This is a genomic window from Motilibacter aurantiacus (assembly GCF_011250645.1).
Classification (GTDB): Bacteria; Actinomycetota; Actinomycetes; order Motilibacterales; family Motilibacteraceae; genus Motilibacter_A; species Motilibacter_A aurantiacus.
The window spans coordinates 338,930-394,817 of the sequence record NZ_JAANNO010000003.1 but is presented as its reverse complement, the minus strand read 5'-3'; the positions used below and the strand labels follow the sequence as shown (position 1 = coordinate 394,817).

52 protein-coding genes, 2 tRNA genes and 2 riboswitches (1 of these 56 only partly in view) are annotated in these 55,888 nt (G+C 75.4%); of the genes, 34 read left to right on the top strand and 20 right to left on the bottom strand.

Features of this window, described 5'->3' with window-relative positions:
* Positions 1 to 102: 102 nt before the first annotated feature.
* The 6 genes from G9H72_RS08145 to G9H72_RS08120 all read left to right on the top strand — a co-directional run bounded on the left by G9H72_RS08145 (position 103) and on the right by G9H72_RS08120 (position 5,588).
* On the top strand, positions 103 to 1,647 hold the full coding sequence (locus G9H72_RS08145) for an alpha,alpha-trehalose-phosphate synthase (UDP-forming) (protein WP_166169973.1): 1,545 nt from the start codon (positions 103 to 105) through the stop codon (positions 1,645 to 1,647).
* 77 nt (positions 1,648 to 1,724) lie between these two features.
* Positions 1,725 to 2,159, top strand: a complete 435-nt coding sequence (locus tag G9H72_RS08140) for a hypothetical protein (protein ID WP_166169671.1) — start codon at positions 1,725 to 1,727, stop codon at positions 2,157 to 2,159.
* A 64-nt stretch (positions 2,160 to 2,223) separates the two neighbouring features.
* Positions 2,224 to 2,901, top strand: coding sequence for an HAD family hydrolase (locus tag G9H72_RS08135; RefSeq protein ID WP_231126591.1), 678 nt, complete (start codon positions 2,224 to 2,226; stop codon positions 2,899 to 2,901).
* 55 nt (positions 2,902 to 2,956) lie between these two features.
* Positions 2,957 to 4,459 (top strand): DNA polymerase IV, encoded by a 1,503-nt coding sequence (locus G9H72_RS08130; protein WP_166169667.1) that lies wholly within the window; start codon positions 2,957 to 2,959, stop codon positions 4,457 to 4,459.
* 1 nt (position 4,460) lies between these two features.
* Positions 4,461 to 5,240: a YqjF family protein gene (locus G9H72_RS08125; RefSeq protein WP_166169666.1), complete on the top strand. Its 780-nt coding sequence runs from the start codon at positions 4,461 to 4,463 to the stop codon at positions 5,238 to 5,240.
* A 117-nt stretch (positions 5,241 to 5,357) separates the two neighbouring features.
* On the top strand, positions 5,358 to 5,588 hold the full coding sequence (locus G9H72_RS08120) for a hypothetical protein (RefSeq protein WP_166169664.1): 231 nt from the start codon (positions 5,358 to 5,360) through the stop codon (positions 5,586 to 5,588).
* 41 nt (positions 5,589 to 5,629) lie between these two features.
* Here G9H72_RS08120 and G9H72_RS08115 read toward each other — a convergent pair whose 3' ends face one another.
* Both G9H72_RS08115 and G9H72_RS08110 read right to left on the bottom strand, forming a co-directional pair.
* Complete coding sequence (locus G9H72_RS08115) at positions 5,630 to 7,234, bottom strand: GTPase (RefSeq protein ID WP_331272094.1); 1,605 nt, start codon at positions 7,232 to 7,234, stop codon at positions 5,630 to 5,632.
* On the bottom strand, positions 7,231 to 8,991 hold the full coding sequence (locus G9H72_RS08110; RefSeq protein ID WP_166169968.1) for a dynamin family protein: 1,761 nt from the start codon (positions 8,989 to 8,991) through the stop codon (positions 7,231 to 7,233). The genes G9H72_RS08115 and G9H72_RS08110 overlap by 4 nt, the downstream gene beginning before the upstream one ends.
* Before the next feature lie 149 nt (positions 8,992 to 9,140).
* Between G9H72_RS08110 and G9H72_RS08105 the strand changes: the two genes are divergently transcribed.
* Positions 9,141 to 10,736 (top strand): sulfatase family protein, encoded by a 1,596-nt coding sequence (locus G9H72_RS08105; protein ID WP_166169662.1) that lies wholly within the window; start codon positions 9,141 to 9,143, stop codon positions 10,734 to 10,736.
* 49 nt (positions 10,737 to 10,785) lie between these two features.
* Entirely contained in the window at positions 10,786 to 12,000 is a 1,215-nt protein-coding gene (locus G9H72_RS08100; protein WP_166169660.1) for a glycoside hydrolase family 88 protein, read from the top strand.
* Here the strand turns inward: G9H72_RS08100 and G9H72_RS08095 are convergent.
* Complete coding sequence (locus tag G9H72_RS08095; RefSeq protein WP_166169658.1) at positions 11,969 to 12,250, bottom strand: 4a-hydroxytetrahydrobiopterin dehydratase; 282 nt, start codon at positions 12,248 to 12,250, stop codon at positions 11,969 to 11,971. The genes G9H72_RS08100 and G9H72_RS08095 overlap by 32 nt on opposite strands.
* 42 nt (positions 12,251 to 12,292) lie before the next feature.
* Here G9H72_RS08095 and G9H72_RS08090 point away from each other — a divergent pair, with 42 nt between their 5' ends.
* The gene (locus G9H72_RS08090) at positions 12,293 to 13,015 is read left to right on the top strand and encodes an aspartate/glutamate racemase family protein (RefSeq protein ID WP_166169656.1); all 723 of its coding nucleotides are present in this window, start codon (positions 12,293 to 12,295) and stop codon (positions 13,013 to 13,015) included.
* Here the strand turns inward: G9H72_RS08090 and G9H72_RS08085 are convergent.
* On the bottom strand, positions 13,002 to 13,499 hold the full coding sequence (locus tag G9H72_RS08085; RefSeq protein WP_331272092.1) for a beta-class carbonic anhydrase: 498 nt from the start codon (positions 13,497 to 13,499) through the stop codon (positions 13,002 to 13,004). The genes G9H72_RS08090 and G9H72_RS08085 overlap by 14 nt on opposite strands.
* Positions 13,500 to 13,584: 85 nt before the next feature.
* Here G9H72_RS08085 and G9H72_RS08080 point away from each other — a divergent pair, with 85 nt between their 5' ends.
* From G9H72_RS08080 to G9H72_RS08070, 3 genes are read left to right on the top strand one after another with little or no spacing between them, the layout of a single operon-like run.
* Positions 13,585 to 14,928: an APC family permease gene (locus G9H72_RS08080; RefSeq protein ID WP_231126589.1), complete on the top strand. Its 1,344-nt coding sequence runs from the start codon at positions 13,585 to 13,587 to the stop codon at positions 14,926 to 14,928.
* Between the two features lie 24 nt (positions 14,929 to 14,952).
* A complete protein-coding gene (locus tag G9H72_RS08075; RefSeq protein WP_166169650.1) occupies positions 14,953 to 16,044 on the top strand; it encodes a hypothetical protein in 1,092 nt (363 codons plus the stop codon).
* A 1-nt stretch (position 16,045) separates the two neighbouring features.
* The gene (locus tag G9H72_RS08070; RefSeq protein ID WP_166169648.1) at positions 16,046 to 16,813 is read left to right on the top strand and encodes a glycosyltransferase family 2 protein; all 768 of its coding nucleotides are present in this window, start codon (positions 16,046 to 16,048) and stop codon (positions 16,811 to 16,813) included.
* A 3-nt stretch (positions 16,814 to 16,816) separates the two neighbouring features.
* Here the strand turns inward: G9H72_RS08070 and G9H72_RS08065 are convergent, their stop codons facing one another.
* Together G9H72_RS08065 and G9H72_RS08060 are read right to left on the bottom strand one after the other, a co-directional pair.
* On the bottom strand, positions 16,817 to 17,074 hold the full coding sequence (locus G9H72_RS08065) for a hypothetical protein (protein ID WP_166169646.1): 258 nt from the start codon (positions 17,072 to 17,074) through the stop codon (positions 16,817 to 16,819).
* Between the two features lie 122 nt (positions 17,075 to 17,196).
* On the bottom strand, positions 17,197 to 17,637 hold the full coding sequence (locus tag G9H72_RS08060) for a TY-Chap domain-containing protein (RefSeq protein WP_166169644.1): 441 nt from the start codon (positions 17,635 to 17,637) through the stop codon (positions 17,197 to 17,199).
* 50 nt (positions 17,638 to 17,687) lie between these two features.
* On the opposite strand from G9H72_RS08060, the gene G9H72_RS08055 reads away from it, so the two are divergent.
* Genes G9H72_RS08055 through G9H72_RS08035 form a run of 5 tightly spaced genes read left to right on the top strand, consistent with a single transcriptional unit; the run spans position 17,688 to position 20,626 of the window.
* Positions 17,688 to 17,975: a hypothetical protein gene (locus tag G9H72_RS08055; RefSeq protein ID WP_166169642.1), complete on the top strand. Its 288-nt coding sequence runs from the start codon at positions 17,688 to 17,690 to the stop codon at positions 17,973 to 17,975.
* Positions 17,972 to 19,174 carry a hypothetical protein gene (locus G9H72_RS08050; protein WP_166169640.1) on the top strand — a complete coding sequence of 401 codons (1,203 nt, stop codon included), beginning with the start codon at positions 17,972 to 17,974 and terminating at the stop codon, positions 19,172 to 19,174. The genes G9H72_RS08055 and G9H72_RS08050 overlap by 4 nt, the downstream gene beginning before the upstream one ends.
* A gap of 2 nt (positions 19,175 to 19,176) precedes the next feature.
* Positions 19,177 to 19,533, top strand: a complete 357-nt coding sequence (locus tag G9H72_RS08045; RefSeq protein ID WP_166169638.1) for a hypothetical protein — start codon at positions 19,177 to 19,179, stop codon at positions 19,531 to 19,533.
* Positions 19,530 to 20,012 (top strand): hypothetical protein, encoded by a 483-nt coding sequence (locus G9H72_RS08040; RefSeq protein ID WP_166169636.1) that lies wholly within the window; start codon positions 19,530 to 19,532, stop codon positions 20,010 to 20,012. The genes G9H72_RS08045 and G9H72_RS08040 overlap by 4 nt, the downstream gene beginning before the upstream one ends.
* The gene (locus G9H72_RS08035) at positions 20,009 to 20,626 is read left to right on the top strand and encodes a hypothetical protein (protein ID WP_166169634.1); all 618 of its coding nucleotides are present in this window, start codon (positions 20,009 to 20,011) and stop codon (positions 20,624 to 20,626) included. Before G9H72_RS08040 ends, G9H72_RS08035 begins: the two co-directional genes overlap by 4 nt.
* A gap of 44 nt (positions 20,627 to 20,670) precedes the next feature.
* Here the strand turns inward: G9H72_RS08035 and G9H72_RS08030 are convergent.
* Both G9H72_RS08030 and orn read right to left on the bottom strand, forming a co-directional pair.
* A tRNA-His gene (locus tag G9H72_RS08030) sits at positions 20,671 to 20,746 on the bottom strand.
* A 60-nt stretch (positions 20,747 to 20,806) separates the two neighbouring features.
* Positions 20,807 to 21,475 carry an oligoribonuclease gene (orn, locus tag G9H72_RS08025; RefSeq protein ID WP_166169632.1) on the bottom strand — a complete coding sequence of 223 codons (669 nt, stop codon included), beginning with the start codon at positions 21,473 to 21,475 and terminating at the stop codon, positions 20,807 to 20,809.
* A 197-nt stretch (positions 21,476 to 21,672) separates the two neighbouring features.
* On the opposite strand from orn, the gene G9H72_RS08020 reads away from it, so the two are divergent.
* Both G9H72_RS08020 and G9H72_RS08015 read left to right on the top strand, forming a co-directional pair.
* The gene (locus tag G9H72_RS08020) at positions 21,673 to 22,269 is read left to right on the top strand and encodes a copper resistance CopC family protein (RefSeq protein ID WP_166169630.1); all 597 of its coding nucleotides are present in this window, start codon (positions 21,673 to 21,675) and stop codon (positions 22,267 to 22,269) included.
* Positions 22,266 to 24,314 (top strand): cytochrome c oxidase assembly protein, encoded by a 2,049-nt coding sequence (locus tag G9H72_RS08015; RefSeq protein WP_166169628.1) that lies wholly within the window; start codon positions 22,266 to 22,268, stop codon positions 24,312 to 24,314. Before G9H72_RS08020 ends, G9H72_RS08015 begins: the two co-directional genes overlap by 4 nt.
* Before the next feature lie 29 nt (positions 24,315 to 24,343).
* Here G9H72_RS08015 and G9H72_RS08010 read toward each other — a convergent pair whose 3' ends face one another.
* The 6 genes from G9H72_RS08010 to G9H72_RS07985 form a co-directional block, all read right to left on the bottom strand.
* Positions 24,344 to 25,297 carry a Gfo/Idh/MocA family protein gene (locus G9H72_RS08010; RefSeq protein WP_166169626.1) on the bottom strand — a complete coding sequence of 318 codons (954 nt, stop codon included), beginning with the start codon at positions 25,295 to 25,297 and terminating at the stop codon, positions 24,344 to 24,346.
* Between the two features lie 139 nt (positions 25,298 to 25,436).
* Positions 25,437 to 28,001, bottom strand: coding sequence for a M14 family zinc carboxypeptidase (locus tag G9H72_RS08005; RefSeq protein WP_166169624.1), 2,565 nt, complete (start codon positions 27,999 to 28,001; stop codon positions 25,437 to 25,439).
* 309 nt (positions 28,002 to 28,310) lie between these two features.
* Positions 28,311 to 28,383 (bottom strand) — tRNA-Arg (locus G9H72_RS08000).
* Between the two features lie 10 nt (positions 28,384 to 28,393).
* Positions 28,394 to 29,284: an amino acid ABC transporter ATP-binding protein gene (locus G9H72_RS07995; RefSeq protein ID WP_166169622.1), complete on the bottom strand. Its 891-nt coding sequence runs from the start codon at positions 29,282 to 29,284 to the stop codon at positions 28,394 to 28,396.
* Positions 29,281 to 30,099: an amino acid ABC transporter permease gene (locus G9H72_RS07990; RefSeq protein WP_166169620.1), complete on the bottom strand. Its 819-nt coding sequence runs from the start codon at positions 30,097 to 30,099 to the stop codon at positions 29,281 to 29,283. The genes G9H72_RS07995 and G9H72_RS07990 overlap by 4 nt, the downstream gene beginning before the upstream one ends.
* Before the next feature lie 18 nt (positions 30,100 to 30,117).
* A complete protein-coding gene (locus G9H72_RS07985) occupies positions 30,118 to 30,990 on the bottom strand; it encodes a transporter substrate-binding domain-containing protein (RefSeq protein WP_166169618.1) in 873 nt (290 codons plus the stop codon).
* A gap of 199 nt (positions 30,991 to 31,189) precedes the next feature.
* Positions 31,190 to 31,347, top strand: a riboswitch (cobalamin riboswitch).
* Between the two features lie 73 nt (positions 31,348 to 31,420).
* Here G9H72_RS07985 and G9H72_RS07980 point away from each other — a divergent pair.
* The 4 genes from G9H72_RS07980 to G9H72_RS07965 all read left to right on the top strand — a co-directional run bounded on the left by G9H72_RS07980 (position 31,421) and on the right by G9H72_RS07965 (position 38,316).
* The gene (locus G9H72_RS07980) at positions 31,421 to 32,407 is read left to right on the top strand and encodes a cobalamin biosynthesis protein (protein ID WP_331272091.1); all 987 of its coding nucleotides are present in this window, start codon (positions 31,421 to 31,423) and stop codon (positions 32,405 to 32,407) included.
* Positions 32,404 to 33,951, top strand: coding sequence for a cobyric acid synthase (locus G9H72_RS07975; RefSeq protein WP_166169963.1), 1,548 nt, complete (start codon positions 32,404 to 32,406; stop codon positions 33,949 to 33,951). The genes G9H72_RS07980 and G9H72_RS07975 overlap by 4 nt, the downstream gene beginning before the upstream one ends.
* Positions 33,948 to 37,610, top strand: coding sequence for a cobaltochelatase subunit CobN (cobN, locus tag G9H72_RS07970; protein WP_331272089.1), 3,663 nt, complete (start codon positions 33,948 to 33,950; stop codon positions 37,608 to 37,610). Before G9H72_RS07975 ends, cobN begins: the two co-directional genes overlap by 4 nt.
* 142 nt (positions 37,611 to 37,752) lie before the next feature.
* Positions 37,753 to 38,316: a hypothetical protein gene (locus G9H72_RS07965; protein WP_166169616.1), complete on the top strand. Its 564-nt coding sequence runs from the start codon at positions 37,753 to 37,755 to the stop codon at positions 38,314 to 38,316.
* Here the strand turns inward: G9H72_RS07965 and G9H72_RS07960 are convergent.
* The gene (locus tag G9H72_RS07960) at positions 38,300 to 39,397 is read right to left on the bottom strand and encodes a PqqD family peptide modification chaperone (protein WP_166169614.1); all 1,098 of its coding nucleotides are present in this window, start codon (positions 39,395 to 39,397) and stop codon (positions 38,300 to 38,302) included. The genes G9H72_RS07965 and G9H72_RS07960 overlap by 17 nt on opposite strands.
* Positions 39,398 to 39,576: 179 nt before the next feature.
* Between G9H72_RS07960 and G9H72_RS07955 the strand changes: the two genes are divergently transcribed.
* Positions 39,577 to 40,125: a hypothetical protein gene (locus tag G9H72_RS07955; protein ID WP_166169612.1), complete on the top strand. Its 549-nt coding sequence runs from the start codon at positions 39,577 to 39,579 to the stop codon at positions 40,123 to 40,125.
* Between the two features lie 17 nt (positions 40,126 to 40,142).
* Here G9H72_RS07955 and G9H72_RS07950 read toward each other — a convergent pair whose 3' ends face one another.
* From G9H72_RS07950 to G9H72_RS07935, 4 genes are read right to left on the bottom strand one after another with little or no spacing between them, the layout of a single operon-like run.
* Entirely contained in the window at positions 40,143 to 40,286 is a 144-nt protein-coding gene (locus tag G9H72_RS07950; RefSeq protein ID WP_166169610.1) for a hypothetical protein, read from the bottom strand.
* Positions 40,283 to 43,084 (bottom strand): FtsX-like permease family protein, encoded by a 2,802-nt coding sequence (locus tag G9H72_RS07945; RefSeq protein ID WP_166169608.1) that lies wholly within the window; start codon positions 43,082 to 43,084, stop codon positions 40,283 to 40,285. Before G9H72_RS07945 ends, G9H72_RS07950 begins: the two co-directional genes overlap by 4 nt.
* Positions 43,081 to 43,818: an ABC transporter ATP-binding protein gene (locus tag G9H72_RS07940; protein ID WP_166169606.1), complete on the bottom strand. Its 738-nt coding sequence runs from the start codon at positions 43,816 to 43,818 to the stop codon at positions 43,081 to 43,083. The genes G9H72_RS07945 and G9H72_RS07940 overlap by 4 nt, the downstream gene beginning before the upstream one ends.
* Positions 43,815 to 44,402: a PadR family transcriptional regulator gene (locus tag G9H72_RS07935; protein ID WP_166169604.1), complete on the bottom strand. Its 588-nt coding sequence runs from the start codon at positions 44,400 to 44,402 to the stop codon at positions 43,815 to 43,817. The genes G9H72_RS07940 and G9H72_RS07935 overlap by 4 nt, the downstream gene beginning before the upstream one ends.
* Positions 44,403 to 44,557: 155 nt before the next feature.
* On the opposite strand from G9H72_RS07935, the gene G9H72_RS07930 reads away from it, so the two are divergent.
* Complete coding sequence (locus G9H72_RS07930; RefSeq protein WP_166169602.1) at positions 44,558 to 45,325, top strand: sulfotransferase family protein; 768 nt, start codon at positions 44,558 to 44,560, stop codon at positions 45,323 to 45,325.
* Here the strand turns inward: G9H72_RS07930 and G9H72_RS07925 are convergent.
* Complete coding sequence (locus G9H72_RS07925; RefSeq protein ID WP_166169600.1) at positions 45,261 to 45,959, bottom strand: trimeric intracellular cation channel family protein; 699 nt, start codon at positions 45,957 to 45,959, stop codon at positions 45,261 to 45,263. The genes G9H72_RS07930 and G9H72_RS07925 overlap by 65 nt on opposite strands.
* Positions 45,960 to 46,134: 175 nt before the next feature.
* Positions 46,135 to 46,310, top strand: a riboswitch (cobalamin riboswitch).
* A gap of 62 nt (positions 46,311 to 46,372) precedes the next feature.
* Here G9H72_RS07925 and G9H72_RS07920 point away from each other — a divergent pair.
* The 9 genes in view from G9H72_RS07920 to G9H72_RS22880 are tightly spaced (each overlapping or abutting the next) and all read left to right on the top strand, a layout consistent with a single transcriptional unit that may run on beyond the window.
* The gene (locus tag G9H72_RS07920; RefSeq protein WP_166169598.1) at positions 46,373 to 48,505 is read left to right on the top strand and encodes a putative cobaltochelatase; all 2,133 of its coding nucleotides are present in this window, start codon (positions 46,373 to 46,375) and stop codon (positions 48,503 to 48,505) included.
* On the top strand, positions 48,505 to 49,119 hold the full coding sequence (gene cobO / locus G9H72_RS21415) for a cob(I)yrinic acid a,c-diamide adenosyltransferase (protein ID WP_166169596.1): 615 nt from the start codon (positions 48,505 to 48,507) through the stop codon (positions 49,117 to 49,119). Before G9H72_RS07920 ends, cobO begins: the two co-directional genes overlap by 1 nt.
* Positions 49,116 to 50,483 (top strand): cobyrinate a,c-diamide synthase, encoded by a 1,368-nt coding sequence (locus G9H72_RS07910; RefSeq protein ID WP_166169594.1) that lies wholly within the window; start codon positions 49,116 to 49,118, stop codon positions 50,481 to 50,483. The genes cobO and G9H72_RS07910 overlap by 4 nt, the downstream gene beginning before the upstream one ends.
* Positions 50,480 to 51,220 carry a precorrin-2 C(20)-methyltransferase gene (gene cobI / locus G9H72_RS07905; RefSeq protein ID WP_166169592.1) on the top strand — a complete coding sequence of 247 codons (741 nt, stop codon included), beginning with the start codon at positions 50,480 to 50,482 and terminating at the stop codon, positions 51,218 to 51,220. The genes G9H72_RS07910 and cobI overlap by 4 nt, the downstream gene beginning before the upstream one ends.
* The gene (cobM, locus tag G9H72_RS21410) at positions 51,217 to 52,038 is read left to right on the top strand and encodes a precorrin-4 C(11)-methyltransferase (RefSeq protein ID WP_166169590.1); all 822 of its coding nucleotides are present in this window, start codon (positions 51,217 to 51,219) and stop codon (positions 52,036 to 52,038) included. Before cobI ends, cobM begins: the two co-directional genes overlap by 4 nt.
* Positions 52,035 to 53,225: a precorrin-6y C5,15-methyltransferase (decarboxylating) subunit CbiE gene (cbiE, locus tag G9H72_RS07895; protein WP_166169588.1), complete on the top strand. Its 1,191-nt coding sequence runs from the start codon at positions 52,035 to 52,037 to the stop codon at positions 53,223 to 53,225. The genes cobM and cbiE overlap by 4 nt, the downstream gene beginning before the upstream one ends.
* Positions 53,222 to 54,892, top strand: a complete 1,671-nt coding sequence (cobJ, locus tag G9H72_RS07890; protein ID WP_166169586.1) for a precorrin-3B C(17)-methyltransferase — start codon at positions 53,222 to 53,224, stop codon at positions 54,890 to 54,892. Before cbiE ends, cobJ begins: the two co-directional genes overlap by 4 nt.
* Positions 54,889 to 55,476, top strand: a complete 588-nt coding sequence (locus G9H72_RS07885) for a precorrin-8X methylmutase (RefSeq protein WP_166169584.1) — start codon at positions 54,889 to 54,891, stop codon at positions 55,474 to 55,476. The genes cobJ and G9H72_RS07885 overlap by 4 nt, the downstream gene beginning before the upstream one ends.
* Positions 55,473 to 55,888, top strand: partial view of a sirohydrochlorin chelatase gene (locus G9H72_RS22880; protein WP_166169582.1) — the 5' portion only. Its footprint extends 280 nt past the window's final position; the window shows 416 of its 696 coding nt (coding positions 1-416); its start codon is at positions 55,473 to 55,475; its stop codon lies off the right edge, out of view. Before G9H72_RS07885 ends, G9H72_RS22880 begins: the two co-directional genes overlap by 4 nt.

Here is a 55,888-nt window from a genome sequence, read left to right as displayed (position 1 = left end):
CCGGGGTAGGCACACCCCGTGACCAGCCCGAACCCGCCCGCAGCTCCCGACAGCACCGACGACGGCGCCCACAGCACCGTCGACGGCGCCCACAGCACCGAGGTGCCCGACGCGACCACGACAGCGCGCCGCCTCGGCCTGCCCGTCGTCCTTCTCTCCCACCGCGCGCCCGTCTCCTTCCGACGTGAGGGCGGACGGCGTACGGCCCGGCGCGGGGCAGGCGGCCTGGTGACCGCCCTCGTCGGGCTGGCCGGCCAGCTGGACGACGCGGTCTGGGTCGCCGCGGCGTCCACCGAGGAGGACATCGCCGTCGCCCGCGAGCACGAGGGCGAGGACATCCCGCTCGTCATGGAGGCCACTCCGCGCATCGCGACCGCCGAGGAGGCGGCGGAGGGCACCGGGACGCCGTGCCTGGGGATCCGTCTCGTCGACGTCGAGCCCAAGGCCCACGAGGACTTCTACACGGTGGTCGCCAACCCGTTGCTGTGGTTCGTCCAGCACGGCCTCTACGGCCTCGCCACCTCACCGGTGCTGGGGCAGCGCGAGCGGGAGGCCTTCGAGGAGGGCTACGTCAAGGTCAACGAGCAGTTCGCCGAAACCATCATCAGCGAAGTACAAGCCAGGAACGGCCGTGCGCTCGTCATGCTGCACGACTATCACTTCTACCTCGTGGCCGAGCGTGTCCGGGAGACGTGCCCCGACGCGGTCATCACGCACTTCGTCCACATCCCCTGGCCGGGCCCGGACGCCTGGCGGGTGCTGCCGAAGGACGTCCGCGAACGGCTCCTCCACGGGCTGCTGGGCAACGACGTCGTCGCCTTCCACACCGAGCGGTTCGCGCGCAACTTCCTGCTCTGCGCCCAGGAGCTGCTCGGTCTGGCCGTCGACCTCACCGAGATGACCGTCCAGGTCGGGGCGCGCAAGGTGTCGGCGCGGACCTACCCCATCTCCATCGACGTCGGGAGCCTGGAGGAGCTGGCGGCGTCGCCGGCCGTGCGGGAGCGGGCCGAGGTGCTCGAGGCCGAGCTCTGCTCGGAGGGTCAGCAGTTCCTGCTCCGCGTCGACCGCACCGACCCGTCGAAGAACATCGTGCGCGGGTTCCTCGCCTTCGGCCTCCTGCTCGAGCAGCACCCCGAGCTGGTCGGCAAGGTGCGGTTCCTCGCCTTCCTGCAGCCGAGCCGGCTCGACGTGCCCGAGTACATCGACTACGTCGGGCAGATCGGGGCGGTGGTGGCGCGGGTCAACGCGAAGTACACGCGGGAGGGCAACGGCCCCATCGACCTGCGGCTGCAGGAGGACTTCCCGACGGCTGTGGCGGCGTACACCCTCTGCGACGTCCTCATGGTCAACTCCATCGCGGACGGGATGAACCTCGTGGCCAAGGAGGCGGTCGCCGTCACCCGTCGCGACGCCGTGCTCGCGCTGTCCGAGAGCACCGGCGCGTACGAGGAGCTCGGGGCGTTCGCCGTGACCCTGCACCCCTTCGACGTCCAGCAGCAGGCCGACGCGCTCTACACCGCGCTCACGATGAGCCGGGAGGAGCGGCGCGGCCTGAGCTCGGCAGCCGCCCGGGTGGTGCGCGAGAACGACGTCAAGAAGTGGCTCGACGTGCAGCTGGCCGACGTCCGCGCGCTGCTGGAGCGCTGAGGCTGTATCAAGGGGATGCCCCGCGGCTCCGTCTGCGGGGCGCCCACCTCGGGCGCGCGAGGATCGAGGAGACACACATGGCCCGTCAGCAGGCACGTCGGGGGTCGAGCAGCATGCGCGGCTTCCGGGAGAAGTCCGTGCGCTACGTCGCCCTGGCCGTGCTGATCGCCGTGGTGGCCGCGACCCTGGCCGCCCTCGTCAGCTCCTCCGCCGACGCGGCGACGCGGCCCGCGGTGACCGTCAACGGCCCGAGCACGGTCGTCGCCGGGCGCACGCTGACCCTGACCGGCACCGCACAGGCGGCCGGTGACCGGCTGCGCTTCTTCGTGTCCCGGTGGGACGCCCGGGCCAGGTCCTGGAAGCAGGTGGCCACGGGCCGGCTGTCGGCGAGCGGGCGCTACTCGGTGAGCTTCAGGGCCGGCCCGGTCGGACGGCAGCGCTACCAGGTGATGATGGACACGCTCGACGCGTCCTTCAGTGGCGAGCGCACCGTGCGCGTCCTCCCCGCGTGACGGCATGACCCTTCCTGCGCCGGGGCAGAGGCTGCCTCGGCGCACCATGGGGAGGGGACCGAACATGGCCGGCACGGCACGCGGAGTGCTGCTCGACGTCGACGGCACGCTCGTCGACACGACGTACCTGCACACGGTGGCCTTCTGGCAGGCCTTCCGCCAGTTCGGCCACGACGTGCCGATGGCGCGGATCCACCGGTCCGTCGGCATGGGGGCGGACAAGCTCGTCGCCCACCTGCTGGGGGCTGGCCGGGACACCGGGCAGGACGAGGACCTGCAGCACGCGCACTCCAGCCTCTACTCGACGTTCTGGCAGCGGCTGCGGCCCCTTCCCGGCGCGGTCGACCTGCTGCGCGAGTGCAAGCGCCGCGGGCTGACCGTCGTCCTCGCGTCGTCGGCCTCCGCGGACGAGCTGAGCGCCCTCCGGGCGACGCTCGACGCCGAGGACCTCATCGACGTGGCCACCGGCTCGGCCGACGCCGAGGGCAGCAAGCCCGAGCCCGACATCCTGGAAGCCGCCCTGGCGAAGTCTGGGTTGGCCGCCGATCAGGTCGTGTTCGTCGGGGACTCGGTCTGGGACGTGGAGGCCGCCGCGAGGCTCGACATCCCTTGCATCGGCCTCGAGTGCGGCGGCACCAACGCCGACGAGCTGACCGACCGGGGCGCGGTGGAGGCGTACTGGGGCCCGGCGGAGCTGCTCGGCGCGTTCGACCGGTCCGCGCTGGCCCGGCTGCTCCGCTGAACGGGCGCGCCTCGCACGGATGGCGGCGGCCGGCGCGGATGGCACTGTGGAGGGCGTGGACGACGGGACGCTCACGGAGCCGCTCCTCGTCGCGCACCTCGACCTCGACGCGTTCTTCGCCCAGGTCGAGGAACTGGCCAAGCCCAGCATCCGGGGCCGCCCCGTGGTCGTGGCCGGGCGCGGGGGACGGGGCGTCATCACGACGGCGAACTACCCGGCACGACGCTTCGGCGTGCACTCGGCCATGCCGTCCTGGCAGGGCCGGGCACTGGCGCCGCACGCCGTCTGGCTCTCCCCGCGCGGGACGGCGTACTCCGAGCACTCCACGGCCGCGCTCGCCCCGATCCGGGCGACGTTCTCCCGCGTGGAGCAGGTGGCGTACGACGAGGTCTACGTCGACCTCTCCTCCGCCCGCACGCCGGACGAGCTCGCCGCGCTCGACCCCGACGACGGGCCCGACCCGGCGCTCGCGGTGCACGGCGTCGCCTGGGTGGCCGACCCGTACGCCGCCTGTACCGCGCTGCGGCAGGCGGTCTGGGACGCGACCGGCCTCACCGCCTCGGTGGGGGTCGCCCGGCACAAGCTCGGCGCGAAGCTGGCCTCGGAGTCGTCGAAGCCGGCCGGCGCCGCTGTGCTCGATGCCGCCGCCGAGGCCGAGCTGCTCCCGACCCTCGAGGCGAAGGCCTTGCCCGGCATCGGCCCGGTCAGCGCGCGCAAGCTGGCCGGCGCCGGGATCCGCACCGTCGCCGACGTCCGGGCGGCCGGCGAGCCGACCGTCGTGGGCCTGCTGGGGCAGGCGCACGGCACCGCCGTGTGGGACCTGGCCCACGGGCGGGACACCCGGCGCGTCGAGTACGACCGCGAGCGCAAGTCGGTCGGGGCCGAGCGCACCCTTCCGGCGGACCTGCGCGACCTGGAGTCGCTGCGGGCCACTCACGCCGCCGTCTTCGCCGAGGCGCACCGCAGGCTGCTGCGCTCGGGGGCCGCGGCGCGCACCGTCACGGTGAAGGTGCGCTACGCCGACTTCACCATCGAGACCCGGGCCGCCTCGCTGGCCGCGCCGACCGACGAGGAGCCGGCGCTGCGCGCCGCGGCCGAGCACGCGCTGGCCGCGACCTCCGCACCGGGGACCGGCGTCCGTCTCGTCGGCGTCGCCTTCTCCGCCCTCGACACCGTGGCCCAGCTGCTGCTCTCGCTGGGCGACGAGGCCGCCGCCGAGCTCGTGCCCGAGCTGGCGCCCGCGGCCACGCCCGGCTTCCACCCCGCGTACGCCCGGGACGCCTCCACCGCGGCCGACCCCAGGCTCGGGGCGGGCCCTGCCGACGGGCCCGGCCCGCTCGTGACCGAGCAGTCGGCGCCCGGCTCCGACGTCGTGCACGACGAGCTCGGGCGCGGCTGGCTGGTCGGCGCCGGGCACGGGGTGGCGTCGGTGCGGTTCGAGACCTCCACCTCGCCGCCGGCGCGCTCGGCCACCGTGCGCCTGGCCGACGGGGTGCTGCGCCACTGCGACCCCGAGCCTCCCCGTCCGGCGGCCGGCCCTGCTCCGTGGAAGGCATGACGTGCACCCCGTGCCCATCACCGCGACCGCGCCCGACCTGCCCGCTCCCGGCTTCGGCATCCTCGGCCAGTCCTGGCGTGACCTCGCCTTCGTGCACTGGCGCGTCCCGCCCGGGTCCGTCGCCCCGCTGCTGCCCCCGGGCACCCGCCCGGACGTGCACGACGGGTCGAGCTGGGTCGGCCTCATCCCGTTCCGCATGGTCGGCGCGGGCATCGGGCGCGGGCCGGCCGTGCCCTGGCTCGGGTCCTTCGCGGAGACCAACGTGCGGCTGTACTCGGTCGACGAGCAGGGGCGGCGCGGCGTGGTGTTCCGGACGCTCGAGGCGTCCCGGCTGGCCGTCGTCCTCGGCGCCCGCGCCGCGTTCGCCCTGCCGTATTCGTGGGCGCGGATGCGGGTCGTCGAGCAGGGCGGGGTGCTGACCTACACCTCGCGCAGGCGGTGGCCGACGCCCCGCGGCACCTGCACCCGCATCGTCGTACGGCCCGGCAGGGCGCTGGCGCCCGGGGACGCGCTGGCCGGCTTCCTCACGGCGCGGTGGGGGCTGCACACGCGCGTGCTCGGGCGGACGGTCTACGTCCCCAACCAGCACGAGACGTGGCCGCTGCAGCGGGCGGAGCTGCTGGAGCTGGAGGACGCGCTGGTCGCCGCGTGCGGCCTTCCGGGCGTCGCCGCGCGCCCCCCGGACTCGGTGCTCTTCTCCCGCGGAGTCCGCACGGTCTTCGGCCTGCCGTTCGCCGCCACGCGGCCGCTCGGGAATGTTCCCGTGACCAAACCGTTATAGACGGCGTACCGCCTGCCGACGGTGGGCGGAGGATTCCGCAGCAGGCCGCAGGGGGAGCCAGAGCGCCTCACCGAGGCGCGTCTCCCGATCGGCCGGCTGCAGCAGGAGCTGTGCAGCATGACCATCCGAGACATCACGACAGCACGCACGCGGATCGCCGAGTGGCGCACGTCGCGGGACGCCCGGCTCCGGCTCGAGCGCGAGCTGGGGGCGTACGTCACCGCCGCGGACCGCGCCGAGATCGACGCCATCGTCGGCCGGCACACGGTCGAGCAGGCCCGCGAGGTGGAGGCCGTCCTGACCGACCAGGCCGTCGAGCGCGCCCACCGCGGGCTGCAGGCCGCCTGACACCACGCGGGTGCTGGCGCGGCCCGCGCCGCCACCCGGGATCATCCGGCCCGGCGCAGCGCCTCCCGCGCGGCGACGTAGCGCTGCAGCTCCTCCTTGACCGGGGTGAGCACGTACGCGTCGGCGACCTCGTCGATGCGCCGGCGCAGCTCGGCCCCCACCCGCCGGGCGGCCCGCCGGGCCGATACCCGGCCCACCCACCGGGACGCGAGGGCGACGAGCAGCCCCGCGACGATCCCGCCGAGCAGCAGCACGGTGGGCAGCGCGAACGGGCCGACGTCGGGCGTGGGCGGGTCGGGCAGCCGGGCCCACTCCACGGCGAAGAGCGCCGTCAGCCACAACAGGCCGGCGAGGGCGACGAGCGCGAGGGCCCACTGCAGCAGGCGCACCCCGCGCTCCCAGAGCCGGGGCCGGCGTACGTCGGAAAGGCTCGACCCGGTCATGGCCCGGTCGAGCGCGTCGTCCAGGCCCTCCTCGCGGGCGGCAGCGGCGGCGCCGACCGCGCGCGCCCACGGCTCGGGCAGCCCGCGCGAGGCGCCGTCCACCACGGCGCGGACGGCGCCGTAGACCGACGCCCGGGCCACCGGGGACGGCGGCGGGAGGGACGAGCGCGCCTCGGGCGCCTCCACGTGCAGCCGCCGCAGCGGGTCGCGGCGCAGCCGGCCGACCCACCTCGTGAACGGCCAGCCGGTCGCGGCGGTCGTCCGCGCCCGGGAGGCCCGGCGGACCGCGTCCTCGACGACGGGCACGCCGGCGGCGGCGGAGAGCGCCTCGCGCAGCCGCGCCCGCTCCTTGCGTCCCACGGTGCCCAGCGCAGCACCCTCCGCCGGCTCGGCGAGATCGGCCGCGAGCCGGTCGACGACGTCGTCCACGTCGGCGGCGAGCCGCTCGGCGGCCGCTGCCCGGCGCCCCACCGCGGCGGCGAGGACCGAGCGCAGCTCCTCCAGCCCCGCCCCGGTCCGGGCGGACACCGCGAGGACGGGCGCAGTGCCCAGCCCGTCGGCCTTGAGCAGCCGCCGCAGGTCCGCCACGCACGCCTCGACGCCCTCGGGCGGCAGCAGGTCGGCCTGGTTGAGCAGGAGCAGGGTCACGGCACGGTGCGCCCGCAGCCGGGACAGGTAGCGCTCGTGCAGGGCCGCGTCGGCGTACTTCTGCGGGTCGACGACCCAGACCAGGATGTCGACCAGCCCGACCAGGCGCTCGGCCTCGAGCCGGTGCGCGGGGTCGGTGGAGTCGTGGTCCGGCAGGTCGAGCAGGACGAGGCCGTGCAGCGCCGGCTCCTCCGAGAGCACGTGCCGTCGCTGCACCCCGAGCCAGTCGAGCAAGGGCCCGGCCTCCGCCGGCGGCCACACGGCCGCATGCGTGTCCGAGGTCGTCGGCCGCCGCACCCCGGCGCTGGAGACCGGCTGCCCCACGAGCGCGTTGAACAGCGAGGACTTCCCGCTCCCGGTGCCGCCCGCCAGCGCCACGACGGTCGTCTCGGGGGAGAGCCGCATGCGCTGGCCCGCCTGCTCCAGCACCCGCCGCGCGGCCGCCACGGCGTCCGGCGCGAGCCGCCCGTCGCCCGCCTCGACCACGGCCTCCAGCGCGTCGAGACGGTCGGGCAGCTCGCGCGTGCGCCGGCGCGTCCCGAGCAGCCCGCTCACCGGGCACCCCTCAGCTCACGCGCCAGCCCGCCGACCTGCGTTCGGAGCCGCTCGCCCGCCTCCGGGTCGGGCAGGGCGGCGTCCACCAGCCGGGTGAACCGCTCGCGCTCGCCGGCGAGCAGCGCGTCCAGCCGCCCGCGCAGGTCGGCGCGGGCCTTGGCGGCGAGCCGGCGTACGGCCTCGTCGCCCAGCAGCGCCTCGAGCAGCTTCTGCCCCACGACCGAGGTGCCGCCGGCCACGAGCAGCTCCCCGCCGGTCAGCCCGCCGGTCGAGGCGAAGACCGCCACCATCACCACGAGGCCCGCCCCGTTCACGCCATAGGACAGCACCCGTGCGGTGGCCTTGCGCCCGGCCCCCTCCTGGCGGACGAGCTCGAGCAGGCCGCCCTGCCAGGCGCGGACCGTCCGCTGCGCGTCCGCGCGCAGCTGCGGCGACGCGTGCGCCAGCTCGGGGGCGCCGCCCGCGGCCAGCAGCCCCACCCCGCCGGGCGCGACGCGCCAGGCGGAGACCGCCCGCTCGGCGGCCCGGTCCGCCTCGGCGAGCACGAGCGCCTCCACCCCCGACTCCAGTGCCACGGCCAGCTCCTCGCCGGGGGCCGGCCGGCCCCGGACGGCCGACACGACCCGGTCGCGCAGCCGGCCGAGCCGAGACTCCAGCTGGCGCAGCAGCTCCCCGGTGCCGACGAGCTCCTGCCAGCGGGCGAGCACCTCGCCGCGCAGCAGTGACCCGTCCTCGAGCGCCGCGTCGACCCGCCCGGTCGCCGCTGCGTACGGCTCGGAGGCCGCCGCTCGCAGCGTCCCGGCGGCCGTCGCCTGGGCGTCGAGCGCGGCCGCGAGCCCCCCGACCCGCTCCGGGTAGGCGGCGAGCGCCCCGTGCAGGGTGCGGCGCACGACCGCGGCCCGCGCCGCGGCGTCCCCGGCCAGCCCGTGCAGCCAGTCCCGCACCGGGACGGCCGCGTCGTCGGCGAGCAGCCCCTCGCGCACGTCGCCCTCGGCGATGACGAAGAGCGGCGCGTCCGCGAGCCCCTCCTCGGCGAGCATCCCGCGCAGGTGCGCGGCGACCTCCTCCTGCGCCTCGGGCGGCACCCGGTCCAGGACGACGGCCACGGCCGCGCTGCGCCCCGAGGCCTCGCGCAGGAACGACCAGGGCACCGCGTCGGCGTAGCGGGCGGCGGTCGTCACGAACACCCACAGGTCGGCTGCCGCGAGCAGCTGCGCGGCCAGCTCGCGGTTCTCCGCGACGACCGAGTCGATGTCGGGGGCGTCGAGCAGGGCGAGCCCGGCCGGCACGGCCGCGCTCGGGAGCAGGGCGAGGCTGCCCGGGGAGCCGGGGGAGCCGGGCGCGACGGTGTCGCGCGCCAGCCCGGGCAGCACGCGCGGCCCGGTGAACCACGCGGCGTCCTGCGGGGCGTGGACAAGAACGGGCGCGCGGGTGGTGGGCCGCAGCACGCCGGACGCCGACACCCGCGCCCCGACGAGGGAGTTGAGCAGCGTCGACTTGCCCGCGCCGGTCGAGCCTCCGACCACGGCGAGGAGCGGGGCCTCGATGCTGCGCAGGCGGGGGAGCACGTAGTCGTCCAGCTGGCCCGCCAGCGCGCGACGCTCCGCCCGGGCGGCGCCCGCGCCGTCCAGCTCGAGCGGGAACGCCAGCCCCTCCAGCGCGCTGCGCAGCGTCGTGAGCTGCGCGAGCAGCCCGTCCTCGCCACTGCGCGGCCCGTCGCCGCCCGCACTCGCGTCCACAGGAGCAGCCTGCTCCATCGAGCGGGGTTCCACGCCTGCGGCCAGGCATCGGAAGGACGCGGCGGCGTTTGTCAGGCCCCGAACAGGACACTACTATCCCTACCATGAAAGTAGGTCTAGTCGAACCCCCGCCGCGGTCAGAGCTGCCGCCTGCGGCCGGATGCGGAGTGTCGGCGCTGACCGCCCGCGACAGCACCCGCCGCCCGACCGTCCCGGAGCCCCTCGTGCCCCCCGCCCGCCGCCCCAACATCCTGCTCGTCGTCGACGACCAGCACCAGCGCGACGCCCTCGGCTGTGCCGGACGAGCGGGCCTGCGCACCCCCAACCTGGACCGGCTCGCCGCCTCCGGCCTCCGGTCGACCAGGGCGTACGGCCAGCCGACCTGCACCCCGTCGCGCGCGAGCCTGCACACCGGTCGGCTCCCGCACGCGCACGGTGCCTACTCGGTCGGTGTCGACCTTCCCGACGGCAACCCCAGCCTGCCCGCGCACCTGAGCGCGGCCGGCTACGCGACCCGGCTGATCGGCAAGAGCCACCTCTCCTCCTGGCAGGGCCCGGACAGCCCCGAGCTGCAGCGCGGGGCCACCGCCCGGTGGGGCGCGCACAGCGGCTCCTACGCCGGCTACGACCAGGTCGAGCTGAGCTTCGGGCACGGCTCGTGGGGCGCGAGCGGCCACTACCGGCTCTGGCTCTACGACAAGGGCTGCACCGACGCCGAGATCGCCGCCATGACCCGGCTGCGGCCGGCGGCGGGCGAGGGCCAGGTCGCGGCGTTCGACTGGGACCTGCCGCCCGAGCTGTACGACAGCAGCTGGGCCACCGAGCGCGCCATCGCACACATGCGCGAGCTGTCCGACGGCGACCAGCCGTTCTTCCTCTCGGTGAACTACCAGGGGCCGCACCATCCGTTCGTGGCGCCGCGTGACGCCGACGTCGACCGGCCCGACGTCGTGCCCCCGGCGTACGTACCGGGGGAGCACGCGGACAAGCCGCCGCACTACCGGGCCGCCCGCGAGGGCCGGCTCCGCGAGGCGGGCTACGTCCTCGACCCCGGCTTCCCCATGCCCGGCCAGTGCCACGGCCAGGACTTCCGGGCGGTCGACGAGGAGTGGGCGCGCGCCACCCTGAGCCGCTACCACTACGCCATCGAGCAGATCGACGCCTGCGTCGGGCAGCTGCTCGACGAGCTCGACGCGCTCGGTATCGCCGACGACACGATCGTGGTCTTCACCAGCGACCACGGGGAGCTGGGCGGTGCCCACGGGCTCTGGATGAAGGGGCCGTTCTCCTACGAGGAGAGCACGGCGATCCCGCTGCTGGTGCGCTGGCCGAACGGCGGCATCCGCGGTGGCCGGGTCGACGACGGGCTGGTCAGCCTCACCGACCTCGCGCCGACGCTCCTGCGTGCCGCCGGGGTCGAGGTCCCGCTGCGGATGGACGACGGGCACGACCTGCTGCCGCAATGGCGGGGCGAGCGACGGGTCCGCGAGTCCGTGGTCCTGGAGTACCTCGACGACCCGCGCCTGCTCGCGTCGGCCACGATCGTCACCGACAGCTGGAAGCTGACCGCCTACCTCGGGGGCGTCTACGCCGGGCGCGAGGACGAGGTCGGCGAGCTCTACGACGCCGGGGGAGGCGAGCTCGTCAACCTCTGGGACGACGAGGGCTCGCGCAAGGCGAAGGCCGAGCACCTCGACGCGCTGCACCGGGCGGTGCCGCCGCTGTCGATGTGGCGGGTCCCGCCGCGGGTCGGCGGCGTCTGACCGGGGGCTCGCCGGCCGCCCGCCTCGTGCGACGGGCACACTCGGAGCGGTGACCAGCCGTAGCCGCCTGCTCCCGCTCGCAGTGGCCGCGGCCGCCCTGGCCGGCGTTCTGCCCGCGTCGGCCGCCCCCGTGCCCGCCCGGCCCACGCCGGCGCGCTGCGCGCCGGCAGCGGACACCGCCCAGCTGCAGCGGCAGGTGCGGGCGACGCTGCAGCTGGCCGGAGCGCGGCTGGCCGCCGCGGACGCGGGGCCGGCGACGCGCTACCCGAAGGCCGCGTACCCGGGCGACCGGCGCTGGCGAAGGGCTGCGCCGGGCGACTGGACCGCGGGGTTCTACCCGGGCGCGCTCTGGCTTCTCGCCGACCTCGAGCCCGGCACGGCGTGGCGGGCCCGCGCCCGGCGCTGGACCGCGGCGATGCTGCCGCAGGCCGGCTCGAGCAGCCACGACGTGGGCTTCATGCTCGGCAGCAGCGCCGGCGAGGGGTGGCGCCTCACCGGCGACCGGGCGTACCGGTCGGCGCAGCAGCGGGCGGCCCGGTCGCTGGCCCGGCACTTCGTCCCCGCCGTCGGCGCCAACTGGTCGTGGGCGGCGGACGACCCGTCCACGGTGCGCGTCATCGTCGACAGCCTGATGAACCTGGAGCTGCTGTTCGAGGCCGGCGACGCGCGGTCGCGCCGGCTGGCCCGCAGGCACGCCCGGACGCTGGCCCGCACCCACGTGCGGCCCGACGGGTCGACGTGGCACGTCGTCGACCTCGACCGCGCGACGGGCGCGGTGGAGCGCAGGTGGTCCGCCCAGGGGTACGCCGACTCCTCCACGTGGGCGCGCGGGCAGGCCTGGGCGCTGCACGGGCTCACCACCGCCTGGCGGGAGACCGGGGACCCCGTGCTGCGCGACACCGCCCGGCGGGTGGCCGACCGGTGGGTGGCGGACCTGCCGGCCGACTGCGTGCCGGCGTGGGACGTCGACGACCCCCGAAGGGCGCCGAAGGACGCGTCCGCGGCGGTGGTGGCGGTCTCCGGCCTGCTGGAGCTGAGCCGGCTGGAGACGGACGCGGCGCGGGCCGCGCGCTACCGGGGCAGCGCGCTCGCGACGTTGGCGGCCGTGACGACGCCCGCGTACACGACCGCGCGCACCGGCGGCCCGTCGGTGCTGCGCCGCCAGGTCTACCGCTCGGGGAGCGACGTCGGCGCCTTCATCTGGGGCGACTACTACCTGCTGCAGGCGCTGGTCAGGCTCCGGGATGGTCGAGCAGGGCGTTGATCCGAAGGGCGAGCTCGACGTCCCGGTCGGTCACGCAGCCGCGCGAGTGCGTCCAGGCCACGAGAGCCGTGCCGCCGACGCCCTGCTCGACGACCACGTGGTGGTCCAGCTCCTCCTCCGCCGCGTGCACCCGGTCGAGCAGCCCCTCCGGCAGGCAGGGGACGGTGCGCGAGATCCGGTCGGTGCCGCCGGACCACCCCGGCAGCCGTTCCAGCGCCTTCGCGACGTCCTCGGGTGTCAGGTCAGCCATAAATCCAAGCGTAGGACGCGGGCTCCCTGCGAACCTGGGGCGATGACCGCCACTCCACGCGTCGTCGGCCTGCTCGGGGGCATGAGCTGGGAGAGCTCGGCCGAGTACTACCGCCTGCTCAACGAGCTCGTGCGCGAGCGGCTGGGCGGGCTGCACTCGGCCCGGGTGGTGCTCGCGTCGGTGGACTTCGCCGACATCGAGCGGCTGCAGGCCGCCGGGGAGTGGGACGAGGCGGGCGAGGTGCTCGCGGGCCTGGCGAAGGGGGTCGAGGCCGCCGGGGCGGAGATCCTGCTGCTCTGCACCAACACGATGCACAAGGTGGCCGACCAGGTCCAGGCCGCCGTCGGGATCCCGCTGCTGCACCTGTGCGACGCGGCGGCGTCCGCGGTCCGGGCGGCCGGCGTCACCCGGGTCGGCCTGCTCGGCACCGGCTTCACCATGGAGCAGGCGTTCTACCGCGACCGGCTCGCCGCGCACGGGCTCGACGTCCTCGTCCCGGAGGCCGCGGACCGGGCGACGGTCCACCGGGTGATCTACGACGAGCTGTGCCAGGGCATCGTCCGCGAGGAGTCCCGCCAGGCCTACCGCGAGGTCATCTCCCGGCTGGTCGACGCCGGGGCCGAGGGCGTGATCCTGGGGTGCACGGAGATCGAGCTGCTGGTCGGGCAGGACGACAGCCCGGTGCCGGTCTTCCCGACGACGCGGCTTCACGTCGAGGCTGCGGTGGCGGCGGCGCTGGCTCCTGCGGGCCTCACGGGACGGTGATCGTCACCGCGCCGGTGCGCACGTCGTAGACCCCGCCCACGACGGGCATGTCCGCAGGCAGGTAGGGCGAGCTGCGGACCCGCTGGACGTCCGCCTGCAGCGTGGCGTCCTGGTCGGCGATGGTGCGGAACTCCAGGCTGCGGCTGTCGATCCCGGCCTGCGCGCGGACCGCGGCGTGCACGTCCTCGTCGCGGGCCTTGGCCATGCCGCAGTCGGTGTGCGCGAGCACCATGACGCGCTCCACCCCGAGCAGGTAGTGCGCGAGCACGAGGCTGCGCAGCACGTCGTCGGTGACGCGGGCACCGGCGGTGCGCAGGATCTTGGCGTCGCCGGGCGCCAGGCCCAGCAGCCCCAGGGGGTCGATGCGCGAGTCCATGCAGGTGACCACGGCGAGGCCCTTGGCGGCCCGGCCGGGCAGGCCGGGGTCGACGAAGGACTGCTGGTACTCCGCGTTGGCCGCGAGCACGTCGTCGAAGGTGTTCACGGCCCCGATCCTGCCAAGCCCCCGCCGGACGCCTCCAACGAGGGCGAATTGTTTGGGGTTCCCGATCATGCGGCACGACCGCTCCATGAGTGAGCCGACCCTGAAGCGCGCGGTCACCACCCGCCTGCTCTACCTGTTCATCCTGGGGGACGTCCTCGGGGCGGGCGTCTACGTCCTGGTGGGCCAGATCGCCGCGGAGTCCGGTGGCGCGGTCTGGCTACCGCTGGTCGTCGCGCTCGGCCTCGCGCTGCTGACCGCGGGCTCGTACGCGGAGCTGGCCACGACGTACCCGCGAGCCGGAGGGGCCTCGCACTACGCGACGCTCGCCTACGGCCCCTTCGTCGGGTTCGTCGTCGGCTTCTGCATGCTGGCCGCCGGGGTCGTCTCGGTGGCGGCGCTGGCCCGCGGGTTCGGCGGGGACTACCTGGCCGAGTTCGTCGAGCTGCCGGTCGCCGCGGTCGCCGTCGTCTTCCTTGTCGCGCTCGCCCTGCTCAACGCCCGCGGCATCAAGGAGTCGCTCGGCGCGAACGTCGTCGCGACGGTCACCGAGGTCGGCGGGCTGCTGCTGGTCATCGCCCTCGGGGTGTGGGTGGCGCTGCGGGGGGACGCGGACTTCTCCCAGCTCACGGACCTCGGCACCCCGGAGCACGGCGCGGCGGCGGCGGTCCTCAGCGGCACGGTGCTCGCGTTCTACTCCTTCGTCGGCTTCGAGACGTCGGTCAACATCGCCGAGGAGACGAAGAACCCGCGCCGGGCGTACCCGCGGGCGCTGTTCGGAGCGCTGCTGACCGCCGGGGCGGTCTACCTGCTCGTCGGGCTCGCCGCTGCCGCCGTCGTCCCGACCCAGACCCTCGTGGAGTCCAGCGGCCCGCTGCTCGAGGTCGTGCGCGAGGCGGGCGGGGTGCCGGAGAAGCTGTTCAGCGTCATCGCGCTCGTCGCCGTCGCCAACGGCGCCTTGCTCACCGGCATCATGGCCTCCCGGCTGGCCTACGGGATGGCTCGCGACGGGCTGCTGCCCGCCGTGCTGGCCCGGGTGCTGCCGGGGCGCGGCACCCCGTGGGCGGCGATCGCGGCGACGAGCGCCCTGTCCGTGCTGCTCGCCCTCACCGGGGAGGTCGACACGCTCGCCTCGACGCTGGTCCTGCTGCTCCTCGTGGTCTTCGTCGCGGTCAACGTCGCGGTCCTCGTGCTGCGCCGCCGTCCCGGCCCGGACGCCCGGGAGGACCACTTCCGCGTGCCCACCGTCGTCCCGGTCCTGGGCGTGGCCTCGTGCCTGGTGCTGTTCACCCGCATCGAGGGGGAGGTCTGGCTGCGCGGCCTCATCCTGCTCGCGGTGGGCCTCGTGCTGGGCCTTGTGGCGGGTGCGCGTGCGCGCCGGGCCGGCGCGGCGGGGAGAATGCCCGGGCAACTCTCGTCGGACGGGCGCTGAGGGGGAGACGGCTCGGGAGGCGCGGTGCACTGGGTGTGGCAGGAGCTCGTCCGCGACACCCGCCTCCCCGCCCCCTGGGACCGCTGGCTCGACAACCGTCCGGGCTGGCGGGTGCGCCGCTGGATGTCCCCGCTGCAGCCGCTGTGCTGGATGGCGACGGGCACGCCACCGTCCCGTATCGGGTACGCGCCCGGCCCGCTGACCGCGCTGCGCCGCCGGCGCCAGGCCGGGCTCCGGCGCCCGATCCGGCTCTGCCTGCTCGAGGGGCCGGTGGCCGGGGCGAGCTTCGGCCCCGTGACGGCGTACTGGATCAACGAGCACAGCAGCGTGGTGCACGCGGTCGTGGACGAGGAGCCCGAGCGCGCCGACGTCGTCTGGGTGCACACGCAGGACCCGGTGCCTCCGGCCGTGCAGGACGCGGTCCGCGCGGGGCTCGCCCGCGCGCGCCCCGGCGTGCCGGTGCTCAACCGCCTCGAGAGCCACGACGCATACCATCGGGCGGACACGTTCTGCCGGCTGCGCGACGCCGGCGTCAGCGTGCCCGACCCCGAGCCGCGCCCCGGCGACCTGGTCGTCGTGAAGGGCCCGGGGCAGGCCAGCCGCAAGGAGCTGCGCCGGCTCGACGGCCCGTTGCCGCCGGGGCACCGGGCGTTCGCGTACGTCGACGCCCGCGGCGCCGACGGGCTGCACCGGCGCTACCGGGCGTTCCACTTCCTCGGCGTCGTGCACGCCACGGACGTGATCGTCAGCACCGGCTGGGAGGCCGGGCTGGGCACGCTGGCCGGTCACGAGCCGGTGTTCGAGATGACGACTCAGGAGCAGGAGCAGGTGCAAGCGATCGGGCGGGTGCTGGGGCTGGACTGGTTCTGCGTGGACTTCGTGCGCCGCGCCGACGACGGGACGGCGGTGTTCACCGACGTCAACGTCTATCCGACCCCCGTCGTCGCGGAGTTCGTGGACGCGGCGCTGGGCACGCGGGGGCGGTGGCACTTCCTCGACACCCCTGCCCGGATGGGGCTCGCCGAGCCGCAGGGCCCGTTCTGGCCGCGCTTCGACGCCGCGATCACCCGCCTGGTCGCCGCGCCCGCGGCCGCCGCTGCGACGCCCGGAGCCTGACGTGCCGCTGGTGACGGTCATCATGCCGACGTACGACCGCGCCGCCCTGCTGCCGCGGGCGGTCCACTCGGTCCTCGGGCAGACGATGCCCGACCTCGAGCTCCTGCTGGTCGACGACGGCTCCACCGACGACACCGCCGAGGTCCTGGCCGCTTGCGCCGACCCGCGGCTGCGCGTCCTCGCCCGCGAGCACCGGGGCGTGTCCGCGGCCCGCAACGCAGCGCTGGCGGAGGCCCGGGGAGAGCTGGTGGCGTACCTCGACACCGACAACGTGTGGTCGCCGCAGTTCCTGGAGGTGATGACCGCCGAGCTGCGCCCCGAGGACGTGCTCGCCTACTGCGGGCGCCACCTGTTCCTGCTCGACGGCCCGCCGCACGACGCCCGGGTGGTGGGGCGCAAGACGCACAGCCCGGCGTACAACCCCGCGTCCCTGTTGCGGCACAACAGCATCGACAACAACGTCATGCTGCACCGCCGCGCCCTCGTGGACGAGGTGGGCGGCTTCGACGAGTCCCTCGGCCGGCTGGTCGACTGGGACTTCGTGGTGCGGATCGTGCTCCGCCACCCGTTCGCCGTGCGCCACGTCGACCAGGTGCTCTGCGACTACCACTACTACCGCCGGGAGCACGTGGCGACCATCACCAACGGCAACTTCGACGACGCCGCCCTGGACGGCCTGTTCGGCCAGGGGCGGCGCGACCCCGTCGACGCGCAGGTGCTGCGCAAGATCGCCGCCGCCCTGGAGCTTCAGCGGCTGGTGGGGGAGTAGCGCTCAGACCGAGCTGTCGGCCGCCTGGTTGACGGCCTGGTCCACCCGGCGGCGGAAGGCGTCGATCGCATCGGCGAGCCGCGGGTCGTCGCCGGCCGTCGACACCCGCAGGTGGTGGTCGAACCCGCCGTCCGGCAGCCGGGTCAGCCGGGTGTCGAGGCCCGCGTCGATGGCCTGCCGCTGCAGCTCGAGCAGATCGTCGTAGCTGTCCGCGGCGACGTCCACCCAGGCGCTGAAGCTGTACACGAGCTTCGGATCCATGCCTGTCTCCCGTGGTGGTGACCCGCCGGGTGACTGGCGACAGGAAGGCATAGCGGCCCCGACCGGGTTCGTGAGGCGGCGTACCCGGGTCGTGGGCTGGTCAACCCCGCGCGGGGGACCGGTCAGGCGCCGCGCTCCTGCTCCACCGCCGACGGCGCCGCGACACCGAGGACGACGTACGTCGCCACGGCCAGGTCCGCCGCCCGCACGGCCTCGGACTGCGGGACGAACACCCGCAGGTCGTCCCCGCCCACCGGGTCGTACCCCGGGTCGCCGGGCAGCAGCCAGCCGGCGGACCGCAGCTCTGACCGCTGCCCGTCCGAGAGCTCCGGCCCGGCGGCGGTGGGGAAGGCGGGCACGGACTCGCAGAGCAGGTGGCCCTCGGTGGCGAGGAAGCGCACCACCGGCGCCGAGACGACCTCGGGACGGCGCGCCCTGCCCAGCAGGCCGCGGCCCCGCTCCCTGGCCTCGACCGGCCCCCACGTGTTCACGAACTCGCCGTCGCGCAGCTCCGCGAGCGTCGCCGCCAGGCTGTCGCGCCAGGGATTCCACTCGTCGTGCACGTGGGTAGCATCCCACCGCCAAGATCGCCGGAGGGGCGGAAGGTGGGCAGATGTCCGACGGGTACGCCCTGGACCCGGCCGAGCTGACCGCGGCCGGCGGGGCCTTGCGCGACGTCGCCGGGACGCTGGCCGGGCAGGCGGGGATGCTCGCGGTGTCCCCGGACGCCGGTGCCGGCAGCGACGAGGTGCGCAAGGCGTTCGCCGCGCTCGGCGGCGGGGTGGAGGGTGTCGCCGCCGCCCTGCGCGACGCCGCCGAGGCGCTCGACGTCACCGTCAGCACCTACGTCGGGACGGACGCCGGCGTGAGCGAGGTGTTCGGCGGGATGGTGCCGCGGTGATCGAGCTGACCGTTCACGGCAGCTCGACGGCCTGCCGGGCGGCGGCCTCGACCGGCCGGGGCGTCGCCGAGGAGCTCGAGCAGAGCGCGGCGACGGTGCGGCGCACGAACTGCGGCTCCTGGAGCGGGGCGGCTGCGGAGGGCTACCGGGCCACCGCCCGTGACGCGGCCTCCGCGTTGACCGGCCTGGCCGACGGGATCACGCCCGCGTGCCGGGCTCTCGACGACTTCGCCGGTGCCCTGGACGTCGTCCGGTCCGACCTGGCCAGGGTGCGCACCCTGGCCTCCGGGGCGGGCCTCGCGGTCAGCGGCGACACGGTCCTGCCCCCGTCCGGCGGCGGCGAGATGACCGAGGAGCAGGCGGCCGAGCACGACCGCAAGGTGCGGGCCTACGACGAGGCCTTCGCGATCGCGCAGGACGCGCGCGCCAAGGAGCGCGACGCGCACAGCCGGCTGGTCGACGCCATGCTGGACAGCAACGGCGACGGCCTCGTCGAGAACCTGCTGGAGAAGCTCGGGCTGCTGCCCCCCGACGGGATGGACGGCATCGCGGCCGGCGGCTACGCGCTCGGCCTCGCCGGCCTGGGCTTCGGTGGCCTGGCCGGCTGGATGGCGCAGGGCGCCCTGGGCGTCTGGCAGCCGAAGTTCCGCGACGCCCAGGGCCGGTGGGTGTGGGGAACCAACAAGGGCTGGACGCCCCTGGAGCGGCTCCGGCTCTCGCTGCGCTCCGGCGCTGCGGCCCGCGACTGGCGGGCGCTGCCGCACCAGTCGGCGAACATGGCGCGCTGGGAGACGGCAGGGGCCTGGGCGAACCGGGCCGGTGGCGTCGTCACCGGCATCACCTCGGCCTGGAGCCAGTGGGACGCGGACGCGGACGACCCCTCGCTGGACACCGGCGAGCGGGTCGACCGGGCCGCGACCAAGGGTGTCCTGTCCGGGGCCGGCGCGTGGGGAGGCGCGTCCGCCGGCGCGTGGGCTGGCGGGGCGATCGGCACCGCGATCTTCCCCGGGGTCGGCACCGTGGTGGGCGGCGCGATCGGCGGCCTGGTCGGTGGCGCGATCGGCGGGTTCGCCGGCAGCGAGCTCGCCGACACGGTCAACGAGCAGTGGGACGGCGCAGTCCACGCGGCGGGCGACGCCGTCGACGCGATCGGGGACGGGCTGTCCGACGTCGGTGACGCGATCAGCTTCTGGGACTGAGCGTGAGCCCGATCCTCGCCGTCGTGCTGGCCGCCGCCGGAGCCGCACTCCTCGCGTACGCCGTGCTGCTGCGCCTCGGCGCCCGCCCCTGGGCGCGGGACTGGGCCTCCAACGGCGAGCGCGGCGTCCGCACCGGGCTGCTGACGGTCCCCGGCGGTGGGGCGGGCCTGCTCGCGCTCGCCGTCGCCGACCGGGCCGACGACAACCTCGTCGCCGCCGTCGTGCTCACCGTGTGCCTGCCGGTGTTCGTGGTCCTCATGCTGCTCAGCGCGCTGCAGCTGCGCGTCCCGCTGTGGCTCGTCCCCGGCTGGGCGCGGGAGAGCGTGCGGCTGCGGCGAGCCGCGGGGCGGCGGCGGTGAGCGCGGGAATGGTGGCGCACCAGGTCGCCGGCTGCGTGCTGCCGGTGCCCGCCGACTGGCAGGTGGTGCCGGGCCAGCCGGACGGCCGGCTCATCGCGGTCGAGCCCGCCGTCGAGGGCGGGCGCCCCTTCCGGGCGAGCCTGGTGCTGACGGTGGTCCACAACGGCGGGCTGTCGTTCCGCGACTGGCAGGCGGGCACCGACCGGCTGCTCCCCACGCAGCTGGCGGCGTACCAGCTGATCGACCTCGAGCGCCGGCCCGTCGGCGGGCAGCCTGGCGGCCGCCGGCTCGCCCAGCACGTCGTCGACGACGCCGTCCCGGTGACGATGGAGCAGTGGTTCGCGCAGGCCGGCGGCGCCGGCTGCACCCTCACGGCGACCGTCGACACCGTCCGCTACGACTACTTCGCCGACCTGTTCGCCGAGCTCGCCGACGGGCTCGTCGTGGGCCCGCCGCCCCGCGCGGAGGCAGCCGGGTGACCGTGCAGACGCGGGACGGGGTCGTGCGCCTCGCGGTCGAGGACTGGCTGCGGCTCATCGAGGAGGGGGACGCGGCCCTGCCCGCGCAGCTGGCCCAGCTGCCCGGCGTGCCCGAGGCGGTGCGGGCCGCCCGCCGGCCGCTGGCCCGGGTGCAGCTCGATGTCGCCTCGCCCCGGGTCGCCGTGCGCCATCACGCCTGGGCCGGGGACGAGGCGGTCGCTGTCCTCGCCCACGTCCGCGGGGCGGAGCACCAGCTGATGCCGCTGCCGCCGCCGTTCCTGGCCGGCTTCCTGGCCCGGCTGGCCGGGCTCCGCCCGCACCGGGTCGACGGCACCCGCGAGCCGCGCCCGGTGGACGAGGAGCTGCTGGACGACCTCTTCCACCCCGACGACCTGCGCAGGTCCTCGGCGTACGCGATGCTCGCCGCGCGCGGCGCTTTCGCTCTCGCGACCGCCGCCCCGTCCGGGGAGCGGCGGCTGGCCGTGGTCGAGGACGGCCGGGGGCTCTGGGCCGTGGAGCCGGAGCCGGGCGAGGAGGGCTGGCAGCTGGCGCCGACCACGCCCACGGTGCTCTGGCGGCGGATGAGCGCCGTGGGCCACGACGTCCGGGGGTGAACGGGAAAGGCCCTGGTCAGCGAACCGACCAGGGCCTCCTGTGCTGGGGTGAGTGACGGGACTCGAACCCGCGACACCCGGGATCACAACCCGGTGCTCTACCAGCTGAGCTACACCCACCATCGACGCGCCGGTCGCCCGCCGCGGCTGGACAAGTGTAGCGGGGCCTGGCAGCAGGTCTCAGGCCAGTTCCCCCGCAGCGGGCTCGGGCGTCGCCGGCTGCCCCGCGGCGGCGGGCAGGCCCGGCTCGGGGGCCGGGAGCACGTGCTTGGCCGCGATCGCGCGCGAGGTGTCGGTGTCGGGGCCGGGCTGCGGGACGAAGACGGCCTCGCGGTAGTACGCCAGCTCGGCGATGCTCTCGCGGATGTCGGCCAGCGCGCGGTGGCCGCCCGCCTTCTTCGGCGAGTTGTAGTAGGCCCGGGGGTACCACCGGCGAGCCAGCTCCTTGATGCTGGACACGTCGACGATCCGGTAGTGCAGGTGGTCGTCGAGGGCGGGCATGTCGCGCGCGATGAAGCCGCGGTCGGTGCTCACCGAGTTGCCGGCGAGCGGGGCCTTGCGTGCGTCGGGCACGTGCTTGCGGACGTACGCCAGGACCTCCCGCTCGGCCTCCTCGAGCGTCACGCCGTGCTCGAGGCTGGCCAGCAGCCCCGACGCCGTGTGCATCTCGCGGACGACGTCCGGCATGGTGGCCAACGCCTCGTCCGGCGGGCGGATCACGACGTCGACCCCCTCGCCGAGGATGTTGAGCTCACTGTCGGTCACGAGCGCAGCGATCTCGACCAGCGCGTCGGTGCGCAGGTCGAGGCCGGTCATCTCGCAGTCGATCCACACCAGCCGGTCCACCATGGGCGACACCCTAGAAGTCCGGGACGGACCGTGTGGATCCCGGGACTCCTGGTGACCTCCCGAGCGCGTCCGTCGGGCACGACAGCTGTCGCATCCCCGGCGGAACTTCTCGGCCACGCGCGCCGTTCGCCTGTGGCCCACGGCACGGCCGGCGGCATCGCGCGCCCCGGCGCGGGCGAGGCAGACTGGCACCCAGCATGCCTCTGTCCCCAGCCCCCGCCGCCCGAGCGGCCTCCCGCGCCCGGCGGGCCGCTGCCGGAGCCCTGGTGGCCCTTCTCGCCCTCGGCTGGCTCGTCCTCGCCGGCGCGGCCCCGGCCGCCGCGCACAACAGCCTCGTCTCCTCCTTCCCCGCCGAGGGGGAGGTGCTCGAGAGCGCGCCGCCGCAGGTCGAGCTGGCCTTCGACGCCGACGTCTCCGGCGTGGGGCTCGCACTCGTGCTGACCGGCCCCGACGGGCAGCCGGTCGCGCTGGGCCGGCCAGCCGCGGACGGGCAGCGCGTGACGGCCCCGCTGTCGGGGGCGGCGGCCGCCGGCGCGTACGCCCTGGACTGGCGCGTGGTCTCGGCCGACGGGCATCCGGTGGCCGGGCGGCTGTCGTTCTCGGTCGCGAGCGGCAAGCCCGCTCCGGTCGGCGTGCAGGCCGCGGCGAGCGCCGGAGCCGGCGACGAGCAGGGCTGGCTCTCCCGCAACGGCGGGCTGCTCGGCGTCGGCGGGGTCGCGGCCGTGATCGTGGCCTACCTCGCCGTCGACGTGGCCCGGCGGCGCCGCTCCCGGGCGGCGGAGGGCACGCGATGACCCAGCTCGAAGCACCGGCCCCGCCCGCTGCCGACCGGCCCGACCCGCGCCGGACGCGCCGTCCCTGGGGGCCACCGGCCGCGGCGGTCGCCTACCTCGTGCTGCTCGTCACGCTGGTGGTCGGGGGAGGCCGGCCCGAGAAGGCCGCCCCCGGGCTGCCGGACGCCGGGCCGGTCACCGGCTGGGGCCTTCCGGTGGCGCGGCTGCTGGCCGACGGCGCCGCGATCGCGACGGTCGGCCTGCTGCTCGCGGGGGCCGTGCTGCTCGCCAACCGGGAGGGGCAGCTGCGTGGCAGCGCCTTCCTGGGCGTACGCCTCGCCGGCACGGCCGCGCTCGCCTGGGCGGGCGCGGCGCTGGTGCAGACCGTCCTCACCCTGTCCGACGTGTTCGGGCGGCCGCCGCAGGACGCGCTCTCCGGCTCGGCGCTCCGCGAGTTCCTGACGGTCCTGCCGCAGGGCCGTGCGCTGGTGACGCAGGTCGTGCTGGCCTGCGTCGTCGCCGTCCTCGCCCGTCTCACCACGTCCGTGCGCGGCGCCCTGGCGCTGCTCGCCGTCGCCGTGGCCGCGGTCACCCCACCGCTGCTCACCGGGCACGCCGCGGGCGCCGGCAACCACATGCTCGCCATCTCCGCGCTGGTCGTCCACGTCGTCGCGTCGGTGCTCTGGGTCGGCGGGCTCGGGGCGCTGCTCTGGGTCTGGCGGCGCACGGCCACCGGCGCGCCGCTCGTCGCGGCCGTGCCGCGCTACAGCCGGCTGGCGCTGTGGGCCGCCGTCGCGGTGGGCGGAAGCGGCCTCGTGAGCGCGTGGCTCCGCCTCGGCAGCGTGGACGCGGCGCTGTCGTCGGCGTACGGCGGGCTGGTCCTGGAGAAGGCGGCCGGCTTCGCCCTGCTGGTCGCGCTCGGCGCCCGGATGCGGCTCGTCGTGCTGCCCCGGCTCGCGCAGTCGCGGGCAGCGTTCGCCCGGCTCGCCGCCGTCGAGGTGCTCCTCATGGCCGCCCTCGTCGGGCTGGCGGTCGCGCTCGCGCGGACGCCGACGCCGGTGCCGGTCGACGAGGGCCCGAGCTCCGCGCCGCTGCTGCGCTCGCTGCTCGGCTTCGACCCGCCGCCGGCGCCGACGCCGCTGCGATACCTGACCGAGTACCAGGTCGACGGGTTCTTCCTCACGTTCGTGCTGCTCGCCGGCGCCCTGTACGCCGTGGGCCTGCGCACGCTGCGCCACCGCGGCGACCCCTGGCCGGTCGGCCGGGCCGTCTCCTGGTACGTCGGGCTGGCGATCGTGCTGTACACGACCTGCGGCGGGCTCGCGGCGTACTCGCACCTGCTGTTCAGCGCGCACATGATGGGCCACATGGTGCTGTCGATGGTGGCGCCGATCTTCCTGGTGCTCGGCGCCCCGGTGACCCTGGCCCTGCGCACGCTGCCCGGGGGCCGCACCCCCGAGGAGCGTGGCCCCCGCCAGGCGCTGCTCGCGGTCCTGCACTCGCCGTTCGTCTCGTTCGTCACCCACCCGGTCGTCGCCGGCCTCATCTTCGTCGGCAGCCTGTTCGCGCTCTACTTCACGCCGCTGTTCGGCTTCCTGATGAGCAACCACGCCCTCGGCCACACGCTCATGGCGGCGCACTTCCTGGCCGCCGGGTCGCTCTTCTTCTACGTCCTCGTCGGCATCGACCCGGCGCCGCGCAAGCTGCCGTACCTCGCGCGGATCGGCGTGCTGTTCGCGGCCATGCCGTTCCACGCGTTCTTCTCGATCGCCGTCATGTCGACGACGTCGCTGCTCGCCGCGGACTACTACGAGGAGCTCGGGGACCCCTACGGCCGCGGCCTGCTGGACGACCAGCACCTCGGCGGCGGGCTCGGCTGGGGCCTCGGCGAGGTGCCCATCGCGATCGTGCTCATCGCGGTCTTCGTCGCCTGGACGCGCGCCGACGAGCGCGAGGCCCGCCGCACGGACCGGGCGGCCGACCGGGCCACCGCGCGCGGCGAGGAGGACGAGCTGGCGGCCTACAACGCCTGGCTCAAGCAGATGAACGAGCGCCCGCGCCGCTGACGGCAGCGCGACGCCCCGCCCGGGAGGGGTCAGGCCCCGCGGGCGGCCGCGAACACCGCGTCGATGGCGTCGGCGATGCGGATCGACTCCGCGATCTCGACGATGGTGTCGGCCTCGCCGCGGATCCGTGCCGAGACGGCCTCGAACATCAGCTGGTACGGGTCGACCGGGGCGAAGCGCTCGACGCGGTCGTCGACGTGCAGCTCGGCGACCTCGTAGCGGGAGACGAACGCGCTCTCGCGGATCGCCAGCCGCCCCTCGGTCCCCTCGACCACGACTTCCTGGACGTCCTGGCCCGACATGCCGAAGCGGACGTCGGCGGTGGTCCGCCCGAGCGTGAGCTGCGCCGTGCCGGCCAGGTCGACGCCGCTCGGGTGCAGCTCGAGCTCGCCGGATGCCTGCTTGAGGGGAGCGGCGCCCGCGGCCCAGAGCGCCGCAGACACGGCGTAGCAGCCGACGTCGTAGAGCGCGCCGCCGCCGCGGGCCGGGTCGTACCGGTAGTTCACGAGGTCCTCGGTCACGCCGCCGGTGAAGGTCGACGTCACGGACGTGACCTCCCCGAGCAGGCCGGCCTTCACCAGGGCCTCGGCCCGCCGGGTTCGGGGGTGCCAGCGGTACCAGAAGGCCTCGACCACGAGTTTGTCGGCGGCCTCGGCCGCGGTGGCCATGCGGCGTGCCTCCGCGCCGGACAGCCCCAGCGGCTTCTCGCAGAGGACGTGCTTGCCGGCCTCGAGCGCGCGCAGCGTCATGGGCAGGTGGGCGTCGTTGTTGAGCGCGATGTAGACCGCGTCGACGTCGGGGTCCTGCAGCAGGAGCTCGTAGTCGTCGTACGCCGACCCGGCGGGGCCGAGGCGGAGCGCCCGCCCGGCGTCGCGCGCCGCGGCCGCCTGCAGCCGTGCTCCGCGCGCCGCGTGCACGCACGGGGCGATGTTGCGTGCCATCGCGCCCGCGCCGAGGAAGCCCCACCGTACGTCGCCTGCCACGCGTGCTCCTTCGTCGTCGGGCCGAAGGCGCCAGTCTCGCGCACGCCCCCTCGCGCCGGCCGCACGGGCGGTGCGCCCGCCGAGGACGCGGAACGGCGGCCCTGCCGGAGCAGGGCCGCCGTCCGAGGGCGTGCAGGGGCTACTTGTCGGCCCAGTACGCCGCGGCGCTGACCATGGGCCACTCGCGCTCGGGGTCCGCCCGGTAGAGCGGGTTCATGGCGAACACCGTCATGCGGGAGGTGCCGGCGGTGTTGGTGCCGTGGGCCACGATCGCGCTGCCGCCGGCCGATGCCGACTGGGTGTCCTGCGCCCACAGGCCCGCGGCGAAGAAGCCGGACTGCGGCAGCCGCGCGTCGACGGTGAAGGTCGACGGGACGGCCGTGAGCCAGGTGGGCGGGTCCATCATCGCCGTGTCCCTGGCGGGGTACGCGCCGGTGATGACGCTGCTCGCGCCGCCGGTGTTGTCCCACCAGACGATGCCGCTGCGCCCGCCGCCGGTGCGCGCCGTCGCGGTCAGGCCGGTGACCTGGCCGCCGCTGGTCAGGAAGCCCGCGCCGGCCGTCCCGGCGCCGATGTAGCCGCCGCCCGCGGCGAAGAAGGCCGCGAGCCGCGCCCGTGCGGTGGCGTTCGCCGCGGTGTTGCCCGGGAACGCGGTGCCGGCGTTGAACACGACGTCGTAGCTGTCGAGCGGGTTGGTCGTGCCGTTGAGCATGGCGGTCGATACCGGGTTGGCGGTGAAGCCGAGGTTGCGCAGCGACCAGACGCTCTGGTCGAGGCTGCCGGTCAGCACGGCGATGCGCGGGGAGCGGTCGACGTCGTCCAGCGCCGGGACGCCCGCCGCCTTGACCGGCTGGAACTCGAGACCGGTCCGCTTCGCGAGCGCGTCCAGCGTCCGGCGAGCCTCACGGCCGGCCGGCAGGACGATCGAGCCCGCGGCGAGCGTGCCGGTCGTGGCCTGCACCGGGCCGAGGGCCAGCTTGGGGCGGAGCTCCCCGTCGGAGACGAGGTCGTTGAGGAACCGGACCGCCGTGGGGGAGTCGATCTCGAGCGCGTAGTAGTCGGCGCTGCCGCCCTGCACCCCGCCGCCGAGCAGGCTCGGCGTCCGGACCTTGTTCACCGCCGAGGGGAGGGCGGTGCCGCGCGGGACCGGGACGACGTCGGCGCCCCAGAGGTAGCCGTGGCTCCACGCGGCCGGGGACGCGTACAGCTGGTTGATCCGGTCGGAGATGTCGACGCCGATCGACAGCGCGGTGTCGGCGAGCCCGCGCCGCGGCTGGGCCAGCGGGACGACGTAGGAGCCGGCGGCGTAGGTCGTGTCGCCGTAGGTGTAGGGACGCGTCGTCTTCTGCACCTCGATGTCGTTGTAGAGCAGCCACTCGACCAGCCGGTTGGCCTCGGCCTCGCTGCGCTGCCCGGTGCCCATCGGGATGAGGTAGCCCTCGCCGTACTCGCCCATCCAGTTGTTGTCGACGTCGTACGGCGCCGGGCAGCACTCCGGCCGGGGCGCGTTGGTGTCGTTGCGGACCAGGATCTCGAGCTGGTCGTGGAGCATCGCGCTGCGGTTGTCCGCGACGAAGCCCATGGTCGACTCCACGACGACGACCTGCTGGTTCTTGGCGCCGATGCGGCCACCGCAGATGTCGAAGGGCGTCCAGCACATCTCGATCGTGGAGGCGTCGAGGCCGATCTGCTGGGCGTACATGCCGGTGTAGAACGGGCCCCAGTCGTCCCAGCCCTCGGCCTCGGCCGGGCCTGGGGGCCGCCCGTTGGCGCAGAGCCCGGTCGTCGTGCTCGGGAAGTCACCGTCGGAGCACCACTCGGTGACCGGGATGGTCGTCTCGAAGCCGGCGGCGTCCATGGCGGCGACGTTCGCGGCCACACGCGGCTGGTTCCACTTGATCCAGAGGTCGTACTCGACGCTCGGGTTGTGCGGCTTGGTCGTCCCCTCGATGAGGGCGGGGGCGACGTAGCCGTGCAGGTCGAGCAGCTCGGGGGCGAGCCACTCCTTCTGCAGGTCGATCGACGCGATCGTCTCCGGCTGCGTCTGGGACAGGTAGTCCCGGTTGAGGTCGAAGCCGTTGCCGTTCGGCCGCAGGCCGGTGACCCGCCCGTCCGGGTTCTGGATCGGGTTGAAGACCAGGACCAGGTGGTCCAGGGCGTGGTCGACCTCGGGGTCCTGGCCGTACGGCGTCGTCGCGTACTTCTCGATGAGCTCCATGGCGGCGTCGACGCCCTCGAACTCGTTGCCGTGGATGCCGCCCTGGATCACCATGGGCGTCTTGATCCGGGGGCCGGCCGCGTCGACCAGGTCCTGGGCCTTCGCCGGGTCCTCCAGCATCTGCTTGCGGACCCTGGTCCACGCCCGGTAGTCGTCGCGCTGCTGCTTGGTCTCCAACGCGTTGATGACGACGCCGTAGAGCGGGCGGCCGAGCGCGGACTCGCCGATGACCTCCACGGTCATGCGGCCGTTGCTCTGCGCGGCGATGCGCTCGAGGGTGCACCCGACGGCGTAGTACGGGATGTGCGGGAAGCTGCCGGCCGGGTCCCCAGGGGCCCCGGTGGGGAGGCTGGCGGCCGCGTCGGCGCTCGGGGTGCCGCACCAGGGCGGAGTGATGGCTGCCTCGGCCGGCTGCGTCATCGGGACCAGCAGCCCGGCGAGCAGCACGCCCGCCAGCAGCGGGAGTCGAACGGAACGGGCTCTCACGTGCCCGACCTCCTGGTGATGTTGTCCGGGGCCGCACGAGCGGCCGCAGCTGTTGGGGTGCCCGGGGGCGGGCGCGACGTGGGTCAGGGGCTTGCGCACTCACCCGGCGGCGGTGGCGGTCGCCCGATGCGTGCCGAATTCCTAGCCCGCAGGAATTGTCCCTGTCAAGGACGCCGCCGAGGCCGGAACGGCTGAAGCGCGAAGTAAAAGACACGTAACACGGTTCGCTCGAAGGGTCGCCGCCGCGAGGCCCGTCACCGCCCCGAGGGATCGCCGGGAGCGGCCTTCCCGCAGGAGGAAGGCCGTGGGCGCGCCCGGCAGGGGTCGAACCTGCGACCGTCGGATTAGAAGTCCGCTGCTCTATCCGCTGAGCTACGGGCGCTCGCGCTCCGTCAGGGTAGGCCCGGCCCCTTCTCGAAGCCCACCCGCGGAGCGACGGCACCGTCGGTCAGCGCCGCAGCCGCGGGGTCCGGGGCCCCGGCCGGCCCCTCGCCGAGCGACGCCGCAGCCGGGTCGAGCACCCGGGACAGGAACGTCCGGGTGCGCGCGTGCTGCGGGTTGCCGATCACCTGGTCGGGGTGGCCGTCCTCCACGACGACCCCGCCGTCCATGAAGACGACCCGGGACGCCACCTCACGGGCGAAGCTCATCTCGTGGGTGACGACGAGCATCGTCATCCCCTCCGCCGCGAGGCCGCGCATGACGGCGAGCACGTCGCCCACGAGCTCGGGGTCGAGCGCCGAGGTCGGCTCGTCGAAGAGCATGAGGTCCGGGCTCATCGAGAGCGAGCGTGCGATGGCCACGCGCTGCTGCTGCCCGCCGGACAGCTTCGCCGGGTACGCGTCGGCGCGGTCGGCGAGCCCGACCCGCTCGAGGTTGGCCCGGGCGACCTGCTCGGCCTCGGCCTTGCTGCGCTTGAGCACCCGGCGCTGGGCGATGGTGAGGTTGTCCAGCACCGTGAGGTGCGGGAAGAGGTTGAACTGCTGGAAGACCATGCCGATCCGGCGCCGGACCGCGTCGATGTCGACGTCGGGGTCGGTGACCTCGATGCCCTCGACGTGCACCGTGCCCGACGTGGGCTGCTCGAGCAGGTTGACGCAGCGCAGCAGCGTCGACTTGCCGGAGCCGGACGGCCCGATGACGCAGACGACCTCGCCCGCCTGGACCTCGAGGTCGATGCCCTTGAGGACCTCGTTCTGGCCGAAGGACTTGTGCACGTCGCGGATCGCGATGACGGGGGGACGGCCACCGGTCGCCGTGCGTACGGGGGTTGTCGCGGTCATCGTGCCTTCGCCTGCCTTGCCTCGAGCCGACGGGCCAGGTAGCTCAACGGGACGGTCAGGACCAGGTAGCAGATCCCGGCCACCAGCAGCGGGGTGCTGTTGAAGTTGGCCTGCGTGATCTCGCGGCCGTACTTGGTCAGGTCCTGCTGTTCGAGGGTCATGCCGAGCACGTAGACCAGCGAGGAGTCCTTCAGCAGCAGGACGAGCTCGTTGGTCAGCGGCGGGATGATGATCCGGAAGGCCTGTGGGATGACGATCGAGACCATCGCGCGGCCGGAGGACATGCCGAGCGAGCGTGCCGCCTCGGTCTGCCCGCGCGGCACGGCCTGCAGCCCGGCGCGGACCGTCTCGGCCATGTACGCCCCGGAGACCAGCCCCAGCGCCAGGGTCACCTGCCCGGTCAGCCCGCCGGGGATCTGCCAGCCCGGGAACGCGAACGGGACGCCGTACCCGATGAAGATGAAGATGATCAGGGCCGGCAGCCCGCGGAAGATCTCGATGTAGAGCCCGGCCAGTGCCCGGTACGCCCGGATCTGCGACAGCCGCATGAGCGCCAGCACGAGGCCCAGCAGCAGGCCGAGCAGGAAGCCGAACACGGTGTACTTGACCGTGTTGACCATCGCCGTCGTGATGACGTCCGGGAACATCTCCCGGGCCAGGTCGGTGTTGCCGAAGTTCTCCTTCAGCGTCCCCCAGTCGGCCAGGAACGCGAAGGCGAGCACCAGCGCGACCAGCAGGGCGTACTGGAGGCCGAGCGACACCCGGCGCCGCTGTCTGCGCGTCAAGCGGCGCGCGGGCGCGCTCGTCGTTGCCATCTGTGCTGCGTGCTCCTGTCAGCCAGCGGCCGGCGTGGCGGCCGCCGAGGGCACCTCGCCGATCCACTTGCTGTAGATCTCGTCGTACGTGCCGTCCGTGCGGGCGCCCTCGAGGACGGAGTTCACCACGTCGAGCAGGGCGGTGTTGCCCTTCTTGACGCCGAAGCCGTACTGCTCGCCGGTCTCGATGGTGGCCGAGATCTCGAAGTCGGCGTTGGCCGGGTCCTTGAGCCACTCGCTGACCACGGGCAGGTCCTGGATGGCCACGTCGGCCTGGCCCGCCTTGAGGGCGTTGAACTGCAGGTCGGGCGTACCGACCGACACCGGGTCCAGGCCGGCGTCGCGGGCGTACTTCTCGCCCGTGGTCGCCTCCTGGGAGGTCAGCTTCTTGCCCTCGGCCGCCTCGAGCGAGGTGATGCCACTGCCCTTCTTGGACAGCAGCGCCTGGTTCGCGTCGAAGTAGGGGTCGCTGAAGTCGATGCTCTGCTGGCGCTCCGGCGTGATCGTCATGCCGGCGGCCGCGATGTCGCACTGGCCGGCGTTCAGGGCGGCGCCGGACTGGATGCCGTCGAACCCGGTGTCGCGGATCTCCGTGGTGACCCCGAGCTGGGCGGAGACCAGGTCCATGAGGTCGACGTCCAGCCCCTGGACCTTGCCGTCCACGTTCGCCTCGAACGGGGCGTACGGCAGCGAGGTGCAGACGGTGAGCTTGCCGTCGCTGACCAGCTCCACGTCCGGCGTCGTCGGCGCGTTGCTGACCGCGCCGGTGGGTGCCGGGGCGGCCGGGGTGTCCGTGGTCTCGTCGTCGCCGCCGCCGCAGCCGGCGAGGAGAAGCCCCGCGGCGGCGACCAGGGCGCCCATCGTCGTCGTGCGCCGGCCGTTGCGAATCATCGTGCGTGTCCTCCAGAAGTTCAGGCGCGGCGAGGGTATCGGCCCGCCGGGCAGCAGGCAGATGGAACACGGTCGCTGCGGCAGGACAGTTTCGGCATTGTTACGAGATCGGGTCGCCACCGTGCGCCGAGGCTCCGTCACGCCCAGCGGCTTTGACGGGCTCGCCCCCGCATGATGGAGTAGCGGGCGAGGGTGGTGGAGGAAGCCGGTGCGACTCCGGTGCGGTCCCGCCACTGTGACCGGAGAGCAGACCTCCACGCAAGGCCCGGGCGGGAGCCCGCGGCCGTGCGCACCAGGGCCACGGCCGGCGACGGCGGGAAGGCCGGGGGCGAGCGTCGACCCGGGAGCCAGGAGACTCCAGCCCTCGGTGCCGGACCCGGCACCGACCGGCCGATCGAGGCGTGGACACCTCGGCGCGAGGAGGCTCTGCGTGCTCGCACGCCCACGTCCCGGGGCGCGTCCCTCTGTCGTGCTGCCCCTCGGCCTGCTGGCCGGCGCGGCTGTGGACCGCCTCGTGGGCGACCCCCGGCGCGGGCATCCCGTCGCCGCCTTCGGCCGGGCCGCCGGCGCGCTCGAGAGCCGGGTCTGGGCGCCGTCGCGGCTGCGGGGCTCGGCCTACGCCCTGGCCTGCGTGGGAGGGACGTACGCCGCGGCCCGGCTGCTGGACCGCCGGCTCGGCTCCGCCCCGGCTTCGCTCCGGCTGGCGCTCTGCGCCGCCGCGACCTGGGCCGTCCTCGGCGGCACCACGCTGCGTCGCGAGGCGAGCGCCATGAGCGATTCCCTGGTCGCGGGGGACCTGGGCGCCGCCCGCGCCCGGCTGCCGCACCTGTGCGGGCGGGACCCGTCCGCCCTGGACGCCGCGGGCCTGGCCCGCGCCACGGTGGAGTCCGTGGCGGAGAACACCTCCGACGCGGTCGTCGCGCCCCTCGTCTGGGGCGCGGTGGCGGGCGTGCCGGGCCTGCTGGCGTACCGCGCGGCCAACACGCTGGACGCGATGGTCGGGCACCGCACGCCCCGGCACGAGCGGTTCGGCTGGGCGGCGGCCCGGCTCGACGACGTCGCCAACCTGGCCCCCGCCCGGCTGACCGGCCTGCTCGCCGTCGCCGCCGCGCCCCTCGTGGGGGGCTCGCCGGCGGCCGCGTGGCGGGCGCTGCGCCGGGACGGGGCCGCGCATCCCAGCCCGAACGCCGGCCGCTGCGAGGCCGCCTTCGCCGGGGCGCTGGGCGTCCGGCTCGGCGGGCGCAACGTCTACGCCGGCCGCGTCGAGGACCGGCCCGAGCTCGGCGACGGCCCCGCGCCCGGGGTGGCCGACGTCGCGCGCGCCGCCCGGCTCTCGCTGGCCGTCGAGCGCGCTGCGCTGGCGCTCGCCGTCGGCGCGGCCGTCGCCCGGGCGTGCCTGCGGGGGTGGCGCTCGTGACCGGCGGCGGCCTGCTCGTCGCGGGCACGACCTCCGACGCGGGCAAGAGCGTCCTGACCGCGGGGATCTGCCGCTGGCTCGCGCGCAGTGGGGTGAAGGTCGCGCCCTTCAAGGCCCAGAACATGTCGCTGAACTCCTGGGTCACCGCCGACGGCGCCGAGATCGGGCGTGCCCAGGCGGTGCAGGCCGCCGCCGCCGGGGTCGAGGCCGAGGCCGCCATGAACCCGGTCCTGCTCAAGCCGGGCAGCGACCGGCACAGCCAGGTCGTGCTGCTCGGCCGCCCCGTGGCCGAGGTCGACGCGATGAGCTACCGCGACCTCAAGCCGCGGCTGCTCCGCACCGCGCTGGAGGCCCTGGCCGGCCTGCGCGAGCGGTTCGACGTCGTCGTGTGCGAGGGCGCCGGCAGCCCGGCCGAGATCAACCTGCGCGACCGCGACATCGCCAACATGGGCCTGGCCCGTGCCGCCGGCCTGCCGGTCGTGGTGGTCGGCGACATCGACCGCGGCGGGGTGTTCGCCGCCATGCACGGCACGCTGGCGCTGCTCTCCCCGCTCGACCAGGCGCTCGTCGCCGGGTTCGTGGTCAACAAGTTCCGCGGTGACCCCGCGCTGCTGGCCCCAGGGCTGGAGATCCTCCGGGGCCTGACCGGGCGCCCGGTGCTCGGCACCCTGCCCTGGGTACGCGGCCTGCGGCTCGACCTCGAGGACTCCCTCGGCATGGACCTGGCGCCGGACTTCGCCGGGCCGGCCGTCGGTGACGAGCCGCTGCGGGTGGCCGTCGTCCGGCTGCCACGGGTGAGCAACGCGACCGACGTGGACGCGCTGGCGCTCGAGCCCGGGGTGCAGGTGTCCTTCACCGACCGGCCCGAGGACGTCCTCGCCGCAGACCTCGCGGTGCTGCCCGGCTCCCGGGCGACCGTGAGCGACCTGGCCTGGGCACGCGGCCGCGGGCTCGCCGCGGCGCTGGCGGCGCGCGCGGCGGCCGGCCGGCCCGTTCTCGGCATCTGCGGCGGCTACCAGATGCTCGGCACTCGCATCGAGGACGACGTCGAGAGCCGCGCGGGCGCGGTCGAGGGGCTGGGCCTGCTCCCGGTCGCGACCCGCTTCGCGCCGGACAAGACGCTCGGCCGGCCCACCGGGACCGCGCTGACGAGCGGTGAGCGGGTGTCGGCGTACGAGATCCACCACGGCCTCGTCACCCGTCAGTCCGGGGACGCGCTGTTCGGCACCGACGACGGTGGGTCGGAGGGCTGCCGGGCCGGGCCCGTCTGGGGCACCACCTGGCACGGCGTGCTGGAGAACGACGGCTTCCGCCGCGCCTTCCTCGCCGACGTCGCCGCCGCCGCCGGCCGCCGCTTCGTGCCCGCGCCCGCCACCTCGTTCGCCGCCGCCCGCGAGGCGCGGCTCGACGTCCTCGGCGACCTCGTCGAGCAGCACCTCGACACCGACGCCCTGCTCCGCCTGATCGAGCAGGGCTGCCCACCCGGCCTGCCCTTCGTCCCACCCGGAGCTCCTGAAGTGACCGTCCCAGAGGTGCACCCGTGATCACCCCCGTCCTGCTCTCCACCGCCGACACCGAGCTGCTCGCGGCCCGCTCGTCGGGCGCCGGCTGGCGCACGGCCAACCCGGCCCGGCTCGGGGCCGCGGACGTCCCCGGGCTGCTCGCCGGCGCCGACGCGGTCGTCGTCCGGCTGCTCGGCGGCCGCCGCGCCTGGGAGGAGGGGCTGGACGCGGTGCTCGCGGCCGGGCTGCCGACGGTGGTGCTCGGCGGGGAGGCCGTGCCCGACGCCGAGCTGCAGGCGTTGTCGACCCTGCCGGCCGGCGCGGTCACCGAAGCGCTCGCGTACCTGCGCGAGGGCGGCGTCGCGAACCTGCGCGAGCTCGCCCGCTTCCTGTCCGACACCGTGCTGCTGACGGGGGAGGGGTTCGAGCCGCCCGCGCCCATGCCGCAGTTCGGCGTGCTCCGGTCGCGGGCGTCCGTCGAGGGCCGCCCGACCGTCGGGGTCGTGTTCTACCGGGCGCACGCCCTGTCGGGGAACACCGAGTTCGTCGAGACGCTCTGCGACGCGGTCGAGGCCCAGGGCGCGAACGCGCTCCCGCTGTTCTGCGCATCGCTGCGCGCGGTCGACGACGAGCTGATGGGCCTGCTGCGCCGCTGCGACGCGGTGGTCACGACCGTGCTGGCGGCCGGCGGGACCCGCGCGGCGGACGCGTCGGCGGGTGGGGACGAGGAGGCCTGGGACGTCGGCGCGCTCGCGGCGCTCGATGTCCCCGTGATCCAGGGGCTCGCCCTGACGACCTCCCGGGCGCAGTGGGAGGAGTCCGACGCGGCGCTCTCGCCGATGGACGCCGCGATGCAGGTCGCGATCCCCGAGTTCGACGGGCGCCTCGTGACGGTGCCCTTCTCCTTCAAGCAGACGCCGGACGACGACGGCCCCCCGGTCTACGTCGCCGACCCGGAGCGGGCCGCGCGCGTGGCCGGGATCGCGGTGCGCCACGCCCGGCTGCGGCACGTCCCGAACGCGCGCAAGCGGCTCGCGGTCGTGCTGTCGTCCTACCCGACCAAGCACGCCCGGGTCGGCAACGCGGTCGGCCTGGACACCCCGGCCTCCGCCGTGCGGCTGCTGAGCGCCCTGCGGGACGCCGGCTACCAGGTGGGGGAGTTCCCCGAGGACGGCGACGCGCTGATCCACGCGCTCATCGCGGCCGGGGGCCACGACGTCGAGTGGCTGACCGAGGAGCAGCTCGCGGCCGCGCCGGCTCGGGTGCCGCTGCCGACGTACGAACGCTGGTTCGGCTCCCTGGCGAAGCCGCTGCGCGACGGCGTGGTCGAGCAGTGGGGCGAGGCTCCCGGCTCTCTCTACGTCGACAACGGCGACATCGTGCTGGCGTCGCTGCAGTTCGGCAACGTCGTGCTGATGATCCAGCCGCCGCGCGGCTTCGGTGAGAACCCCATCGCGATCTACCACGACCCGGCCCTGCCGCCGTCGCACCACTACCTCGCGGCCTACCGCTGGCTGGAGTCGTCGGTGGACGACGGCGGCTTCGGCGCCGACGCCGTGATCCACCTCGGCAAGCACGGGACGCTGGAGTGGCTGCCCGGCAAGGGGCTCGGCCTCTCGGCCGAGTGCGCCCCCGACGCCGCGTTGGGCGATCTGCCGTTCGTCTACCCGTTCATCGTCAACGACCCGGGCGAGGGCACGCAGGCCAAGCGCCGCGGGCACGCCACCGTGGTCGACCACCTGGTGCCGCCGATGGCGCGCGCGGACGCGTACGGGGAGATGGCCAGGCTCGAGCAGTTGCTCGACGAGTACGCAACGGTGCAGGCGCTCGACCCGGCGAAGGTCCCCGTGCTGCGGGCGCAGATCTGGGAGCTCGTGCAGTCCGCGCAGCTCCACCACGACCTGCACGTCGAGGCCCAGCCGGACGAGGAGGAGTTCGACGACTTCGTCCTGCACATCGACGGCTACCTCTGCGAGGTCAAGGACGTCCTGATCCGCGACGGCCTGCACGTCCTGGGAGCGGCACCGGAGGGGGAGGCGCTGGACAACCTCGCGGTGTCGGTGCTGCGGGCGTCGCAGGTCTGGGGCGGCCGCACCGGCGCCCTGCCGGGCATCCGGGCCGCGCTCGCCGCAGCCCACGGGCTCGACGAGCGCGCCCTGCTGGCGGACCCCGGAGCGCTCGTGGACGTGCCGGCGCCGCTCCTCGAGCAGGACGGCGAGCGAGGCCGGGCCGAGCGCGTCCGGGCCTCCGCCGCCGTCGACGCGCTGGACGCCGTCGCGCTGCGCCTCGTGCAGGCGCTGCACGGGTCGACGCCCGAAGTGGCGGTGACGGCGGTGGTGGGTGTGCCCGACCCGGCGCTGGTGGACGTACTCCGCTTCGCCGAAGCCGAGCTCCTGCCTCGGCTGGCGCGCACGACGGACGAGCTCGGCAACGTGCTGCGCGCGCTCGACGGGCGCTTCGTGGAGCCCGGCCCGTCCGGCTCGCCGACCCGCGGCCTGGTCAACGTGCTGCCGACGGGCCGCAACTTCTACTCCGTCGACCCGAAGGCGATCCCGTCGCGCAACGCCTGGGACGTCGGCGTCGCGCTGGCGGACTCCCTGCTCGCCCGCCACAGGGCCGACACGGGGGAGTGGCCGCGCTCGGTCGGGCTCACGGTCTGGGGGACGAGCGCGATGCGCACCCAGGGTGACGACATCGCCGAGGTGCTCGCGCTGCTGGGCTGCCGGCCCACGTGGGACGAGGCGTCCCGGCGGGTCACCGGCTTCGAGGTGGTCCCCGTGGAGGAGCTCGGCCGTCCGCGCGTGGACGTGACCGTGCGGATCTCCGGCTTCTTCCGCGACGCCTTCCCGCACGTCGTCGCGCTGATCGACGACGCGGTGCAGGCGGTGGCCGCGCTCGAGGAGCCGCCCGCGGACAACTTCGTGCGGGCGCACGTCGACGAGGACGTCGCGTCCCACGGCGACCGGCGCCGCGCGACGTCGCGCATCTTCGGCTCCAAGCCGGGGGCGTACGGCGCCGGCCTCCTCCCGCTCATCGACGCCCGCAACTGGCGCACGGACACCGACCTCGCCGAGGTCTACGCCGTCTGGGGCGGCTACGCCTACGGTCGCGGGCTCGACGGCCGCGAGGCGCGGGCCGACATGGAGCAGGCGTTCCGGCGCATCAGCGTGGCGGCGAAGAACCAGGACACCCGCGAGCACGACATCGTCGACTCCGACGACTACTTCCAGTACCACGGCGGCATGGTCGCCATGGTGCGCTCGCTGACGGGGTCCTCGCCCGCCGCGTACGTCGGGGACTCCGCGGTGCCCGACAGCGTGCGCACGCGGACGCTGCAGGAGGAGACGCACCGCGTCTTCCGGGCCCGCGTGGTCAACCCGAAGTGGGTTTCGGCGATGCAGCGCCACGGCTACAAGGGCGCGTTCGAGCTCGCGGCGACCGTCGACTACCTGTTCGGCTACGACGCCACGGCGGGCGTCGTCGAGGACTGGATGTACGAGCAGCTCGCGGCGTCCTACGTGTTCGACGAGACGAACCGCGCTTTCATGGAGAAGTCCAACCCCTGGGCGTTGCGCGGCATCACCGAGCGGCTGCTGGAGGCGGCGGACCGGCAGCTCTGGGCCGAGCCGGACGCCGCGACGCTGGAGCGGCTGCGGGCGACGTACCTCGAGCTCGAGGGGGAGCTGGAGGGCGACGAATAGGGCATTGCCCGGGTCCGCCCGCAATGCGGGAGAGTGGCGCTTGATGCGCGATTTCACCGTTTCTCGATAGGGTGAAAAACTCGGTCGGGGTGCGCGGGTGCCGACTAGAATTCGCCGGTTGACACGTCCTACTGGAGGTCACATGGTGAATAGCTCGCACATCACGGAATCGCTGCCCTCGTCGGCTCCCCACGCTGCGCTCACCCGGCGCGACGCGCTCAAGCGCGGCGCGCTCGTCGGTGGTGCCCTCGTGTGGACGGTGCCGGCGATCCAGTCGCTGTCCATGGGGGCGGCGGACGCGGCGTCCGGCTCGGTGCCGCCTCCCGGCCCCGCGCCCGCCCTCTGCATCCCCTCGCACGGCCTGCTGCTCGTCCGTACCGCCGCCGGCGTCCTCGTCGGGATGAAGGTCGACGAGGACGGCTCGATCGACGGCATCCCGTCGAAGAACGGCGACGCGGCCTTCCTCGGCGCGGCGCCGCGCAACTACTCCGGCTGGGTGAAGCCGTCGAAGGCCGGTGTCACCGTCTCCGGCGGCAGGACCGCCGACGGCAAGGGGCTGTTCCTCGCCGTTCCGGCCGGCACGACGTTCGTGGGCGCGTGGGCCGCGGACGGCAACATCTCCGGCGGGCCGGGCAGCCCTGTGGGGCTCGACTACGCCGCGGTGACCCCGAGCGGCGGACGGGTGACCTTCACCAAGTCCTGCTGAGCCCCGGCGGCCCCAGGGCCTCGGTGACGAGCTGGGCGGCCCGCCGCGGGTCGCCCAGCCGCAGGCCCCACGTCCGGGCCTGCGCCAGCACGTCGGCGATCGTCCGCAGCGCTGCGCCCGGGCTCTGCACCGAGGTGAACCCGCGGGGCAGCAGGGCACGCAGCGCCTCCGTGCGGTCGGCGGGCGCGAGCCGTGGTGGGCCCTCCGCCCGCCGCAGCAGCAGCACGTCGGTCACCGGCCCCGGCGTGCCGGAGGCCAGGGCCCCGAGGTCGACGGCCCGGACGAAACGCTCCCCGACCGCCTCGACGCCCCGGTCGTCCACGTCGAGCGCCCGGCGCGACCAGTCCGACAGCGCCAACGGCCGCGGGTAGGCCGCGGGTGGCCCGGCGTGCCACGGAAGCGCCAGCGCCTCGTCACTGACCAGCTCCCACCCCTCGAGCAGCAGCGCCGCGGTCAGCGTCGACTTGCCCGCGCCGGACACCCCGGGCACGGCGAGCGTCGAGCGGCCGAGGCTGAGCACGGCCGCGTGGTACGCCAGCAGCGGCGTGGCGGCGACCGCGGAGAGGTTCACCGCCGCGCACGCCTCGCCGACCGCCTCCGCGAGCGTGCGCGCCTGCACGGTGTGCGCCGGCGAGGCGACGTGCCACGGCCCCGTCCCCGTCACCCGGACGGTCACCCCGCGCTCGCCGCAGGGCGCCGCCGCGCAGTCCGCCCACAGCCGCTCCAGCACCTCGCCCAGCTCGGGGTCGTCGACCAGGAGGCGCATTGGGACGTCGAGGGCGCGCAGCGAGAAGGCCGGGCGTGGCCGGCCCGGCCCGGGCAGCAGCCCGGCGGCGACGAGCCCGTCCAGCAGCCGGCCGACGTCGTCGCGCAGGGCGTCGGCCGTCGTCCCGTACGCGGCGGCCAGCAGTGCGGTGAGCTCCTCGGCCGTGTGCTCGCCGTCGGCGAGCCGCCACACGTCGCTCGCTGTCGAGTTCAGAAACGCGACTTCGTCCGTGCAGGGAGAGTACGCGCTGATCAAGCCGTCGAGCTCGACGCTCACGACTCCCGGCAGCGGCGGCCCGACGCGAGGGGGTGACACCCGTCCAGCCTAGGGCGTGACCGGAGGGTCACGAAGCGTAGATCGTCGGCTCACCCGTACGGCAGACATCCGTACCGCTGTACGGGTGAAGCCAGGTTTGGTGAAGTCGAGGTGGCACTTCCCGGCACGGCGTCTTCCTACGCTGGAACGGCATTCTTCGACGACCAGGGAGCACGTGAATGACGAACGGGTCCGTGAGCACCGACGGGATGAGCCGCCGGGACGCGCTGAAGAAGGGCGTGCTGGTCGGCGGCGCGGTGTGGGCCGTGCCCGCCATCCAGGCGATCGGTGTCGGGGTCGCGGACGCCGCGTCCACCACGGCCCCGAAGCCGCCGACGCCCACCGTGCCGTCCCGGCCCACGCCCTGCGTTCCCGCCGCCGGCCTGCTGCTGTGCACGGTCTGGAAGTGGGGCTGGCCGTGCCTCGTCGGGGTCAGGATCGACGGCAACGGACGGATCGACTGCATCCCGACCGACCGGGACGACAAGGACGCCCGGTTCCTTCGCTCCCTGGGCTACTCCACCTGGTTCAAGCCCTCGGACCTCGGGCTGAGCGTCTCCGGCGGCTACCTCAGCGGCAGGACGGGGCTCTACCTGCTGCTCCCGACGCTGGCGAGCTTCGTCAAGGCGTGGGTGTCGGACGTCGACCTGTGCTCGCCGAGCAGCAGCTCGGGCCACGAGGAGGCGCACTGCTCCGGCGGCAGGGTCATCTTCAGCAAGTACGTCTGACGACGGGCTCGACGGCGTCAGGCCCCCGGGCCGGGAGGGGCGGTGCCGCCGCCCTCCCGGCCCGCGCGCGTCTGCGGGCGCGTCGCGCGCCGCTCCAGCACCAGGTGGAGCCGCCGGGCCCGGGCGAGCCGGCGGGCGCGGCGCGCCAGGTCGGCGTTCACACCGCCTCCCGCCGGGTCATCGGCAGCCGGCCGCGCGTCAGCAGCAGGGCCACGCCTCCGGCGAGCAGCGGCACGACCCCGATGATCGCCAGCAGTGACAGCCACGGGGCGACCAGGTCGTAGTCGGGCAGCGACCGGACGAAGGCGATCCCCGGCACCAGGCCCGCCAGCACCCCGAGCAGGGTCCCCAGCAGCGTGATGGTCAGCGCCTGCGCGGCCGCCAGCCAGCGGCGTACGCGAGGCGCGGCACCCACCGCGGCCAGCGTCGCGTGGTCCGGCCGGGCGTCGGCGAGGGCGAGCCCCGTCGCGACGCCCGCCGCGCCCAGCGTGATGACCGCCGAGGCGAGGACGAGCGCGAGCAGCCCCGGCCCGTACGAGCTGCGGTACCCGCGCTCCACGGACAGGTCGTACGGGCCGAGCCCGAACTGCTCGAGTGCGGCTGCTGCGGCGTCCTCCTCGCCCTGCGTGGGAACCCGGTCCAGGCGCAGGGCGAGCTGGCGGACCGTCGACCCGATCCCGAGCCGATCGGCCGTCCGCTCCGACATGAGGCTGGCGAAGGGCAGGTCCTGCACCCAGGCGGCCGGGACCGTGACGCGCTCGTCGGGCTGCGGCCCCGTCCACGTCGCCTCCTGGCCCGGCGGGGGCTCCTGGTCCAGGGCGTCCGGGCCGAACAGCTCGTACGTCGCGCGGCCGTCCTCGACCTGCGCCCGCCAGTTGAGCAGCACGCCGCCGGACGCGAGCACGTCGCGCTCCTGCTCGGTGAGCTGCACGCCGAGCCGCTCGGCCAGGGCGGCGTCACCGACGGCGCTGGTGGAGTTGCTGTAGCGCGTGCTCAGGTGGCTGATGACGCAGCGCCAGTCGTCGTCCCGCGCGCTGGCCCGGCCGTCCGGGCACCGGTTCGCCTCCGGCGTCACGAGGTTCGCCTGGGGGCAGCGGTCCGTCACGCACGCCCCCGCGACCCGCAACGGGATCACGTCCGCGACCGGCAGCTGCGCGGCCACGGCCCGCTCCACGTCCGCCGCCGGGACCACCCTGGTCGTGTGGTCGCCCTCGGCGTCGTAGCTCGTGGTCACGAGGCCCACGGAGGCGAACCGGTCCGGCAGGCTCGGGCGGTACTCCCGGCGGTCGTGGTCGTCGAAGGACTGCACCACGAAGCTCAGCGCCACGCTGCCGCTGACGGCGACCAGGACGGCCGCGACGGCAGGTGCCGTCCGTGCCCGGTGGCGCGCAGCGTCGCGGACCGCCAGGCGGGGCGAGAGCGGCAGCGCGTGGGCGAGGCGGCCGGCGAGCGCCACCACGGTGGGGGACAGCACGACCAGGCCGAGGATGGCCAGCACGGCACCGCCGGCGATGAGGCCTGCCACCACGTACGCGGTGCCGTCGGTCATGCCGTCGTCCGCCGCGAGCGCGACCGCCGAGCCGATGCCGGCGGCGACCACCCCGAGCACGCCGGTCAGCACCCCGATGACGGGGACGCGGCGGCGGACGTGCACCTCGTTGCGCCGCCCGGCGAGGGTGGCCACCACGTCCTGGCGGGCGGCGGCGCGGGCCGGCACGACGGCGGCGAGGACTCCGGTCAGGACGCCGACGAGCACGATGGGCAGCACTTCGAGCGGGCGCAGGTCGTAGCGGCCGGTGTCGGAGCCGACGTGGTGCAGCACCGGGACCGCGGCGAGAGCCAGCAGGCAGCCGAGGACGACCCCCACGGCGCCGGCCACGAGCCCGAGGACGAGCCCGCCCGCGAGGACCACGCGCCGGGCGTCACGCCGGTCACCGCCGACCGCCACCACGAGCGCGAGCGTCCGGGCCTGCCGCCGAGCACCGACCGCGAAGGCCGCGCCGGCGAGCAGGATCACCTCGAGGCACGCGAGCACCACGACCACGGTGATAGCGAGGATGGTGAACGCCAGTTCGCTGTTGCTGTTGGCCCATGCGTTGTCGGGGTCGGCGTAGAACGGCACCTCAGAGCGCGGCGGCGGGTTCTCCGCCACCTCACGGGAGAGCACGGCGACGCCGAGCTCGTTCAGCTCCAGGATGCGGTCCCAGGTGATGGGGGCGTCCACGACCCACAGGCTCTGCAGCGGGCGGCGGAAGCCCGGGTTGCCCGTCGCCTCCGCGAGTGCCCCCGGCAGCGCGACGACTTCCTGCGCGTGCGGGTCGGCCAGCCGATGGGCGATGCCCACGACGGTGAAGGCGGCTTCGGGCTCGGTGACGGTCAGGGTGTCGCCCTCGGCCAGCCCCGCCCGGTCGGCGAGCTTCGGGGTCAGCAGCACCTCGCCCGCCGCCTGCGGTCCGCGGCCCGAGTCGAGCGCCCACCGGCCCGCCATCGCCGGGTCCGCCGCCTCGGTCTCCGTCCAGCCGACCGAGCCGAGGCCGGTCCGCGTGCGCACGGTCACCGAGTCCGACGTCTCGGTCAGTGCCCGGGCCCCGGTAGGCACGAGCGCCTCGATGTCGACGGGCTCGCCGTCCCGTGCGGCCGAGTAGCTCCCCACGTCGCCGTCGGGGGTCTGGGTGATCGACGAGCCGTCGGAGGACCAGGACAGGAAGCGGTAGGAGGCCTGCCCCAGCTGGCGGTCGAGCTGCTCGTCGGGGTTGAGCTCGGCCGTGCGCCAGGCCACGGCCGCGAACGCCAGCGCCATCACCGGCAGGGCTACCATCGCGACGATCAGGAAGCTGCGGCCCTTCGCCCGCAGGGCGTCGCGACGCGCGATGCGCAGGGCTGCCGCCAGGCCGACCCGCGGCCCGCGCTTGGCCTCCTCGGGCGCCGCGGCGACGGGAGGGGGTGCGTACGCCGTCACCGGCCGGCCTCCAGCAGCACGTCCGCGCCGGGCGAGCTGCCCGTCTCGTCGACGACGACGCCGTCGCGCAGGAACACGACCCGGTCGGCCCAGGCGGCGTGGCGCGCCTCGTGCGTCACCAGGACCCCGGCCGCTCCCGCGTCGACTCGCGAACGCAGAAGCCGGAGAACGGCTTCGCCCGTCTCCGAGTCCAGGGCGCCGGTCGGCTCGTCGGCCAGCAGGAGCCGGCGCTGGCCCACGAGGGCGCGCGCGATGGCGACCCGCTGCTGCTGGCCGCCGGACATGTCGTCGGGGAAGCGGTCGGCGAGCTCGGCCAGCCCCACCTCCTCCAGGGCCACGAGCGCGTCGGCGCGCGCCGCCTTCGCGCGCGCACCGTCGAGCTCGCGGGGGAGCGCGACGTTCTCGGCAGCGGTGAGCGCCGGGATCAGGTTGAAGTCCTGGAAGACGTAGCCGAGCGAGCGCCGCCGCAGGGCCGCGAGCCCCTTGCGGCCCAGCGTGGACAGGGCGGTCCCCTCGACCACGACCTCGCCGCCGGTGGGGCTGTCGAGCCCCCCCGCGATGGTGAGCAGCGTGGACTTGCCGGAGCCGGACGGGCCCATGACGGCGACGAGCTCGCCCGGGCGGACCGCGAGCGAGACGCCGCGCAGGGCGTGCACGACGTTGTCGCCGGTGCCGTGCACCCGGCGGACGTCGCGCAGCTCGAGCACGGGCGCGGTTCCCTGCGTGTCGCTCATCGGCGTGCCTCCTTCGGCTGGCTGTCCTTCGTGGGGAGTGCGGGGGCGGTCGTCGACCGGTCGCGGGCCTCCGCCGCGGCCCGGGCCAGCCGCGCCTCGCAGGCGTCCAGCCACCGGACCTCCGCCTCCGCGGAGAAGACGAGCGAGTCCAGGACGAGCGTCCAGGCCAGGTCCGAGTCCCCGGCGCGCACCTTGAGCCGGGTGTAGTCCTGCAGCGCCCGGAGGGTGGCCGTGCGCTGGGCCTGGATGACGCCCCGCACGTCGACGCCGGGCACGGTGACCGCGAGCGCCAGCTTGATCGCCAGCTCGTCGCGCGGGGGCGAGGTGCGCTCCACCGGGCTGGCGAACCACGTCGCCACCTCTGCCCGGCCGGAGTCGGTGATCCGGTAGAAGACGTGGCCCTCGCCGTCGGTCGAGTCCGGCTCCACGAGGCCGTCGCGCTCCAACCGGGCGAGCGTCGTGTAGACCTGCCCGACGTTGAGCGGCCACGTGGACCCGGTGCGCTCCTCGAAGGCTGACCGCAGCTGGTAGCCGTAGCTGGGGCCCTCCTCGAGGAGGGCGAGCAGGCTCTGCCGGACGGACATGGGCGCTCCCTTGCATACTCGGTATGGCACTCCAGGTATACCCCGTATGCAGCGGCGGGTCCAGGGCCGGGAAGTTCCCCGCTAGGCGATTCCTGGGATCGGCCGCCGTTGCGTGCTGCGTCACACTCCACGGGCCGACGACCTGAGGAGACGCCGTGCCGCAGCCGCTGGTCCTGCTGTCCGCGGGCGGGTACCGCTCCGGCTCGACCCTGCTCTACAACCTGCTCGGGGAGTACGTGGAGCTGGCCAACACGGGGCGGCGCATCGGGTACGTCGAGCCCGGGCAGGTCCCGCTCCTCGCCGGCCCCGCGTGGTCCTTCGTCGAGGCGATGGGCGTCGCCGTCGGGAAGGCGCACCACACGCCGGCCATCCCGGAGGGCGGCGACTGGTCGCCGCTCCTGGACGGCCGGCTCCTGCCGGTGTGCACCGTCCGCGACTGGCGGGACGTGCTGCACTCGTTCTCCCGGGCGTTCGGGCAGCCTCCGGCAGAGGTGCTCGCCTCCCGCCGGTGGCGCGTGAACCTCGACAACGTCCGTTGGTGGCGCGACTCCGGCGCGGTGATGGTCGGCTACGAGCGGCTGCTGACCGCGCCCGAGGACGTGCTCGTGGAGGTGGCCGCGGCCGCCGGGATGGCGGTGGACCCCGGTGCGGCGGTGCGGGCGTGCGCCGCCGCCGGAGCCGATGGGGCCGGCGGCGTACCGGGCACGACCGTAGCCCCGCTGTCCACCGATGCCGACCGGCGAACCTTGATGCACGAAGGGCACGTCTGCACTCCGCACGGAGGGGGGTGGCGGCAGTGGGACGCCGCCACGCTCGCCTCCGTGGATGCCGTCCTGGCCCCGCTGGCCGAGGAGTTCGCTACCGCCCCCGACGGGGCTGCCGCCCCGGCCGCCTGCGCAGGGGCCGGCGCGCGCGGGGCGTAGCCGCCGGCTGCCGGGCGACCGGGGCGCGCCAGTCGAACGCCATCGCCGCAACACGGAGCAGGAAGACCGCCGACGCGGCGAGCAGCCCGGCCGTCGGCGTGTAGGCCCCGAGATTCTCCAGCGTGGAGACCAGCCCGGCGCCGAGCGCGGCGGGGACGGCGTACAGGTCGCTGTCGGCGCGGACCAGCACGGGGGTCTCGCGGGCGACCACGTCGCGCAGCACCCCGCCGCCGACGCACGTGACCACCCCGAGGAACGCCGCCTGCACCGGGTCGAGGCCGGCCTCGCTCGCGAGCAGGGTCCCGGTCACGCTGAAGAGCGCGAGCCCCGCCGCGTCGAGCAGCAGCACCACGCGGAACGCCCGGTTGATCAGCGGGTGCGCGACCATCGCCACCAGCGCGGCGACGACGGGCAGGACGAGCAGCTCGAGGTCGCGGAAGGCCGCCGGTGGCGTGGCGCCGATGAGCAGGTCCCGGATCACCCCGCCGCCCAGCGCGGTCAGCAGCGCGAGCAGCACGATCCCGACGACGTCGAAGCCCTTGCGGATCGCCAGCGTGGCCCCGGACAGCGCGAACGCGACGATCCCGGCGAGCTCGAGGGCGTGCTGCGCGTCGCCCGCGTCGAGGGTGTCCACGGGCACAGCCTGCCGCAGCGGGCCCCGTCGGCCGCTTGCCTCCCGCGCCAGCCCCTCGGGTGGCCCGCGGCGCGTCGGCAGGAGGGCACCCTCTCGCCGCTGGACGCCCACGAGGTGCCCGCTCTCGGACGGGGGGCGGCCGGGCAGCCGGGGGGCGGTCGGGCGGACGCATAGGATGCCCCTGCACTGCGACGGCAGTGGAGGAAGCCGGTGCGATTCCGGCGCGGTCCCGCCACTGTCACCGGGGAGCAAGGCCCCACGCACGGCCACGGTCGCTCCGGCGGTTGGAAGGCCGGGGCCGCGCGCCGATCCGGAAGCCAGGATTACTCCCGCCGTCGCCGACCGGAACTTCGGGCGTGGAAACCCGAGGGAAGGAACCGCGGCATGCGCGTCACGCTGTCGGGGCGGCGGCGATGACCGCCGCGCCCGCCTCGACCCAGTACCCGTTCTCCGCCGTCGTCGGCCTCGACGACCTGCGGCTGGCCCTGCTGCTCAACGCCGTCTCCCCGGCGGTGGGCGGCGTGCTCGTCCGCGGCGAGAAGGGCACCGCCAAGTCGACCATCGTGCGCGCGCTCGCCGCGCTGCTGCCCGCGGTCGCCGTCGTCACCGGCTGCCGGTTCTCCTGCGACCCGGCCGCGCCGGACCCCGCCTGCCCCGACGGGCCGCACGAGCCCGGCGTCCCCGGCGCGCACCGGCCCGCCGCTCTGGTGGAGCTCCCGGTGGGGGCCTCGGAGGACCGCGTCGTCGGCTCGCTCGACCTCGAGCGCGCGCTCGCTGAGGGGGTCAAGGCGTACGAGCCGGGGCTGCTCGCCGCCGCGCACCGCGGCCTGCTCTACGTCGACGAGGTCAACCTGCTCTCCGACCACCTGGTCGACCTGCTGCTGGACGCCGCCGCCATGGGACGCGCACACGTCGAGCGGGAGGGGGTCTCGGTGTCGCACGCCGCCCGCTTCCTGCTCGTCGGCACCATGAACCCGGAGGAGGGCGAGCTGCGCCCGCAGCTGCTCGACCGCTTCGGGCTGACCGTGGAGGTCCGCGCCACCCGCGAGCCGGGCGAGCGGGCCGAGGTCGTACGCCGCAGGCTGGCGTACGAGGCCGACCCCGCCGCGTTCGCCGCCCGGTGGGTCTCGGCGGACGCCGCCCTCGCCGCGCGGATCGTCGCCGCCCGCGAGCGGCTGCCGCACGTCGTCCTGTCCGACGCCGCCCTGCGCCAGGTGACCACCGTCTGCGCGGCCTTCGACGTCGACGGGCTGCGCGCCGACCTGGTGACGGCACGGACCGCCGTCGCCCTGGCGGCGTGGCACGGCCGCGACGAGGTGCTCCCCGAGGACGTCCGCCAGGCCGCCCTGCTCGCGCTGCCGCACCGCCGCCGCCGCAACCCCTTCGACGCCCCCGGGCTGGACGAGGACGCGCTCGACGACGCGCTCGACGCGGCCCAGCAGGGCTCGCCCGAGGGCCCGGAACACGACGGGCCGGACGACGACGGGCCGGACGAAGACGGGCCCGGTGGGGGCGTGGACGCGTCGGGCGCGGCGCCCCCGCCGGGGGCCGGCCCCGACAGTGCGGCGCCGGGCCCCGAGGCCACCCCCTCGTCCCCGACACCTCCGGCCCCGCCCCCCGGCTCCGCCGCGAGCGGTGATCATGGGGATCTCAGCGGCGACACCGGCGTGTCGCGCGGAAAGCCTCATGATCAGCGTGAGTCGGCCGGTGACGCCGCCGCCCCGGCCACGCCCGAGCCCGTGGCCACCGCGACCGCGCCGTACCGCGTGCGCACCCTCCACGTCCCCGGAGTGGGCGAGGGGGTGGCGGGCCGTCGGTCGGCGACGCGCGGCAGCGGAGGGCGCACCGTCCGGGCGCAGCGGCCCGCCGGCAAGGTCACCGCCCTGCACCTGCCCGCGACCCTTCAGGCGGCCGCCCCGCAGCAGCGCGCCCGCGGCCGCGTGGGCCGGGGGCTGGTGCTCGCGCGCGACGACCTGCGCGCGGCTGTCCGCGAGGGGCGCGAGTCCAACCTCGTGCTCTTCTGCGTCGACGCCTCGGGCTCGATGGCAGCTCGACAAAGGATGGGCGCGGTCAAGGGCGCCGTTCTCTCGCTGTTGCTTGACGCCTACCAGCGACGTGACAAGGTCGGGCTCGTGACGTTCCGCGGGCGCGGTGCCGAGGTGGCCCTCCCGCCGACGTGGTCGGTCGAGGCAGCGGCCACGCGGCTCGAGGCGCTGCCGACCGGCGGCCGCACCCCGCTGGCCGCCGGGCTGCTCAGGGCCCACGACGTGCTGCGCGTCGAGCGGGTCCGGGACCCGCGGCGCCGGCCGCTCCTCGTGGTCGTCACCGACGGCCGGCAGACGACGAAGGGTGACCCGGCGCAGGCCGCCGGGCTGCTCGCGGCCCAGGGCGTGGCGAGCGTCGTCGTGGACTGCGAGTCGGGGCCGGTACGCCTCGGCCTGGCCGTCGAGCTCGCCGCCCGCCTCGGCGGCCCGGCGATCCGGCTCGAGGAGCTCGCCGCGGACTCGCTGGCCGGGCTCGTGCGCGACGTGCGCGGAGCGGCCTGATGCCGCAGGGCAAGCCCACGAGCGTCCCGGACGACGGCCTCACCACGCGTCAGCGCCGCAACCGTGCCCTCCTCGTCGTCCACACCGGTGAGATGAAGGGGAAGTCGACTGCTGCCTTCGGCCTCGCCCTGCGCGGCTGGAACCAGGGATGGCCGATTGGTGTGTTCCAGTTCGTGAAGTCGGCGAAGTGGAAGGTCGGCGAGGAGGCCGCCTTCCGCGCGCTCGGGCGGCTGCACGAGCAGACCGGCGAGGGTGCCCCGGTGGCCTGGCACAAGATGGGCGAGGGCTGGTCGTGGATCCAGCGCGCCGGCTCCGAGCAGGACCACGCGGCCGACGCCCGTGAGGGCTGGGAGCAGGTCAAGCGCGACCTGGCCGCGGAGGCGTACAAGGTCTACGTGCTCGACGAGTTCACCTATCCCATGAAGTGGGGCTGGGTCGACGTCGACGACGTCGTGGCGACGCTGCGCGACCGCCCCGGGGCCCAGCACGTGGTCATCACCGGACGGGACGCCGACCCACGGCTGGTCGAGGCCGCGGACCTGGTGGTGGAGATGACGAAGGTGAAGCATCCGATGGACGTCGGCCAGAAGGGGCAGCGGGGGATCGAGTGGTGAGCAGCGGATCCGTCCCGCGCTTCGTCGTCGCGGCGCCGTCGAGCGGCCATGGGAAGACGACGGTGGCCACCGGGCTGCTGGCGGCGTTCGCGAGCCGCGGGCTCGCCGTGTCGCCGCACAAGGTCGGCCCGGACTACATCGACCCCGGCTACCACGGGCTGGCGGCGGGGCGGGTCGGGCGCAACCTCGACGCCTACCTCTGCGGCCCCGAGCGCATGGTGCCGCTCTTCCTGCACGGCGCCGCCGGTGCCGACCTCGCGGTCGTCGAGGGGGTGATGGGCCTGTACGACGGCGCGACCGGCCACGGCGAGCTGGCGTCGACGGCGCACATCGCCAAGCTGCTGCGGGCGCCCGTCGTCCTCGTCGTCGACCCCAAGGCGCAGGGGCGGTCCGCCGCCGCCCTCGTGCACGGGTTCGCGACGTTCGACCCCGACGTCCGCATCGGCGGGGTCATCCTCAACCGCGTCAGCTCCGAGCGGCACGAGGAGATCGTGCGCCAGGCGCTCGAGGAGATCGGCGTCCCGGTGCTGGGGTGCCTGCCGCCCTCGGACGCGATCTCGGCGCCCTCGCGCCACCTGGGCCTCGTCCCCGTCGCCGAGCGCAGCGCGGCCTCGGTCGCGACGGTGCGCGCGCTCGGCGAGCTGGTGTCGGCCTGCGTCGACCTCGAGGGCGTCCTCGAGGTGGCGCGCAGCGCGGGAGGGCTGAGCGACGCGCCCTGGGACCCGCGAGTCGCGATCGGGGAGCCGGCCGGTGGCCGCCCCCGCATCGCTGTCGCGGCCGGGGCCGCGTTCACCTTCTCCTACGCCGAGACCTCCGAGCTGCTGACCGCCGCCGGGGCCGAGGTGGTGCACGTCGACCCGTTGCGCGACGAGACCCTGCCCGAGGGCACCGCCGGCCTGGTCGTCGGCGGCGGCTTCCCCGAGATGTACGCCGCGGAGCTCTCGGCGAACGAGCAGCTGCGGGCGGCGGTGTCGCGGCTCGCGGCGTCGGGGGCGCCGGTCGCCGCCGAGTGCGCCGGGCTGCTCTACCTCGCGAAGGCCCTGGACGGGCAGCCGATGTGCGGCGTGCTCGACATCGACGCCCGGATGACGGGCAACCTGACCCTGGGCTACCGGGACGCCGTCGCGGTCAGCGACAACTCGCTGGCCGTCGAGGGGCAGCGCGTGCGGGGGCACGAGTTCCACCGCACCGCCTGCAGCCCGCCCGCCGGGCAGCTGCCCGCGTGGCAGTGGCGCGCGGGTTCCTCCGAGGGCTTCGTGCAGGGCGGCGTGCACGCGTCGTACCTGCACGTCCACTGGGCCGGCGCCCCCAAGCTCGCCCGCCGCTTCACCGAGTTCGCCGCCCGCGTCGAGGCCGCTGCATGACCCCGCGGCTGGTCGGTGTCGGCGTGGGGCCGGGCGACCCGGAGCTGGTCACGGTCAAAGCAGTACGCGTGATGCAGGAATCCGACGTCGTGCTCGTTCCGGTCATGGGTGACGACGTCGTGGGACGGGCCGAGGAGGTCGTGCGCCGCCACGTCGACGCGTCGAAGGTGCGGCGGGCGGTCTTCGCGCTCAGCGACCGCGGCGGGCTCACCGCGCGGCGCGAGGAGGCGTGGGACGCGGCGGGCCGCGCGGTCGCCGACGCGTTCGCGTCGGGGGCCTCGACCGTCTCGTTCGCGACCATCGGGGACCCCAACGTCTACTCGACGTTCGCCTACCTCGCCGCGACCGTCCGCACGCTCGTGCCCGGGGTCGAGGTGGGCACGGTCCCCGGCATCACCGCGATGCAGGACCTCGCGTCCCGCAGCGGCACGGTCCTCTGCGAGGGGACCGAGTCGCTGGCGCTGCTGCCGCTGACCGCGGGCCTGCCGGCCTACGAAGCGGCACTGGCGAGCTTCGACACGGTGGTCGCCTACAAGGGAGGCCGCCACCTGCCGGCGGTCGTCGAGGCGCTGCGCGCCGCCGGACGGCTCGACGACGCGGTCTTCGGGGCCGCGATGGGCCTGCCCGACGAGGACGTCCGGCCGCTGGCCGACGTCGAGCACGGCGTCGAGGCGCCGTACCTGTCGACGGTGGTCGCGCCGGCCCGTCGTCACACCGGACGTGGAGGGAAGCTGTGAGCCGGGGAAAGGTCACCTTCGTCGGCGCCGGGCCGGGCGCCGCGGACCTGCTGACCTTCCGCGCCGCGCGCGCGATAGGCGAAGCGGACATCGTCATCTGGGCCGCCAGCCTGGTTCACGAGGACGTCCTGCAGCACGTGCGCGAGGGGGCGGAGGTCGTCGACTCGGCGCAGCTGCCGATGGAGGGCGTGCTGCCGCTCTACCAGCGCGCGCTCGCCGAGGGGCTGCGCGTCGCCCGCATCCACTCCGGCGACCCGGCACTGTGGGGCGCGGTCCAGGAGCAGCTCGACCGCTGTCGCGAGCTCGGCCTCGAGACCGAGATCGTGCCCGGAGTCAGCGCCTTCAGCGCAGTGGCAGCGATCGTGCAGCGCGAGCTGACGATTCCCGAGGTCGCCCAGTCGGTGATCCTGACGCGGCTCGGGGGAGGCAAGACCCCCATGCCCGCCGGGGAGGAGACGCGCGACTTCGCCCGCCACGGGACGACGATGGCGCTCTTCCTGTCCGCGGCCCGCTCGGGGCAGCTGCAGGAGGAGCTGCTCGAGGGCGGCTACAGCGAGGACACACCGGTGGTCATCGCCTACCAGGCGACCTGGCCCGACGAGCTCGTCGTGCAGTGCACGGTCGGCACGCTCGAGGACACGGTCAAGGAGCACAAGCTCTGGAAGCACACGCTCTTCCTCGTCGGCCCCGCGCTCACCGCGGGCGGCACGCGCTCCCACCTCTACCACCCCGGGCACTTCCACGGGTTCCGCAGGGCGGACCCGGAGGCGCGGCGGGCGCTCCGGGCGTCCCGGCAGGCCGGCGAGGGAGCACCGTGACCGGCACGGTCACGGTCGTCGGGTACGACGGCTCCCCCCTCGGCGCGGACGCGTCGCGCGCACTGGCCGGGGCGACCCTGGTGGTCGGCGGGCGCCGTCACCTGGACGCCGTCGCCGTGCCGGCGACGGCCCGCACCGTCGTCATGGGCCCGCTGTCGCCGGCGGTCGAGGAGCTGGCCCGGCACGACGGCGAGGCCGTCGTCGTGGCCAGCGGCGACCCCGGGTTCTTCGGCATCGTGCGCGCGCTGCGCGAGGCCGGGCTCGACCCGCGCGTGCTCCCGGGGGTGTCGTCCGTGGCGCTGGCCTTCGCGCGCGTCGGGCTGCCCTGGGACGACGCCCTCGTCGTCTCCGCGCACGGCCGCGACCTGGCCGCCGCGGTGAACGCCTGCCGCGCCCACCCCAAGGTCGCGGTGCTCACCGGCCCGGGCGCGGGGCCGGCGGAGATCGGCGCCGCCCTCGGTGCCACCGCGCGCCGCATGGTGGTCTGCGAGCGGCTCGGCACGGACGAGGAGCGGGTGACCGCGATCAGCGTGCAGGACACCGCCCGGGCCTGGGCCGACCCCAACGTGACCCTGGTGCTCGACGACGAGCGGCTCGCGACCCGGGTCGGCTCGGCCTGGCCCCGGGCGGCCGCCCCGGACGCCTGGGCTCTTCCGGAATCCGAGTTCGCCCATCGCGACAGCATGGTCACCAAGGCCGAGGTGCGCGCGCTGGCCCTGGCGCGGCTCGCGCCCCGTCCCGGCCTGCTCGTGTGGGACGTCGGGGCGGGCAGCGGGTCCGTGGCCGTCGAGTGCGCCCGCTTCGGCGCGGCAGTGGTCGCCGTCGAGCGCGACGCGGACCAGTGCCGCAGGGTCGACGCGAACGCCCGGCGTCACGGCGTCAGCGTCGACGTCGTCGCCGGCTCGGCACCGGCGGCCCTCGACACACTGCCCGACCCGGACGCCGTGTTCGTCGGAGGGGGAGGCCCCGACGTGGTCGCCGCCTGCGCGCGCCGCAAGCCGGCCCGCGTCGTGGCGGCCCTCGCCGCGGTCGACCGGCTCGCGCCGGTGCGCGATGCGCTGTCGGGCGGCGGGTACGCGGTCGACGGCACGTTGCTCCAGTCGTCCCGCATGCGGGCGCTGCCCGACGGCTCCACCAGGCTCGCCGCGGAGAACCCCGTGCTCCTCGTGTGGGGGGAGCGGCTGTGATCGGCCTGGTCGCGGTCACCGCCGCCGGACGGGCCGCCGCCGCGCAGCTCGCCGCCGCCTGGCCGGAGGAGGCCCGCCGCTACGACGGTGCCGCCGCCGAGGCGCTCGCCCGAGCGTGGCGGGAGTGCGACGGCATCGTCGCCTTCCTCGCCGTCGGCGCGACCGTGCGGCTCGTCGCCCCGCTGCTGCAGGACAAGGCGAGCGACCCGGGCGTCGTGTGCGTCGACGAGTCGCGCCGGCACGCGGTCGCCCTCGTGGGCGGGCACGGCGGCGGCGCCAACGCCCTGGCCGAGCGCGTCGCCGCCGCCCTCGGTGCGACGCCCGTCATCACCACGGCCACCGACGCCACGGGCATCCCTGGCCTGGACACCCTCGGCTGGCCGGTGGAGGGCGCCGTCGCGGCCGTGAGCCGTGCGCTGCTGGACGGCGACCCGGTCCGGCTGCAGGCCGACGCGACGTGGCCGCTGCCGGCGCTCGCCGTCGACCCGCACGCGAGCGGGGACGCCACCCTCCTCGTGACCGACCGCGTCGTCGAGCCGTCCGCCGCCACCGCCGTGCTGCGCCCGCCGTCGATCGTGGTCGGCGTCGGGGCCAGCCGCGGTGTCCCGGCCGACGAGGTGCTCGCCCTCGTCGACGCGGCGCTGGCCGAGGCCGGCGTCTCGGCCGCCTCCGTGCGGCACCTCGCGACCGTCGACCTCAAGGCCGACGAGGCCGGGATCGTCGAGGCCGCACGCCTGCGCGGCTGGCCGCTGGTGACGTACCCCGCCGCCGCTCTCGCCGCGGTGGACGTGCCCAACCCGAGCTCGGTCGTCCTGGAGGAGGTCGGCACCCCGAGCGTCGCGGAGGCCGCGGCGCTGTCCGGAGGCACGGCCGAGCTGCTCGTGCCGAAGCGCAAATCAGCGATGTCGACTGCGGCAGTCGCACGGCACCGCCCGCGCGGCCGGCTCGCGCTGGTCGGGCTCGGCCCCGGGGCGCGCGACCTCGTCACACCGCGGGCCGTCGCCGAGCTGGCCCGGTCCTCCGTCGTCGTCGGGCTCGACCAGTACGTCGACCAGGTCCGCGACCTGCTGCGGCCCGGCACGCGCGTGCTCGTCTCCGGCCTGGGGGACGAGGAGGCCCGTGCCCGGCTGGCCGTCGAGCAGGCTCGGCAGGGCCATGCCGTCGCGCTCATCGGCTCCGGCGACGCCGGCGTCTACGCCATGGCCAGCCCGGCCCTCGACGTCGCCGGTCACGACATCGACGTGGTGGGCGTCCCCGGCGTCACGGCCGCCCTGGCCGCCGCGGCGCTGCTCGGCGCGCCGCTCGGGCACGACGCGGCGTACATCAGCCTGTCGGACCTGCACACGCCGTGGGAGGCGATCGAGGCCCGCGTGCGCGCCGCGGCCGAGGGCGACTTCGTGACCGTGTTCTACAACCCGCGCAGCCGGGCCCGGGACTGGCAGCTGCCGAAGGCGATCGGCCTGCTGGCCGGGCACCGGCCGCCGGACACGCCGGTCGGCGTCGTGCGCAACGCGACGCGGGACGGGCAGCGGGTGCTGCTGACCACCGTCGCGCAGCTGGACCCCGACGACGTCGACATGTACTCCGTCGTGCTCGTCGGCAGCAGCAACACCCGGATGGTGGGCGGCCGCATGGTGACCCCGCGCGGGTACCGGTGGATGCGATGAGCCGCCCCGGAACCCGCACCGTGCACCCCATCGAGCAGGAGTCGTACGCGATCCTGCGCTCCCGGGTCGACACCTCGGGCCTGCCGCCGCTGACGCGGGCCGTCGTCGAGAGGGTCGTGCACGCCAGTGCGGACCTGGACTACGTGCAGGACCTGGCCTGCGCCGAGGGCGACCTCGAGCGCGGGCTGGCCGCCCTCCGGGCCGGGGCCCCCGTGGTCGCGGACGCCGAGATGGTGGCGGCCGGCATCACGTCCCGCCCGGTGCTGTGCCGGGTGCGGACGGCGCAGCCGCGGCCGGGGGAGACGCGCTCTTCCGCGGGCTTCCGCGAGGCGCTCGGCGAGGTCGGCCACGGTGCGGTGTGGGTCGTGGGCAACGCCCCGACGGCGCTCTTCACCCTGCTGGAGCTGGACGCGCGACCGGCGCTGGTCGTCGGGCTCCCGGTCGGCTTCGTCGGGGCCGCAGAGTCGAAGGCCGCGCTCCGGGCCTCCGGCCTGCCGTCGGTCAGCAACGCTTCGGAGAAGGGCGGCTCGGCGGTCGCCGCCGCCGCGGTCAACGCGTTGCTCTACGTGGAGGAGGCGCAGTGACGGCCGTACGCCCCCCGCTGCTCCTGCTGGCCGTCCCCGCCGACGCGGGGGAGCAGGCCGACCTGCTCGCCGAGCGGCTGAGCAAGCGGCTGGTCGCCGAGGGCGTCGAGGTCCTGTCGTCCTCGCCCGGGCCCGATGCGCCCGGGCCCGGGCCCGTCGGCGTCCCGCTCGTCCTGCTCGCGGCCGGCTGGGAGGCGCCCGCGGGCCGACGCGTCGCCCGGCCGTTCGGCCCGCATCCCACCCTGTTGCGGCTGCTCGAGGAGCGCGTCGACGCCGCGCTCGCCGGGGCCGGCCGGGCCGACAGCGCCGTCGTGCTGGTCGGCCACGGGCCCGACGAGCCGCAGGCCAACGCCGAGACGGTGAAGGTGGCGCGGATGCTGTGGGAGGGGCGGGGCTTCGGCCTCGTCGAGCC

Excerpts from the sequence above, each read along its gene's own strand:
- G9H72_RS08140 (WP_166169671.1), top strand. The coding sequence starts at position 1,725 with ATGGCCCGTCAGCAGGCACGTCGGGGGTCGAGCAGCATGCGCGGCTTC.
- G9H72_RS08135 (WP_231126591.1), top strand. The coding sequence starts at position 2,224 with ATGGCCGGCACGGCACGCGGAGTGCTGCTCGACGTCGACGGCACGCTC.
- G9H72_RS08120 (WP_166169664.1), top strand. The coding sequence starts at position 5,358 with ATGACCATCCGAGACATCACGACAGCACGCACGCGGATCGCCGAGTGG.
- G9H72_RS08110 (WP_166169968.1), bottom strand. The coding sequence starts at position 8,991 with ATGGAGCAGGCTGCTCCTGTGGACGCGAGTGCGGGCGGCGACGGGCCG.
- G9H72_RS08095 (WP_166169658.1), bottom strand. The coding sequence starts at position 12,250 with ATGGCTGACCTGACACCCGAGGACGTCGCGAAGGCGCTGGAACGGCTG.
- G9H72_RS08090 (WP_166169656.1), top strand. The coding sequence starts at position 12,293 with ATGACCGCCACTCCACGCGTCGTCGGCCTGCTCGGGGGCATGAGCTGG.
- G9H72_RS08080 (WP_231126589.1), top strand. The coding sequence starts at position 13,585 with ATGAGTGAGCCGACCCTGAAGCGCGCGGTCACCACCCGCCTGCTCTAC.
- G9H72_RS08065 (WP_166169646.1), bottom strand. The coding sequence starts at position 17,074 with ATGGATCCGAAGCTCGTGTACAGCTTCAGCGCCTGGGTGGACGTCGCC.
- G9H72_RS08055 (WP_166169642.1), top strand. The coding sequence starts at position 17,688 with ATGTCCGACGGGTACGCCCTGGACCCGGCCGAGCTGACCGCGGCCGGC.
- orn (WP_166169632.1), bottom strand. The coding sequence starts at position 21,475 with ATGGTGGACCGGCTGGTGTGGATCGACTGCGAGATGACCGGCCTCGAC.
- G9H72_RS08020 (WP_166169630.1), top strand. The coding sequence starts at position 21,673 with ATGCCTCTGTCCCCAGCCCCCGCCGCCCGAGCGGCCTCCCGCGCCCGG.
- G9H72_RS08015 (WP_166169628.1), top strand. The coding sequence starts at position 22,266 with ATGACCCAGCTCGAAGCACCGGCCCCGCCCGCTGCCGACCGGCCCGAC.
- G9H72_RS07995 (WP_166169622.1), bottom strand. The coding sequence starts at position 29,284 with ATGACCGCGACAACCCCCGTACGCACGGCGACCGGTGGCCGTCCCCCC.
- G9H72_RS07990 (WP_166169620.1), bottom strand. The coding sequence starts at position 30,099 with ATGGCAACGACGAGCGCGCCCGCGCGCCGCTTGACGCGCAGACAGCGG.
- G9H72_RS07985 (WP_166169618.1), bottom strand. The coding sequence starts at position 30,990 with ATGATTCGCAACGGCCGGCGCACGACGACGATGGGCGCCCTGGTCGCC.
- G9H72_RS07965 (WP_166169616.1), top strand. The coding sequence starts at position 37,753 with ATGGTGAATAGCTCGCACATCACGGAATCGCTGCCCTCGTCGGCTCCC.
- G9H72_RS07955 (WP_166169612.1), top strand. The coding sequence starts at position 39,577 with ATGACGAACGGGTCCGTGAGCACCGACGGGATGAGCCGCCGGGACGCG.
- G9H72_RS07940 (WP_166169606.1), bottom strand. The coding sequence starts at position 43,818 with ATGAGCGACACGCAGGGAACCGCGCCCGTGCTCGAGCTGCGCGACGTC.
- G9H72_RS07935 (WP_166169604.1), bottom strand. The coding sequence starts at position 44,402 with ATGTCCGTCCGGCAGAGCCTGCTCGCCCTCCTCGAGGAGGGCCCCAGC.
- G9H72_RS07920 (WP_166169598.1), top strand. The coding sequence starts at position 46,373 with ATGACCGCCGCGCCCGCCTCGACCCAGTACCCGTTCTCCGCCGTCGTC.
- cobO (WP_166169596.1), top strand. The coding sequence starts at position 48,505 with ATGCCGCAGGGCAAGCCCACGAGCGTCCCGGACGACGGCCTCACCACG.
- cobI (WP_166169592.1), top strand. The coding sequence starts at position 50,480 with ATGACCCCGCGGCTGGTCGGTGTCGGCGTGGGGCCGGGCGACCCGGAG.
- G9H72_RS07885 (WP_166169584.1), top strand. The coding sequence starts at position 54,889 with ATGAGCCGCCCCGGAACCCGCACCGTGCACCCCATCGAGCAGGAGTCG.